This is a genomic window from Massiliimicrobium timonense (genome assembly GCF_002160865.1).
In the GTDB taxonomy this organism is placed as follows: domain Bacteria; phylum Bacillota_I; class Bacilli_A; order Erysipelotrichales; family Coprobacillaceae; genus Allocoprobacillus.
In genome coordinates this window covers 57672-115342 of sequence record NZ_NFLJ01000001.1, presented here as the reverse complement: position 1 = coordinate 115342, position 57671 = coordinate 57672, and the positions used below count along the sequence as shown (strand labels likewise).

The window sequence follows — 57671 nt, the reverse complement described above, 5'->3', positions numbered from 1 at the left end:
GTTTTATTAATAGGTCCTCCTAAATCTATAGACATCATAATACCTAGTAAAGCTCCTATAAGAATCAGCATAACTGGATTCAATTCTTGTGTCATCAATGAAATATAAGAAGCAAAATAAGGTGACGTCAAATAGATAATCACTCCCATCACAAAACTTCCTATTAATGGTATAAAAAGATTAGGAGATAAGCTTTGAAAATCTTTAGGTAAATATCTTAATATACGTGATAAACTTAAAACAAAATATCCTGCAATATATCCTAGAATGATTCCCTCAATAACATTTCCTTGCATATTTATCAGTAATATAGAAGAAACTAATGATACAATAAATGCTGGTTTTCCTGCAATACTATCACTTATAAATGCACTCATAATAGGAATAGCAATATTAATTGCTAAAGTTGCAATATAATAAATTAATGTTAAGTATTCACTTTCAATACCCATATTTTGAATATAAGGTATTAAACTTATAAAAATACCTGAAATCATAAGAATAGGTATAATCTGTGAAATACCACTCATTAAATGCTGATAAATTCTTCTAATTCCTTTTTCATTTGTTTCCTGTTTTTGTTCACTTGATTGATAAACTTCTATATTTGAACTCATTGCCTTTTGTAGTAATTCTTCTGTGTGATAAATAGCTTTAGTAACTGGAACTTGAATTAAAGGTTTATGATGAAATCTTTCCATTTCTACTTTTTTATCAGCAGCTACAATGACACATCGTGCTTTTTGAATATCTTCTTTTGTTAATGTATTTTGAATACCACTGGCTCCATTTGTTTCTACTTTGATAGATATGTTCATTTCTTTTGCTTTTTCAATCAATGCTTTTTCAGCTATATAAGTATGGGCAATTCCTGTTGGACAAGCTGTCACTGCAACAATATCTAACTCTTTCGATTCCTCTTTTTGATCTTCTTTCTTTTCTAAATCATGACATAGAATAGATAAAAACTCTTTTTCATGAGAACTATGGATAAGTTGATCAACTATTTTTTCATCCATTAATATTTGACAGAGTTGTGCTAATATTTCTAAATGTTTTGATCCTGCTTCTTTTGGAACAGCAATCATAAATAATAAATGCACTGGCTTTTGATCTAATGAATCGTATTCTATTCCTTTTGGACTGACCATTGCAACCAATGAAGGATAATTGACGGTTTCACTCTGTGCATGTGGTATTGCGATAAAATGTCCTATTCCTGTTGATGAAAGCTTTTCTCTTTCTAATATAGCTTGATAGTAAATATCTTGATTTTGTATATGACCACATTGGTAATGTTTTGCTACCATTTCTTGAATAGCTTCTTCTTTATTTGTAGCCGTTGTATCTAAAATAATACTATCTTCCTTTAATAAATCTTTAATATTCATACTCTACCTCATGAACTGTTTTCAATAATTCATCGACTTCTTCCTGTGTAGCCAAATCATGTGAAAAGGCACTGGCACTTCCTGTCGCTACTCCCATTTTAAACGCTTGGATGTAATCTTTTGTTTTTTCATATCCTGCAATAAACCCAGCAACCATTGAATCTCCTGCTCCTACTGAATTTTTTACAATACCTTTTGGTGCCTCACTAAAGTATACTTTTCCATTTTCACAAATAAAGAATGCTCCATCACCTGCCATTGAAATCAAAACATTCTTTGCTCCCATTTCTTGAAGTTTCTTTGCATAAGTCACTATATCTTTTTGATCAAAAAGTTTCACGTGAAACATTTCTGCTAACTCATGGTTATTAGGTTTAATTAAGAAAGGTTTATATTCCAATACTTTCATTAATAATTCCCCTGTTGCATCAACAATGATTTCAATACCTATATCTTGTAATTCTTTCATAATATTAGCATAAATATCATTAGAAACACATTGAGGAATACTTCCTGATAAAACAAGTATATCCCCTTTCTTTAACTTCTTTAACTTTTCCATTAATAACTCAATATCTTGTTTTGATATATGAGGTCCATTCCCATTAACTTCTGTTTCTTGTTGACTTTTTAATTTAAAATTAATGCGAGAATAACCATTATGAACATCTATAAAATCAGTATGAATCCCTTTTTCTTCTACACGCTTTTGTATTTCTTTTCCTGTAAATCCAGCAATAAATCCAAGTGTCTGGCTTTCAACACCTAAGTTTTTTAAAACAATAGATACATTAATTCCTTTTCCCCCTGCAAGAATATATTCATCTTGAACACGATTAACTTCTCCTGTCTGAAATTGATCTACAGTTACCATATAATCAATTGACGGATTAAACGTTATTGTATAAATCATATTTTTCCCTCCTTGTGATATCCTTATTATACAATAAAGTATAAAAAAAAGAATATATTTCTATATTCAATTTTTATGATACTCATTATATACAATATTTTTAGATAACTTTCTTTCTTTTGCTACTTCTTTAATAGCATCTTTTGTTGACATTCCTTTTTCAATATATTCTTCAACATGTTCTACAATGCTTTGTTCAAATACAAGAGGCTGATCCTGAAATTCTTCATGACTTCCCTCAACAACAATAACCATTTCACCTTTCATATCATCAATGACAGATAATATTTCTTCAATTGTTCCTCTATTAATTTCCTCATGTTTTTTTGTTAATTCTCTACATAAGGCAATAGAACGATTTCCTAAAATATCGTACATCAATTTCAATGTTTTTTTAATACGGTGTGGTGCTTCGTAAAAAACAATTGTTTCTTGATATTTTTTTAGTTTTTCCAGCTCTTTTTTCTTATTTTTATCATTTCTATCTAAAAAACCATAAAAGAGAAAAGGTTGTGGTGCAATACCAGAAACAACCAATGCATCTAAACAAGCATTTGCTCCAGATATCGGAACAACATTCATTCCTTCTTTAATAACCTCTTTCACAAGCTCGTAACCAGGATCACTAATTGCAGGATATCCTGCATCACTTACTAATGCAATATTCAAACCATTTTTTAAATCATGAACAATCTTTGGTATAGCTGTCATCAGATTATGTTCATGGTGAGAAACCAGCTTTGTTGAAATGTCAAAATGATTTAATAGTTTCACAGTATTACGTGTATCTTCTGCTGCAATATAATCAACATCTTTAAGAACCTGTATTGCACGATAAGTCATTTCATTTAAATTTCCAATTGGTGTAGCGACAACAAAAAGTGTCGGTTTTTGATTTTCAAAACTTTTTTGTCTATTCATGAATATCTTCTCCAAACATCTTTCTCACTTCATTTGAATAGCTACCATCTTCATTATGAGCATATAATGGTGCTTCTATTTTTAATCCTTTATTTCCTTTATACATTCCTTCAATTAAAAAAATATGTGAATCTTTCCCTACTTTTGGATAAACAAAACGAATACGCTTTGGTTCAATATCATATTTTTGCATCATATTAATAATTTCAATCATACGATCAGGTCGATGCACCATCGCAAAACGACCTTTATTATCCAATATTCTTGCTGCTGATTGTACAATTTCTTCTAAATTGATTTTTATTTCATGACGAGCAATTTTTAAATATTCATTCTCATTCAAATTACTTCTCTCATCTACTCTAAAAAAAGGAGGATTACATATAACAAGTTTAACCTTTTGAGCATCTTTAACATATTCCTTAATATCTGAATGAATAATTTCTATTTGTTGTTCTAAGTGATTTAATTGTATATTTTTCAATGCTAAATCTACTGCTTCTTTTTGTATTTCGATTCCTGTAATCTTTTTATCAGTTCTTAAGCTTAATAATAGAGGAATAGCTGCATTATTTGTTCCAAAGTCAACTATTTCATCTAAATCTTTATTAATTGTACAAAAATGTGCTAATAAAACAGTATCCAAAGAAAAATTAAACATATCTTTTCTTTGGATAATTTTCATATTTTCATATGCTAATAAATAATTAACGACTTCTTGGTTCATGTTTATGCTCTCTTGGTGGCAGTATTTGAATTTCATCTAAAGATACAAATGATATATTACCGTCATGTTCTATTTTTACTAAATCACTAATGACATTTAAACCAGTAACTTTAACAATTTTATTATCATATTTCACTTTTGAACCAATCTTAGGAAATCTTTGTTTTTCTTTTGTATATGTATCATCTTCGTATTTAAGACAACAAAGTAATCGACCACATGCTCCAGAAATCTTATCAATATTAATAGCTAACATCTGATTTTTTGCCATATTAATAGACACACCATCAAATTCTCCAAGAAAAGATGAACAACATAATGGCAAACCACAAGATCCCAAACCACCAACAATTTTTGATTTATCACGTGGACCTATCTGTCTTAATTCAATACGACATTTAAAAACACTTGCCAATTCTTTAAGTAGTTCTCTAAAGTCTACACGTGTTTCTGATGTATACATAAATATCACTTTTGATGCATCAAGTGTATATTCACAGCTGACCAAATGCATCTCCAAATCATATTGTTTTACAATATCTTTACAAATTTCAAGTGACTTTTCAGCTTTTGCTTCATTATAAGCGTAAAGCTCTATGTCAGCTCTATTAGCTTTTCTCTTTACTTTTTTGAGTTCTGTATCAAGATTAAATTCTGATAGATGCTTTAAATCTGATACAAGTTCTCCTAACTCTAATCCTCTTATTGTTTCTACAACAACTTTATCTCCTTTATACACTTCCAAGTCGGTAGAAAAATAATAAGATTTTCCAACATTGTTAAAACGTACAAGAGCTAATCTTTCTTCCATACTTTCTCCTTCCTATATTCTATACATCATGCTGTCCATTAACAACATCACATTTGCATTGGTACTTAATAAGTATTCTGTATTTAATATTAAATCAATCTTTTGAATGATATTTTCTTCCTGATCATTAATTCTATCATATAAACTTTTAAATGATGGGTAAGTTAAATTCATAGAATGTTTCACGTGAAACAAATCTCTTAATGCCAATACTAGCATGTTAAGAAAAAATTGAATATTTTTCTTATCACTAAATTCTTTAAGTAAGTGTGTCTGAACATTAATAATCAAATTATCTCTGTGAAAATATAAGTCATCAATAAAATGATATACTTCTTCTTTTAATTTTTCAAAAGATTCAGATTCAATATATTCCTTACACTCATCATAACTCGTAAATAACTCAGCAAGAATATTTACATCATCCTGTGATATATCTTCTTTTTTTAATTCTTCTCTTAACATTTTTTGAGAAGATGGTAAAAGCTGAATGACTTGACATCTTGACTGAATAGTTGGTAAAACTCTATTTAAGTTCTGACAAGTAAATATAGCATAAATACCAGCAGTTGGTTCCTCCAACATTTTCAATAAACTATTCATTGCCTCGCTTGTTGAATTTTCAATATTTTCCATTAGATAAATCTTAGCTTTTCCTTCTAAAGCAGATTTGGAAAATTGATCTTGTATATATTCGATTTGTGGTTTTTTAATTGTTCCATCTTGCCCATTATAATATATAAAATCACCATAATTATGCTCGTCAATACGTCGACATTCATTACATTGATCACAAGCAAGAATATCATCTTCACAAATCAAACTTTTTGCAATAAAATGAGCTGGTAAACTGGCATTTTTTCCCACAAGTAAAAAAGCATGGGGAATTTTCTGATTTTGAAAGCTTTGTAAGAGAATTTGATATAAAATAGGTTGTTGTTGTTTTAAAATATCTTTATAAATCATAGTATTTCTCTAATTTTTGTTAATACTTGCTGATAGACATGATCAATATCCAAAGAAGCATCTATTTTAACAATACGATTAGGAAATTTATCACACAAACTTAAATAGCCTTGATAGACTTTTCTATGGAAATCAATGTTCTCTAAATCCAACCTATTGACTTCTCTATCCTTATTTTCATATACACGCTTTAAACCATCTTCTGGTTGTATATCAAAGAAAATCGTTCGTTTTGGTAAGATATTTTCGGTAGCAAATAAATTCATCTGATAAACTTCATCAATACCTATACCTCTTGCTATTCCTTGATAAACTATAGAACTATCTACAAATCTATCACAAATAACGATAGCGTCATTTTCCAACGCAGGAATCACTTTTTCAACTAAGTGTTGTCGACGACTTGCTGCATAGAGTAATGCTTCGGTTTTTCTATCCATATTTATATATTTCACATCATGAATAATATCACGAATCTTTTCTGCTATTTCTACACCACCTGGTTCTCTTGTTAAAACAACATGATAACCTTCCTGTGCTAATGTCTTTTGAATCATATTTGCTATAGTTGTTTTTCCACTACCTTCTCCACCTTCAAAAGTAATAAAAACACCTGCCATTATAACACCTCATTTCTTTCTCTATTATATATAAAATTGACACAAAGATAAAGTTTTATTTCATTGCATTTATAGGACAATATTTAAGACAATACAAAGAATAAAACCAAAAATATCAAACAATGAAATCATAACAATATTAAATATATTTAAGGATAAAGTGATTTGCGTTATATGATGAAAACTATTAAAAATAAAAATCGATAGAGTTGCCATAAGCAATCTTATGAAAATACGTGTTATTTTAAACAAAAAAATCACCTCATTGTATTATATGAGATGATTAAAGTTTTTTTCTTCCTTCCAGCGATTTTAACAACGTTAATTCATCAGCGTAATCAAGATTACTTCCCATAGGTAATCCATTCGCAATTCTTGAAGCAGGTATATTTTGTTTAGCAAGAAGTTTTGCTAAAAATAAGGCTGTTGTTTCTCCATCACGTGTAGGATTTGTGGCAATAATCACTTCTTTAATATTTTCATTTAAACGATCAAACAAAGATTGAATATTTAAATCATCTATTGTTTTCCCATCCATAATAGAAATTGTCCCATGTAAGACATGATATAAACCATGATATTCTTTGAGTTTCTCCATTGCAAAGACATCTTTAGGCGATTCAACAACACAGATTGTTGTCTGATCTCTTGTGGAATCTTGACATATTTCACAAATATCACCTTCGCATATATGTCCACATTTTTGGCAATAGTGAATGTTCTTTTTTAAATTTAATAAAGCATCAGAAAATCTCTCAACTTGCTCAAAATCCATTGATAAAACATGATAAACCAGACGTTCAGCACCTTTTGTACCAATACCCGGTAACATTTTAAAACATTCAACAAGTTCCTCAAAACTATGTGGATATTCCATTATAGAAATGCTGATACATCAACACCATTTGTGACTTTATTTAATGTATCTTCCCTTTCTTTAGAAACATTTTCAATAGCTTGATTAATTGTTGCTATTAAGAGTGCTTCCATATTTTCCTTATCTTCTTGAATCAAGGAATCTTGAATATGTAATTCACTAATAGAAAGATTGCCTTTCATCTTTCCAACAATATAATCATCTTGACTTTTAAATTCAAATTCTCTTTCATTAAATTCTTTCTTTGCTTTATTGACTTTACGTTGCATTTGTTGTGCCTGTTGCAATAAATTTCCAAAATTCATTCTTTAATCCTCCTTAAATTCCACAATATCTTCACCAAATAACTGAACAGCAAATTCTTGTGCTTCAGTCATATCAACATGATCTAAATCATGACAATCTATATGTTTTAATGTCAACTCATGTGGTTCAGGTAATTGTCCCTGTCGCTTTAATTCAATAAAATGACTTCGCATTTTAATCCATTCATCCTGTTGAATTGCAATAAAACGATATTCACTCCCTAAAACTTCCTGTAAGAAAGCACTTAACTGTTTATAATTCTTATAATAATTAACAGCATTTACAGATGGCTGATATTCAAAAGAAATAATTAATCCACCCTCACAAGCCGCTACAGCAGTTCCATCACAAAGCATTCCAGCACTTTTTGCCATATTTAAATTAGCCAAATATCTTTTAATAATAGGCCATCTTTCTTGAATACTTTCTAATATCGTTCTTTTCGCCTGAACAAGAATATTCATAATATCTGCTTCATCAACATGAATATCGTTATCAACATCAGCTTGAATATCAGGTTCCTTTTCAAATTCAAAAGTTGGGACTTCCTCTATAATCTCTTGATGAATATAAGGTTCTTCTTCCATCACATCTTCACCTATATCTTGAACAGGTTCATCAATGATTTCTTCATCTTCTATAACTTCTGGATTTACTGGTGTTTCTACAACTTGTTGCTGTGGTACTTTGACTGTTTCAATATGAACAATCTTTTCATCTTGAATTTGATTACACATCTTTAAAATAGCCAATTCAAAATAAACTGATGGATTGATTACTTTTGCATATTTTTCACTGGCATCCATAAGTATATCAATAAAATTCAATGCTTCTTCACAACCTATATAAGGAACAATTAAATCTAAATAATACTTAGATAAAACAAACAATATAGATTCATCTTGTGTATTACGATAAATCACAATATCTTTTAAAATATCAACTAAATCCAAAGTCAATCTTTTAATATCTATACCATTCATTTTCATATCTTCTAATGTCGATAATGCTTTTTTCATATCTTTAGAAAGAATCATCTTAATAAAATCAATCTTATTTTCCAATGAAACAATACCATAAATTTGATTAACATCTTGAACAGTCAAATGTTTATCATTATAAGCTAAACATTGTTCTAAAATAGATAAAGCATCTCTCATTCCACCATCGGCTAATTTTGCAATCAATTCTAATGCTTCTTGATCACATTGATAATGTTCTTCTTTTAAAATATCTTCCATTCTTGAAACAATATCTGGAACACTTAATTTTGTAAAATCAAATCTCTGACATCTTGATATAATCGTTGGTAAAATCTTATGTGGTTCCGTAGTTGCAAAAATAAAAATAACATGAGTTGGTGGTTCTTCTAGTGTTTTTAATAAGGCATTTGATGCACTGGGTGACATCATATGAAATTCATCAACAATATATACTTTATATTTTCCCTGTGTTGGAGCATATTTGACCTTCTCAATTAAATCTCTAATTTCATCAACACCATTGTTACTTGCAGCATCAATTTCAATCACATCAGGATGTGTACCCAATGTAATCTGTTGACAGTTTTCACACTGATCACATGGTTTAGGTGAACCCGTACAGTTCACAGCTTTAGCCAACAATTTCGCAATTGTTGTTTTTCCTGTTCCACGTGGACCACAAAACAGATAAGCATGAGCAATCTTATTTTCTTCTACTGCATGTTTTAATGTTGTAATGATATGTTCCTGCCCAGCAACATCTTCAAATCTTTGGGGACGATAAACACGATATAATGTTTTATATGCCACATGTATCAACTCCTTATACTGTCACATTATAACACAAAAAAAGGTACCTTACGATACCCTTAATTAATTATTATCACTGATTAACATTAAAATATCAATGAATATATTAACAAAGTCAAGATACAGATTTAAAGCACACATTAAAGCTAAACCTTCTCTTTGATTTTCCAAAGATTGATGATAAACTGTTGAAATTTTTTTTAAATCATAGAGCGTTATTCCTGTAAATACAGCCAAATCAATCAAAACAATAATATAATAAAGAGCAGGTGCTTGAATAAACATTAAAATGATATATCCAATAATTAAGATTGGTAAAACAGCAACACATACTTTTGCTATAAAAGAGAAATCTGAACTTGTATACTTTGTAATAGTATATAATAATCCAAAATAAGCACATGTTAAGGCAAAAGCTAATGCTGTAATATAAACAGAAATAACTGAAAGAATAAAAGAAAAAACCACACCATTAACTATTGAATAAAGAATAAAATATCTCTTTGCCATGACATAAGAAACTTGATCTCCATGATTTTGAAGTTTCTTACCTATCACCCAAACAAAAGCAATTTCAACAATAACAGAAATAAACAATACTGGAAAATAAAAATCAATCAAATAATTAATTACCCCAGATAATATCACAACAATAGAAGTCACTGCTGTAACAGCAACCCCTACAAATACCCATCTTAGCACTTTTAATAAAAAATTTTCATAATCAAACTGCTCAGTTAACATACGTTGATCCATATTTATCACCTCTATATATATTTTATCATATTTATATGAAAAAATATTGAACTATTGATAATAAAACAACATTTCCCCATAACAAAAGAGATTCTTCATCAAAAGAATCCCTCAATAATTTATGCTTTTTTCTTTAATAAAATTAATCCTAAAGCTGATAATCCACTCATTAAACCTAAAGACATATAAACCATCAATGCACTATCATCACCTGTTTGGGGTTGAGATTGATGATTATTTTCTGGTGGTGTCTGATTAGAGCTTTGTGGTTCCACTTCTTTAGTATTAACAAAATCAACTTTTATATTTTGATTATTTAAAATATAACCTTCCTCATTTATAGATGTTGTTATATATCCATCTTGATTAGCTTCCTGTTCAATAACTTTATAACTGATTCCTGTTGGAAGTGACGTTGCTGTTAGACTTTCATTATCTTTTAATGTAAAGGTTGCTATACCGTCTTTAAATGTCATATCTCCATATGTTCCATTAATTGATGTATCACTTAATGTTACTGTAAAATGGAAATCTTTATTTGTATCTCCCTTATTTCCATTAACGTCCTTTGATACTGTTAAACTTCCATACTCATTCTTTGTATTTATAAATTCAGCCTTTGATGTCACATTTTTTTGAATTTCACCTGTTGTCCCTGTAGATGTTGTTATATACCCATTTTGATTGGCTTCCTGTTCAATAACCTGATAAGTGATTCCTGTTGGAAGTGATGTTGCTGTTATGCTTTCATTATCCTTTAATGTAAAGGTTGCTACACCATTTTTAAATGTCATATCTCCATATGTTCCATTAATAGATGAATCACTTAATTTTACTGTAAAATGGAAATCTTTATTTGTATCTCCCTTATTTCCATTAACATCCTTTGATACTGTTAAACTTCCATATTCATTCTTTGTATTTACAAATTCAGCCTTTGATGTCACATCTTTTTGAATTTTACCTGTTGTTCCAGTAGATGTTGTGATATATCCATCTTGATTAGCTTCCTGTTCAATAACTTCATAAGTGATTCCTGTTGGAAGTGATGTTGCTGTTAGACTTTCATTATCTTTTAATGTAAATGTAGCTACTCCATCATTAAATGTCATGTCACCATATGTTCCATTAATTGACGTATCACTTAATGTTACTGTAAAATGGAAATCTTTATTTGTATCTCCCTTATTTCCATTAACATCCTTTGATACAATGAGATTACCAGTAGGAAGCTTTTTATTTTCCAGTGTAATAGTTACTATCTTTGTTTGTCCTTCGTATGATATAATAGGTTCAGATTCTCCCATATACTCATATCCATCAACTACTATTTCTTTAATTGTATCAGGCCAATAACCTGCGTATTGATTACTATCTGTTTTATTACATATTATTTCAGATTTCCATCCATTATTTTTATCTAAAACTATCTCTTTTATTTCATCAGGTTTATTGTCATGTTTTGCAAGTTTAACTGTAAATTTAATATCATTTGGTCTATTTTCTTCCTGATCCTCCAGCCATACTTTTTCGAACTTTAAAATATCTGCGTCAATATAAGTTTTACTTGGATCATATGAGGCATATACATTTTGAGAAATTAATCGACTCCCAAATAATATAAAGAAAACAACTCCTAGCATCATTATCAAAAGACTACGATAAGCATATTTCTTATAGTTTTCAGTATGATTCATTTTATACTCATCCTTTCGTTTCATTTTCTAATTTTTCATTGACTGATTTAGCAATATCAGCCATTTTACTTTCCAAATAAGGACCGGGACATATTGTATCAGCATCAAACATTTTATGCATGGTTAGATTTCCGTTTTTATCACCAGTATAAACTAATTTTTCAATAGAATGACGCTGACAAATATCAACACATAAATCAATCAGTTTTTGATAAGACTGATTACTGATTTTCCAATCACCCCCTATCGTTTCATTTGCAACTTCGATTGTTATGGCTTGATGATCATTATCAGCATTAGCACTTGTCCATGCACGATTTTCTTCTTCTACATACAAAGCGACGTTTCCATGATCATCAATGGCATAATTAGATGAAGCTTGTCTATCCCTCTTACTAAAAGATTCACCTAATTTCTCTAAAGTTAAATTGGCACCCATATGATGTATGGTAATCTTTTTTATTTTAGATTGACGAGGAAAATCTGCATTTTCTGTCAAATGAACATATGATGTTAATGGACTATTTCTTTTGATAACTTCGTTCATTTCTTTTGTTGTTAAATCTTTTCCTATATAAGGTGGCAGAGATTGTTTTTTAAGATAAACACCATAAAATGTTATAGCAGTTAAAATACAAAAGATAAGAAAGAATATAGAAAAGAATCGTAATGATTTATTCTTCAAAAACATTCACCTGCCTTATAGAAAACATTGCATAAGATTCGAACTAAATAAAAACAATAATAAACAAAAGATTATTCTTGTTGTGAGTTTATTTAAGTTCTTAGTATAATGATCATTTTGATGAGAAATCATGATTAAAAATGGGATAGTTGCTATATAAAAGAAACTCGTATCCATAAGATTATGAACCAATATTGCAATAAAAGCACCTCGTTGAGCCATATCTTCTTTTTTCATAAAATGTCTAACCACAATAATCAATAACATGAAGAATGCTATCATTCCTAATTCAACAGCAACATGTACAAAAATATTATGAATATGCCAAGTATTAAAATACTGTCCTCCAGAATGTAGATTATAAATTCTCCACTGATATGGTCCCATTCCTAAAATAGGGTGAATCCATAAATATTGAAATCCATCTTTAATCATAGCTAAGCGTTCGCTCAATGTCGCAAATGCATTAGGTCTTAAAATAACTAAAATTCCCAATCCTAAGATTCCAACTGAGCATAATAAAATAGGTAATACAGAATATTTTGATAAACATTCGTTGAGTTTCTCTCTATACCAAGAAAATAAACAAATATAAATCAAAATCACAACAACGAGTCCAAACCAATTTGTATAACTTCCTGCAATATAAAGAAGTAAACCACATGCAAATGATAAAATAATAGTGGAAAGTTGTTTTAAAAAGTAAGAAAAACTTTGTTTTCCATATAAAGTCATTCCTATAACACCTATTCCTAATGCTCCAAAACTTCCAATAGATAAAGTTAAAGATAATGCCACAAGTATAATAGATTCAAAAAAATAAAGAATTCGTTTAAGAATCAGACCATCTTCCATTTTGAATAAACAACTTTTTATAGAAAACCATCCTATCATAAGAATAGCTCCCATTGCATTGGGATTTCCTAATAATCCAGATATTCTTGATGCATTTCCATAGAATGCTTCAACAACAAATTCACCTATTCCAAGAAAAGCTATAATTCCTACCCAAAGAGAACATAACATTTGAAGAATATATCTTTCATTCTTTTGTAAATAACTCACAAGTAAATAAATAAGAGGAAAAATAAATTGTGTAGATGAAAAACCAGTAATTGTATTTCCATAAATTCTATATCCTGAAATAAGACTTATAAGGTTATATAGAACTAATGGAATAAGTATCCATAAATCTACTTTCACAGAACCTTGTAATAACCCTAATAAACATAGACATATTCCCATAAAGGAAACAACTATAATATTTCCTGCACCTATAAATGTAAAAATAAAGAAAGTTAAAAATAAAATTATCATTAAATAAGGATTCTTTAATTGAATATGACTTATTTTCTTCATATATTTCAACAATGTATTTTTTCTAATGTAGAATATATCAGATGTAATAATTCTAAAGAACTTCTAAAAAACTTTCTTATATTCATTTTTTCAAATACAATTTCTCCCTGCCAAGAATAATGCTGCCTGTACATCACTTTAATTTGAAAAACATTTTCTTTATAATCTTTCATAGATTCTTGAAGATAGTCTTCAAATTTTTCTGATGTTATTTGTCGATACTTTAATTCTTTATTCAAAAAACTATGTTTTCTTCTAAATGTTCGATATCTATTATCAGTAGCTGGTATATGACAAGATTCCATAATCTGATCCATCATCAATATGAGATCAGTTAAATGATGAAACGTAACACTTCTCATTAAAAAAGGGCTATTTAATTCCCCATCATATTGTTGATCTTGTGATGGATGAAAAGATACTGTAAAATACATATATTTATCAATCATAGACATAAAGATCACTTCCTTTAATAAGCATAATGAACGATAAAGTAGACTTTTTCGTTCACGGTGTTTTATAATAAAAAGGAGCTATAATTGACCAAAAAACATATATTTTAATACCCTTCATTGACTGAACAATAAAGTCTACATTATCAATCGATGTTTATAAATTTAATCATGATATGACTTATCATGTGACCTATTAAAAACAAAAAAAGAGATTCCCAAACGAAAATCTCTCATAATCTATGATTTATCATGTTTTCTTTTTTCTTTAAAATATTGTGATAACAATAAACAACATTGTTCCTCTAAAATACCAGAAACAATTTGAGGATGATGGTTAAATTCATGACTTTGCAAAAATGTTGATAAACCATGCCAACGTTGTCCTTTGGCTGCAAAAACAACTTTTTCTATACGACTTTGAATGATAGCACCACTACACATAATGCATGGTTCTAAAGTAGAATAAAGGATACATCCATCTAAATGCCAAGACTTTAATTTTTGACATGCCTTCCTTATAGCAATCATCTCTGCATGTGCCGTTACATCATGCTGAGATTCTTTTCGATTATACCCTGTTGCAATAATCTCGCCTTCTTTAACAATAATAGCACCAATTGGAACTTCATCCATATCTCTAGCAAAACAAGCCTGTTGATAAGCTAATTGCATATATTCTTCATCACTCATTGTTTTCACCCCTTAGAAAAAAGCCACTACACATAAACGGACATTCTTAATGCTGCTACCTTCCGGTCCTGACATGGTTCGAAGCCGCCTATTGTAATGGCAAGAAATATTATAGCATATTTCTTAGACAAATCAATAAAAAATTCTATTTTCCAATAAAACCATTTTTTCCTTTATAATACTTTAATTTTTGGTGATATTCTAAATAATCTTGATTCCAGTTTTGATAATCTTGATGTGTACGATAATCTTGAAAATGATATTGTAATTTTAAATAGTTACCTAAATAATGAGTGACTTTTTGTGCTCCAAAATCATTAAGATGATTTCCACCATCCCTTGTATCATGAGTCCAATCAAAATCAATATCATCTAATAACATATTAAAATCTAAGAATTGTAATTGATATTGATCAGCAATTTTTTGGATTGTATGATGTTTATCCATTGTCCATGTATTCGCTGTAGGACAACACATCAATAAAACTTGTGAGCCATTGTTTTTGGCATATTTTATAAATTCATTAAGATAATATTGTGTTGTATATGTTAAAGAACTTTTCTTTTTATTCTTTAAATATGATTTTCCACCTTTATAAGATTGAACATTATTATAGTATTTATAGCCTTTTGTCAAAATCTTTTGATTATAAACTTTTTCTTTTATAAAATCATCCTTTTGAATATTTTTCCAACGATTATGATAATCAAAAACAGGAAAAATTTCTTTTAAAGTTTCAGAGATACTTATATCTAAATCATCAACATCACTCTTTGTAAATAATTCATCTACTTCTAATATAATTAATTGAGGTGTTTGATTCAAATAAGTCTGTTTCAATAAAGAATATGCTTCAACAATTTTTTGACTAGGTTCAGCACAGACATAAGAAGGAATTCCTTGTTCATGCCATAATTGTAAAGGATTCATTGCATTATATAAATCACTATTTCCAATCGCAATAATATCTAAAGAATTTTGTCTTTCACCATAAAATCCTCTTGCATTTTCATATTTTATACCAGATTCTTTTGTATTTTGTTTAGGTTCTACAATACGAGATGAAAGATGTAAAAGAGTAATCACTAAACATAAGAAAATCATCATTTTTAAAATATTTTTCATATTCTGTTTATTCATCCTCATCCCTCCTAGAATTGTGCATAGATAAAGCTAACAATATCATAGCCTCTACCATAGGCACCAAAAATCACAACAATCATCAATCCAGTTAAATAAAAAGTCCAACGTGGTACAATATGCCACTTTGCAATATGTTCTCTTACAGATATATTTTTTTCCTTCAATAAACTCATGATATAAACAATGATAACACCCATAATCACTATCATCATATCTTTCAATGCTAGTCCCATGTAAGGAATATCCATTGTGCCTTGAAAACAAGATACAAGCATATGCCATGCTGAAGATAAAGTATCAGCTCTAAATATAAGCATACCAATATTAACAATCAAAATAGTTCTTATAATAGAAAAGATTTGAAAAAACTTATTTTGATTTTGAATATGGAAAGCATTTTTTATTTTCATAAAAACAGGTTCTAAATACATACCTAGCATCATCAATAGATAATAATACATTCCATACATTACATATTTTATACTGGCACCATGCCATAATCCATTACATATCCAAACAAAAAATAAAGCTGTTGAAGCTGGTAAAAGTTTACTGACATATTCATTGCCATGTTTTTTAACAAACTGACTCCATCTTTTAAATGGTGCTGATAAAGATACACTATAAAAAACATAATCTCTTAACCATGAACCTAATGTTATATGCCAACGTTGCCAAAATTCATTGATACTTTTCGCAAAGAATGGCTGTCTAAAATTATCTGGTAGTCTAATACTAAATAGTTGAGCACTTCCTCTAACAATATCCATACATCCGGAAAACTCTGTATATAATTGAATTGTATAAAAAATAATCGCAATCACTACACTTAAACCTGAAAACTTTAAATAATCATCAAAGACATAATTAACGAGCATATTTGCTCGATCAGCAATAACAATCTTTTTAAACATTCCCCATAAAATAAGCTGTAATCCAAAAGTAAAATTTTTATAATCAAAAGAATGACCTTCATATAGTTGATATGCTACTTCGTTATATCTTGTTATAGGTCCTTCTACGATTGTTGGAAAGAACGCTAAGTATAAAGCGACTCTTGATAAACATTCATCTGCATGATATTTCCCACGATAAACATCTACTATATAACTTATGGCTTGTAATGTGTAAAAAGATATTCCTAGTGGTAAAAATAATTTAATGAGTGGAATGGAAATTTGAAATTGTTCTAAAATACTGATATTAAGTAAACTTATTAAGAAGTTTGAATATTTTAAGAAAATCAGTAATCCTAGATTTATGAACAATATAAACACAACAACACATTTCTTTTGCCATAATATTTTCTCTTTTAATTCTTTTCTTTGTTGTCGATCTAAAGACTTTTTGACTGATACAAATATATCATTAATTTTATCTAACCATATAGCACCTATGTATATAGAAATAGTTGTCAGTAATATAAAAATAATCATCCATACACGACTTGCAAGAATGTAATAAAGATAACTTGCTGATAATAAAACAATCCATTTATATTTTTTAGGAAACACTGTATAAAGTAAAAATGTGCTTCCTAAAAAAAGTAATAAATATATATATGTTGTATATGCCATTAATTATCTTCCTGTAAACGAGTAATTAACTGATAGATTGTTTCTATTGATTGAAAGTTTTCAGGTAATATATCTAAAGGTGTAATTTCAATATCAAATTCATCATTGAGTTCAACCGTTAAATTCATAACATCCAAAGAATCTAAAATTCTATCATCAATTAAATTCTTTTCATTTTCAAAATCAACACCCGGTTTTAAATCTTTTAAAATATCTAATAATTCATTCATTTATTTTTCCTCCTCATGATAATGATTTTTTAACCATTTTCTATCTATTTTCCCATTTTGATTTAAAGGCATAACCTTTAACTGAATCATCTTATTAGGATACATATATTGTGGTAATTTATGAGATATTCCTTCCATAATCTCTTGATCTGTTATTTTACCACTATATATCAAAATAATCTTATCTTCTTTTTCATCATAAATAACTGCACAACTTTGAATCTTTGATAAAGCATAAACTGCTGCTTCAATTTCACCTAGTTCAATACGATATCCCATATGTTTAATCTGAAAATCTTTACGTGTGATATAAATTAATTCACCACGTTCATTATATTTCACCAAATCTCCTGTACGATAAATGATTTCAGGATATGCTTGATTTAATGGATTTTGAACAAAAACTTCTTGTGTCTTTTCTGGATTGTTGTAATAACCTAATGCTAAAAACGATCCCCTAACACAAAGTTCTCCTTCACGATCATCTATGACTTCTTGATTCTTTTCATCTAATAAGAAAACATCACAGTTTTGACAAGCTTTGCCAATCGGTAAAACTTCATCATCTTCAAATTCTCTATCAACAATATAATATGTACAAATATCAGTCGTTTCTGTTGGTCCAAATAAATTCGCATACAAAGCATGAGGAAGATGTTTCTTCCAATAATTGAGATGTTTAGTTGGCATAACTTCACCAGCGAATAAAACCTTTTGAACATCATTTAATTTTATATAATCCAATACTTTCATATTCGCTATAATTCCTAATGCTGAAGGAACCCAGTAAATAGTATTGACTTGTTTTTCATTCATATATTCAATGAGCTTTACAGGGAAAGAAAACAATTTTTTAGGCAATATATGAAGTGAAGCTCCAGCCATAATCGTACTAAATACATCTGAAACAGACATACTAAAATAAAATGGTGTCTGACTTCCAAATTGTGTATCTTCATGAATATCAAACGTTTCTTTAAACCACGAGGCATAATTCATAACATTACGATGTGATACAACTGCACCTTTAGGAACACCTGTAGAACCAGAAGTGAATAAAGCATAAAGTGGATCAGTATCAATCATTTGATTTCTGATTTCATTTAATTTTTGATGATTTATTTCTGTTGGAATCATATTTTCATAAATAAAAACTTGAGGATGTAAATTTTGTGCTTTATGCTCATATTGTTTTTCCGTAATCAAAGCTATTGGATGTAAAGTTTCAAATATAGATTGAATACGATCATCTGGCATATGTATATCAATCACTACATAAAAGTTTCCACTATAAACAACGCCAAAGAATGCTGTTAAACTTTCTACATTTTTATCCATCATTACTGCTATAGGTTGTCTACGTATCTGCAATGATGATAAATTTGTTCCTATTCTTTGAGCATTTTCAACACATTGACCATATGTTATTTCATTTTTATCATCACTAAAAGCTATTTTTGTAAAATATTTTTGTGATGATTGTTCTAAAAATTCAAGAATATTTTTCATACACAACCTCCTTTTTCGAGAAGATTCTAACAAAACCATGTGAATATCAAGTGGAAAAAATATGAAATTTATGTGTACAAAGTCACTTGACAAATCATCTTTATAAATTATAATTTAGTTTGATTTCAAACTAAATGAGGTGAAAAATATGTTAAATCATGAGATACACTTTTTATTATTAAAATGTTTTCATTATAGTCATAAACTGATGACACAAAAAACATCAAACATTGGGCTTTATCCCGGTCAACCTAAAATTCTTGAATGTCTTTATGAAAAAGATGGGCAAACCCCTAAAGAAATAGGTCAAACTTGTGTCTTAGATAAGTCAACTATGACAAGTCTTATTCAAAAGATGGAAACACAGCAATTGATTTATCGTCAAAATCAATTAAATGATAAAAGATCAGTACTCATTTTTCTGACTGAATTGGGCAAAGAAAAAGCAATAGAAGTCAAAAGAATATGTTATGAAGTTGATCAGATAGCTTATCAATCTTTAAATCAAAAAGAAGTGAATCAGATATTGAATCAAGTACTTGATAATTTGAGGGAGGAATATGATGAATAAAACAATTTTAAGATATTTTTATTTTTTATTAGGTCTTTTTATTAACTCATTTGGTATTGCTTTTATTACCAAAAGTGCTCTGGGAACTTCACAAATATCAAGTGTTCCTTATGTTTTTAGTCTTTATTTTACACATATTAGTTTTGGTATGATGACTTTCATTTTTAATATGATTTTTATTATCATTCAAATTATCATATTAAAAAAAGATTTTCAACCTATCCAATTCTTACAAATTCTTGCGAATATTATCTTTAGTAGTTTTATTGATATAAGTATGTATTTGATGAGCTGGTTTCAACCAGAAACATTACTTATACGTATTATAAGCCTGATTATAGGTTGTATAATTTTAGCATTTGGAATCAGTATTGAAGTTGCTCCTAATGTCATTATGGTTCCAGGAGAAGGTATTGTCAAAGCAATCAGTGATGTGACACATAAAGATTTTGGTATGGTCAAAATATGTTTTGATATCACTTTGATTATTATTGCCAGTTTATGTTCATTTTTCTTTTTCCATTCTTTACAAGGGGTTGGTTTAGGCACTGTTGTTTCAGCACTCACTGTTGGAAAGTTTGTTTCCCTTGTTAATGAATATTTTCCTTTGATTCAACATATTCAAAAATTAAGTATAAAAAAAGGTTAAGATTTTTGTCTTAACCGATTTTTTCTTTTCCTCCCATATATGGTCTTAATACTTCAGGAATAGAAATACTTCCATCTTCATTATAATTATTTTCAATAAATGCAATTAATGCACGTGTACTTGCTAAAACAGTGTTGTTAAGAGTAGCAACATAATATGTTCCTCTTTCACCTTTTGTACGAATACCTAAACGTCTAGCTTGTGCATCTCCTAATGTAGAACAAGAACCGACTTCGAAATATTTCTTCTGTCTTGGTGACCATGCTTCTACATCACAAGATTTCACTTTTAAGTCAGCTAAATCACCACTACAACATTCTAGTGTTCTTACAGGTATATCTAAACTTCTAAATAATTCAACAGTATATGACCACATTTTATCATACCATTCCATAGCTTCTTCTGGTTTACATAAAACAACCATTTCCTGTTTTTCAAATTGATGTACACGATAAATACCACGTTCTTCAATACCATGAGCCCCAACTTCTTTTCTAAAGCATGGAGAATATGAAGTTAATGTAATTGGTAATTCTTCTTCTTTAACAATCTGATCTTTAAATTTACCAATCATACTATGTTCACTTGTTCCAATCAAGTATAAATCTTCACCTTCAATTTTATACATCATAGCATCCATTTCTTCAAATGACATAACACCAGTCACAACATCACTTCTAATCATAAATGGAGGAATACAATAAGTAAATCCCTTATCAATCATAAAATCTCTGGCATAAGATAACATTGCTGAAGAAAGTCTGGCAATATCTCCCATCAAATAATAGAAACCATTACCACTTGTTCTTCCACTTGCTTCTTTATCTAATCCTTTTAATTTTGTAATAATATCCGCATGATATGGGATTTCATAATCAGGAACAACAGGATCTCCATATTTTTGAATTTCAACGTTTTCACTGTCATCTTTTCCAATAGGTACACTATCATCAATAAAGTTAGGAATTTTCATCATCACTTCTTTTAATTTTGGACCTAATTCTATTTCTTTTGCTTCTAATTCTTTTAAAGTATCTGCCATTTCACTGACTTTTCTTTTATTTTCTTCAGCTAAATCTTTTTTACCTTCACGCATAAATTGTCCAATTTCTTTAGACAATGAATTACGCATAGCACGAAGCTCACTCGCTTTTGTCAAAGCTTCACGATATTCCTTATCCAATGCATAAGCTTCATCAACCAAATGCAAACGATCATGTTGAAATTTCTTACGCATATTTTCTTTTACTGCTTCTGGATTTTCTCTAAGTATTGCTATATCAATCATTTTTCATTCTCCTTTTCCAATAAAATAAAAAGCACCTTTTACAAGGGACGAATATATCGTGGTGCCACCCTATTTCTTATCAGACTGATAACTTTTATGAGATAACGGTTCAACCGGGAGGGATTAGCTCCTCTTATTGGTAGATTTCAATGCTTCCTCATACTGATTTACACCAACCATCAGCTCTCTATCATGATTTCACATTTACTTATCCAATGCAACGATTTGATATACTGATTATAGCATAAGACTTGATAATTTCAATAATTATTTAATCAAAGAATACATTATCATGTCATGAAACTCACCATTTTTAAAGCCATTCTTACGTAAAATACCTTCTCGTTCAAAACCACATTTTTCTAAGACTCTTTGTGAGGCTGGGTTATAATCAAAAGGAGCCGCAAAAATTCTCTCTATATCACTATGTTCAAAAACATATTGACATGTCTGTTTCACAGCTTCACTCATAATTCCTTTGCCCCAATATTTATAGCCTAAATAATATCCAATCTCTCCACTTCTACGATAAATGTCATCTTGTCTTAAAATTGAAATACTTCCAACAACCTTTCCTTCATATTCTATTGCAAAAGCAAAGATTTTATTTTCATCAGCAGATAACATAGCTTCTATATAATCATAGGCATCTTTTAAATGATAAGGATAAGGTATACGATCTGTTAAATTATTTAAAATTCTTAGATCATTAATATTCTGATATAAATCTTCGGCATCTTCTCTTTTCCATTTTCTTATTATGCATTTCATCTTTAAAACACCTCTACTTTTTAAATATATTATAACATTATTAAATATTCATATAAATAGATATATTTATTCGTATATTGACATCTAAAATGACATAAACTATAATGTAATTGAAAAAGGAACAGCCGATAAACGGTTATGCCCTAGATTTGGTTGGAAATAACTATCTCAACTTTACCAGAGCCAGAGGTAGTTATTTTTTTACACTCTTATCAATAATAATAAGAAGCAATTTCACAATCACACTTATTAAAGTCACAATAAATGTTAGTATTCCTAACATTATCATGACTATCTCATAAGATGTCATGTGCATCACCTCCGTCTTTCATATTTCCATCTATTGAATGGATATCTATGTCAACGAAGAATTACGTGCCTTCGTCTCACGACAAGGGCATAACCACCTACCGTTATTACTGTTCCATTTGCATTATATCAATATCAAAAAAGAGATTCTATACTCTCTAGAGATTGTAGATTTAATTTTGATATTTACTTTAAGCAAACATAATTTATTTGTATATTGACTTATCAAATCACATAAACTATAATGTAATTGAAAAAGGAACAGCCGATAAACGGTTATGCCCTAGATTAAATTAAGGAGAAATAACTACCTCAATTTTCCAGTGCAAGAGGTAGTTATTTTTTTTGCTTTATTATCCTTATCGATAATGATAAGAAGCAATTTCACAATCACACTTATTACAGTCATAATAAATGTTAGTATTCCTAACACCATCATGACCATCTCATAAGATGTCATGTCCATCACCTCCGTCTTTCATATTTCCATCTCTTGATGGATATCTATGTCAACGAAGAATTACGTGCCTTCGTCCCACGACTAAGGCATAACCACCTACCGTTATTACTGTTCCATATGCATTATATCAATATTAAAAATGAGGTTCTATATTATCTAGAGATTGTAGATTTAATTTTGATATTTACTTTAGGCAAACATAATTTATTTGTATATTGACTTATCAAATCACATAAACTATAATGTAATTGAAAAAGGAACAGCCGATAAACGGTTATGCCTTAGATTTGTTTGAGAAAATAGCTACCTCAATTTATCCGAAGCACGAGGTAGTTATTTTTTTGTACTCTTATCAATAATAATAAGAAGTAATTTCACTATAACACTTATCATTGTCATGATAAATGTCAGTATGCCTAACATTATCATGACCATCTCATAAGATGTCATGTGTATCACCTCCGTTTTTCATATTTCCATCTATTAAATGGATATCTATGTCAACGAAGGATCACGTGCCTTCGTCCCACGACTAAGGCATAACCACCTACCGTTATTGCTGTTCCATCTGCATTATATCAATATTAAAAATGAGGTTCTATATTATCTAGAAAGTGTAGATTTATTTTTGATATTTACTTTAAGCAAATATAATGATTAAAAAAGTAAACTCAATTTGAGTCTACTTAACTATGATAAATATCTTCATCTAACATATTTTCTTTTTTACCAACAATAACAGAAGTTGCTGAATCACCAACAACATTTAAAGATGTGACAAGCATTTCAATTGGTCTGTTGATTGCTAAAATTAAAGAGTAAGCAAGTAATGCACCATCATTTGTATACCCCATACCTGTTAAGATAGTAAATAAAATAACTGCTCCTGCTCCAGGTGCTGCAGGTGTTCCAACTGAAGCAATTAAAGCAAGAAAAGCAATGACAGCCATAGATGTAATTGTAACATCATATCCAGAACTTGCTGCAATAAATATAGCGGCAATAACTTGCATAATAGCTGTACCATCCATATTAACTGTCATTCCTAAAGGAAGAACAAATGAAGCAATTTCTTCACTGACACCTAATTCATTAACTGTTGTTTCTTTATTGATAGGTAATGTAGCAGCACTTGATGAAGTTGAAAAACCAAACAATGCAACTTTAGGTATTTTTCTCATAAATGGTTTTGGATTCATTTTTCCCATAACCATTAAATAAATAGGATAAGCTATAAATAAATAAACAATTAAAGCAAAAATAACTGTTAATACATACGCTAATGCAGGTAATAAATAATCTATTCCATAAATAGCAAATGTCCTTGTCAATAAACAAAAGATGGCATAAGGTGCACATTTTGTAATAACAAATGATAAACATACAGAAATAATATCACTACATTCAATTAATAGTTTCTTTAATGTTTTTGTTTTATCTTTTAATTGATTCATTGCTAAACCTATTGCAACTGCTAAGAAAACAACTGCTAAAACATTCCCATTATTTGTAAAAGCATTAATTAAATTATTAGGAATGACTGAAACAATGATATTTAATGGATTAGATCCAACAGTTCCTTCCTGTATCACGAGATTATCAGCATGAACAGCATTAAAGGCTCCTAATTTGTAAACAATAGAACCAATAATACCAGCCCATATTAAAGCACATACTGTTGTTATAAGGAATGTTCCTATTGTTTTAGATGAAATTCTTCCTAATTTCTTTGTATCAGTAATAACACATATAGCTAATATAATAGAAACAAAAACCATAGGTATAATAATTAACTGTAATGCATTAACAAAGAGTTGACCTACAATGTAAAATATTCCGATTGCATTATTAGCTCCTTCAGCAGTAATATCTTGGAATAATACATTATTAATAGTATTCCATAAAGATTCCTGTCCACTTGCTAATAAGTTTTCTCTTAATAAGATACAACCTAATCCAGCAACCAAACCACAAATTAAAGCAATAATCATTTTCTTTGCTAGTTTTTTACCACTTTGTGTTGATTTCATATATAACCTCCCACTTATCTCCAAACTTCTAACATTATACTATAAACTTTACATATTTCAACAAAAAAAGCAGAACATCTTAAGATTCTGCCATCTTTATTTCAATTTTATATTCATCATCTGAAGAACACATAGATTCAACAAAAGTTTTAATCGTTTCTTGTGCTTTATTCTGTGCTTCTTCTAATAATCCTTTCTCTTTTGCTTTATTTTCCATACTTTCTTTTTGATCTATCGCAAATTGATTATAATCAGTAATACTAATTTGATTAAAAATATTCTTTGTTTCATCAAAAACTTCAATACTTTTTTCATCTATCTCATGAGAAAGAATTTTAGCTTCAGGAATACTAATATTGATATTCTTTCCACTCATATGAACTTCTACTAAGCTCATATCTATTCCTGCTTTTATTTTTCCATCATAAGATAAAATAAAACTCTTTGTTGTAAAAGGGACTTTCCAACCATAAAAAGTCGCCTGATTTTCATATTTTCCCATATTAGTATAATTATATTCTACACTTGCTAGTTCGCTAATACCTTGAATTTGTTGTGACAATAAATCACTTGTTATAGCTGTTGGTTCTTCACCACTTGGCCATACTTTTCCAACAAAAAAGAAAACAACTGCTATCACAACAATAACAATAATATTTTTTAAAGTTTGACTGATTTGTATTTTTTTCATTCATTTCACCTACTTACAAACATTGTAGAAAAGATCAAGATATTTGTCAAATATTGTTGAAATGATATGAACATATAAAATACACATGATTTTCAAAACTTCATGATAATCTATAAATAAGGAGGTATGATCATGGCTAAATATTCTTGTGAACTTCATGGTTCTTTCAATCATTTCTGTCAGTTTTTAAAAAATGAATTAATAAATTCAAGTTTTTCAGCTTCAATAGAAGATGAACATTATTATGATATACACGATGTTCATGTTGGTATTTTAATATTAGAGAGATATAGTTATACAGGCGGAAACCGATTAAGCTTGTCTATTACTATAACAGAATATCAAAATCATATTCAGGTCACTGCTATAAGTTCCGGTGGAAGTCAAGCTATGTTTTTTAAAATCAACACTTTAGGTGAAGATGCTTTTTTAAATAAATTTAAAGAAGCTATTAAAAATTATAAAAACAAATAATTCAATACACATTATTTGAACATCATTCTAAAAAAAGATTTCTACATAATTGAAGTAGAAATCTTTTTTACATTCCTAATGATGCTATATATGATTGCAATGATGATTCACCAAGTACACGTACTCGTGGTAATTTTGTTGGATCCTGACCTTTTTTTACTTTTCCATACTCTGTTGTAAAAGCACATAAAATTTCAGCTTCTTGAATAGCTTGTTGTCCTTGTACTGTGACATCTCCATATGGATAAGCAAAAGCTTCTGTATTTTCAACAATATTTTGAGCTTTTAATAAATCTTCTTTAATTTGTTCCATATTTAAAGCACTGATAATACCACCATGTCCAATATTTCCTCCACCTTTATGCATATCATACGAATGAGATTGAAAAGTAATATACTCACTGGCATATTTTTTTACTTTTTCTTTTCCATTTTGGGATACAATAATAAACGAAGTTGCTGGAATCTGATATTTTTCTAATAATGGAATACCATACTTTAAAAATCCTTTTTGTCCATCATCAAAGGTTAAAATAACACTTTTCTTTGGCAAATCAATTTCACCTTTTATATAAGCTGATAATTCCTGATATGATGGAAAATAAAAATCTTGTTCTTTTAAATATTTTAATTGTTCTTCTAATTTTGAATCAAGAATATAATTTGTATTTATCGTTTTTGGTAAATCATCTGGAGTATAGACATAATGATACATTAAAACAGGTATCCCATGACTATTTTTTTCAAATTCATTGACAACATGTACGATTCGTTTCTTAGAACAATAGATACCTTCTTTATTTTGAACAGAATATATAATCTCATAATCGCCAACCTTTTGAGTATCAACTTTTCCTGTGATTTTAACTTGATCAGTCAGATTACCTTCATTTTAATCAATAACATGACATCCTGATTCTATATACTTCTGTCCTTTTAAAACATAAGTATCCTGAGATCCATTTAAATTCATAACGATTTGTTTATTATTTAAGACTTCAACAAGACGTTTAACAGTCTGATTTTTGTATTGATATTTAATTTCATATTGTCCTTCTTGAGATGTATCAACATTCCCAATCATTTCTACATCTTCAAGATTTGTTCCCTTTTCTTCATAAATAGAATTTAGCATGAAAACTTCTTTTTCATTTCCTATTAATTCTAATGTTTCTGTTTTTCTAAACACAAACCAAAAAATCAAAACAATCATAACAATGATAGGAATGAATGTTATCATAACATGTTTTTTATTGAGTTTTCTCATTTTTTCCTTCCCCATAAGAGAATAGTATGTCCTACGACATACTATTCTTCTTCATTATCTTCAGTTTCTTCTTCAGATTTATCAACAACTTCTACACTTGAAACAATTGATCCTTCAGCAACTTTAATCAATCTGACACCTTGAGTATTTCTTCCAGCCAATTTTACTTGTTCCATTGGAAGTCTAATCATAATACCTTCACTTGTCATGATTAATAAATCTTCATCACCATTAACAGCTCTTAAAGCTACCAATTGTCCTGTCTTTTCAGTCGTATTAATTGTTTTTACACCTTTACCACCACGATGTGATTCACGGTAATCTTCTATTGGAGACATCTTACCATAACCATTTTCACTAATAGCCATAATATATTGTCCTTCTCCGTTTGTTGTCATACCCACAACATGACTACCATCTACATTAATACCTTTGACACCAGATGCTGTTCTACCCATTGGTCTGACATCATTTTCATTAAATCTAATTAATTTTCCATTAGATGCTGCAACAAGAATTTCTTCATTTTCTTTTGTTAATTTCACAGCAACCAACTGATCTTCATCTTTTAAATTAATCGCAATCTTACCAGACTGTCTAATATTTTTAAATTCTTCAATAGAAGTTTTCTTAACTAAACCATTTAATGTCACAAAGAATAGATATAGATTCTTATCTTCATCAATATCATCTTTATCAATAGAAATCATAGATTTAACACTTTCATCTTTATCTAGATTTAATAAATTAACAACAGGTAATCCTTTAGCAGTTCTACCAAATTCAGGAATATTATATCCTTTTAAACGATAGACTTTACCAAAGTTTGTAAAGAATAATAAATCATCATGAGTACTCATATGAATAAGAGCATCCACAATATCATCCTCATTGGTTCCCATACCTTTGATACCTCTACCACCTCTATTTTGTGTTTTATAAGTATCAACAGGCATACGTTTGACATATCCATTAGAAGTTAAAGAAATAATCACATCTTCGACTGGAATTAAATCTTCATCTTCTAAATCAAATGTTCCTTGAATAATTTCAGTTCTTCTCTTATCAGCAAATTTAGCTTTAATTTCTAATAATTCTTTTTCAATAATTTCTAATATTCTTTCTCTTTTTGCAAGAATATCTTTTAAATCAGCAATCAATTCTAATAATTGATTTAATTCATTTTCAATCTTTTCTCTTTCCAAACCAGCTAATCTTTGAAGCTGCATTTCTCTGATTGCTTTTGCTTGTCGATCAGACATATCAAATTCATCCATCAATCTCTGTTGAATAATTTCTGTTGTTCGTGATGAACGAATGAGTTCAATAATAGCATCAATCTGATCTAATGCTCTTTTTAAACCATCTAAAATATGAGCACGATCTTCAGCTTTCTTTAAATCATAAGCTGTTCTTCTTCTAATCACTTCTTCTTGATGATCAAGATAGTAAGTAATCATTTGTTTTAGATTTAAAGTTTGAGGTTGGTTATTCACTAAGGCAATAGAATTTACACCAAAAGTTGTCTGTAAAGCTGTTAATTTAAATAACTGATTTAAAATGACTTCTGGTTGAACATCTTTACGAAGTTCAATCATAATACGAATACCTTCACGGTTAGATTCATCACGTATTTCTGTAATACCTTCAATACGTTTTTCTTTAACATGTTCAGCCATTTTTTCAATTAAACGAGCTTTATTGACCATATATGGTATTTCAGTAACAACAATAGCTTTTTTACCACCATGAATATCAATAATATCCGTTTTCGCTCTCATGACAATTAAGCCATTACCAGTTTCATAAGCTTTTTTAATCGCTGATTTACCTAAGATATAAGCTCCTGTTGGAAAATCAGGTCCCTGAATATAATTTTCCATTAATTCTAGAATCGTAATATCAGGATTATGAGAAACAGCCGATATGGCATCAATGACTTCACCTAAATTATGAGGTGGAATATTTGTAGCCATACCAACTGCAATTCCTGTTGTCCCATTGACTAATAAATTAGGGAAACGTGATGGCATAACTTCTGGTTCTGATTCTTCACCATCATAGTTAGGAATAAAATTGACTGTATCTTTATTAATATCTCTCACCATTTCCATAGAAATCTTAGACATTCTGGCTTCAGTATAACGTTGTGCCGCAGCGCCATCACCATCAATAGAACCAAAGTTTCCATGACCGTCTACTAACATATAACGATAACTGAAATCCTGTGCCATACGAACTAAAGCTTCATAGATTGAAGAGTCACCATGAGGATGGTATTTCCCCATAACCTCCCCAACAATACGCGCTGATTTCTTATATGGTTTATCACTATAACATCCAAGTTCATTCATTCCATGCACAATTCTTCTTTGAACAGGCTTTAATCCATCTCTCACATCTGGTAAAGCTCTTTGAACAATAACTGACATGGCATAATTGATAAAGGATTGTTTCATTTCTTTTGTTAATGATCTTTTCTTAATTCCACGTTCTTCCATTTTTTCTCTCCTTTACTATAAGTCTAATTCTGCCATTTGTGCATTTTCTTGAATAAATTCACGTCTTGGTTCAACTTTTTCACCCATCAGCATATCAAACATAGCATCAGCCTGCATAGCATCATCTAAATCAATTTGCCATAAAACACGATGTTCTGGATTCATTGTTGTATCCCATAACTGTTCAGCATTCATTTCTCCTAAACCTTTATAACGCTGAATAGAAATTTTGGCATTTTCACCAATTTCTTCTTTTTTCTTCTCCAATTCATAATCAGAATATAAATAATATTCTTCTTTTCCATGTTTCAATAAATATAATGGTGGCTGTGCTGCATACACATATCCTTCTTCAATTAATGGCTTTAAGAAACGATATAAGAATGTCAACATCAAAATACGAATATGTCCACCATCAACATCGGCATCGGTCATGATGACAATTTTATGATATCTTAATTTACTAATATCAAATTCTTCACCAATACCCGTTCCAAAAGCTGTAATCATCGAACGAATTTCAGCATTTCCTAAAATTCTATCTAATCTTGATTTTTCAACATTTAAAATCTTACCACGTAATGGCAAAATGGCCTGAGTTCTACGATCTCTACCCATCTTAGCACTACCACCGGCAGAATCCCCTTCGACAATGAATACTTCACATTCACTAGGATCCTTAGATGAGCAGTCAGCTAATTTACCTGGCAAGGCAATACTATCTAAAGCTGTTTTTCTTCTTGTCATTTCTCTGGCACGTTTGGCTGCCATTCTGGCACGACTTGCAACAATAGCTTTATTGATAATAATTTGTGCAGTATTTGGATTTTCTAATAAGAATTTATCTAACGCTGTTGAAATGATATTACTTGCGATTTTTCTCACTTCAGCATTTCCTAATTTTGTTTTTGTCTGCCCTTCATATTGAGGATCAGGATGCTTCACTGAAATAATCGCTGTTAACCCTTCACGGCAATCATCCCCACTTAAAGATTCCTCATCTTTTTTCAGGAAATTATTATTTTTGGCATAATTATTAATGACTCTTGTTAAAGCAAGACGGAAACCTTCTTCATGAGTTCCTCCTTCATGCGTATTGATATTATTACAGAAAGAGTAGATATTTGGCTGATATCCATCATTATATTGCATACCAACTTCAACTTTAATATCATCTATTTCATCTTCTACATAAATAATTTCTTCATGAATAGGCGTTTTATTACGATTCAAATAAGCAACATATTCTTTAATACCACCTTCATAGTGATATTCATTTTTCTTATGTGGTGTCTGTCTATGATCTTCTAAAATTAATTTCAATCCTTTATTTAAGAAAGCCAATTCACGGATTCTCTGATTTAATGTTTCATAATCATATACAGTTGTTTCTTCAAAAATCAAAGGATCAGCTTTAAAAGTAACTGTTGTTCCAGTATCATCACAATCACCAATAATCTTTAAATCTTCAACAGGTTGTCCACCTTTTTCAAATCTTTGATAATAAATATGACCATCTCTATGTACATAAACTTCTAACCATTCACTTAATGCATTAACAACGCTGGCACCAACACCATGTAGACCACCAGAAACTTTGTAGCCTCCACCTCCAAATTTACCACCAGCATGTAAAACAGTTAAAATTGTTTCAACTGTACTCTTACCAGTTTTCGCATGAACACCTGTTGGCATACCACGTCCATTATCAATAACCTTGACAACATCGCCTTCTTCTAAAATCACTTTAATTTCACTACAAAATCCAGCTAAAGCTTCATCAATAGAGTTATCAACAATTTCCCATACCAAATGATGTAAACCTCTAGAAGACGTTGAACCAATATACATACCTGGTCTTTTTCTAACAGCTTCTAATCCTTCTAAGACTTGAATATCAGATTCATTATAACTGTGTTGAACTTTATTTTCTTCCATAGCTTTCTCCTTTCACATTTCCATTTTCAATGACGATTTTCTTTGCTTTATCTATAACCTGATGATGAATACCATCAATATTTGTTGAAGTTAAAAAAGTCTGAACCTTTCCTTCAATTAAATTCAATAACTTCGTCTTTCTTGTATCATCTAATTCACTTAAAACATCATCTAACAACAAAACAGGATATTCTCCGATTTCTTTTTTAATCAATTCTAATAAAGCGATTTTGATTGCTAAAACAATAGATCTTTGTTGCCCTTGTGAAGCATAAGTTATAGCATCCTGTTGATTTAAACACATCACCAGATCATCTTTATGAATACCATGTGTTGTCTGTTTAAAAGCAATATCTTTTTGATAATTCTTTCGATAATCTTCTAAAATACCTTCATAACTCATATCTTTATAATGTGTTTTATATTTAATTGATAATACTTCCTGATGTAAAGCAATATAATCATACATTTTCGTAGATATCTCATTTAATAATTCTACAAATTCAATTCTTTTCTTTAATAATTGAACTTGCAATTGTGCCATCTGTTCAGATAAAACCTCTAAGTAATCATCAGCTTTTAAATGTTTTTCATTTAATAATTTCAAATATTTATTTCTTTCTTTTAATAATCTTTGATATTTATTAAAATCATACATATATATAGGTGATATTTTAGATAACTCCATATCAATCAATTTTCTTCTTAATTTTGGACTTCCTTTTATTAACATTAAATCCTCAGGAATAAATAAAACAACATTTAAATAACCAACATAATCACTTGTTTTTTTAATTTCATTATGATTAATCAAAGCTTTCTTTCCTAACTTTGATAAAACAATCTCTAAATTTAATGTCTTTTGATTATTAATAACCTGTCCTTGAATTTTCGCAAAGTCCTGATCAAAATAAATCATTTCATCTATGACTTTTGTCTTAAAACTTTTAGACATTGATAAAATATATATAGCTTCTAATAAGTTTGTTTTTCCTTGAGCATTTTGACCAATTAAAATATTAATAAAAGGATCAAATTTTACTGAACAATCAATATAATTTCTAAAATTCTTTAATTGAATACTATGAATCTTCATTAATGATTAGATATTCTTGTCCATCAAAAGAAACAATATCCTGATGATAGAGCTTTTTCCCACGTCTTGTTTCTACTTCACCATTGACAAGAACCAGTCCATCACTAATGACTAATTTAGCTTCAGCTCCACTACTTACAGCATCAGCTAATTTAAGTAATTGTCCTAAAGTAATATACTCACTATGAATTGTAACTTCTTTCATATATTTATCACCCATACTTTCATAACCTGAACTATTATATCACAAAAACATCAAAAATGATAGTTTTTATGGCTTATATTCAATATTTATAAAAAAAGTGATAAATCTCATTTTTATATAAAAACCTCTTATAAGCTAAATATAAGCTAAAAAATGATATATAGTCTTTTTGACTACATATCATCTTTTAATGTTTCTATAATATTCTGTTTTCTAAAACGATTTAATCCTAATTTAAATGTTAAGATCATCACTATCATCATCACTATAAATGATATCAAATAAGCTATCCATGATGGTCTAAAAGGTATAGTGTTAAAAGATAAATTATATAATAGAAATTCTATTATTATACAGAATGGTAAACTATATACAAATGATTTTATGCCATAAATAGAAGATTCTTTCCATAACATTTTTTTCATATCATTGACACTCATGCCTATACTCATGAACATCGCAAATTCTTTTTTCCTTTTTTCTATGCTGGCACTCATCATATTTAAGATATTTAATAATGTAAATATAAGTAAAATTGTTATAAATCCATAAACAAATATCTCTACAATTGTCATAAACTCAATTCTTTCCTGATTAGCTGATGTTTCATCGTAACTGCTTAATCCATAAGATTCCAATTCTTGATTTAATTGTTCATGTTGTTGTGTCTGAATATAAATTTCTATATTCGTAGACCCAAACTCTTTTTCAAAATAGTCTGTGGAAACAATAAAAGTTAATTCATAAGGATTAATTATATTATATTCATCAGATGTTTCTATCATTTGAATATCTTGAAAATTTTGAATATCTATCTTCTTTTCTTTTTCAGTTTTTTCATCTAGATAACTGATATATATATCTTGAATGAAGTTTCTGTCCATTTTTTTATAAACTGACGAAATTTCTGTTTCATTTTCGCCCAAGATTAAAGATTGATTATATGTTAATGCTAAATCATTTGATGGCTGAATACCATTATCCTCACATAATTGATTAAATCTTTGATTGTCAATACATTGAATATAAATTCCTATAGTTTTTGGACTTTCATATGTTAAATAATCAGGATCAATATCTACATTAACAAATTCTAATCCTCTCAAATAATAATCATTATCATATTGACTGTTATTTAAAATATCAATAACATCTTGTCTATTTTTCATTTTGACATCTGAAACTGAAATATCATAATCATGAATACCACTTTCTTTTTTGACAGTATTAATAAAATTTTTACCAAAACTTGTCATAGAAACAAAGATAATCATTGATAACATTAAGGAAATAATAATAACTCTGGATTTGATTCCTTGTCTTTTATAATTTTTAATAGACAATTGCCATGAAACATTTAAAAATTTTGATAAAAAACGATTTAATTGAAGTCTTTTCTTTTTCACTTTAACTTCATCACTTTTCGTTAAAGCATCCATCACAGATATTTTTGATATTCTTCTTGCAGGTATATATAATGCGATAAAAGTAATCAAAAACGAACCTATAATAACGAGACATAAATATAATGGTGAGATTTGCGTATGAATAGATAAGTTGAGATCTTTTAAAATTTTCATTTGATTAGCAAATGAAAAAGCAATATTTAATCCTATAAAACTACATAGAATTCCAAATGGTATCGCAATAATGGATAATATGAATCCTTCAAAATAAACAGAACATTTCTTTTGTTTAGGCGTAGCACCTACGCTTGAAAGCATCCCAAGATATTGAATACGATCTGTTGTTGATAGATGGAATGCCTGATATATAATCATAACAGATACAAAACTAATAATACCAATCATAATATAAATCATATGATATACATCTGTATATCCAGCAGTTAAACCTTCTTCAAAGATATTCTGTACAGCCAAATAAGATGAATTATATGGTATATAATATTTGGAAGATGTTGTACTCTCCATGTTTTGTATTTTTTCCTTTAAATTTTGTACATGCTGAAATATATTTTTGGAAACATCTTTATCTTTAATATACATTGTATAATCTTGAGTTAAATCTATATAAGAAAATGCCTGATATATATTTCCCATGAAATCTTGAGATTGATAACTATTCATAAATCCTACAATTGTATATGTTTGTTGATTATCAAATGTTATCTGATCTCCTATTTTTTTATCAATATGATTCATTTTTAAAAATTCTGGTGTTATGACAATTTCATTCTTATTAACAGGTAATCTTCCATCAATAATATAATCATAGAGTCCTTTCTTTTGAAAATATAATGAATCACCAGACTTCATATATAACTGTGAATCTTGATAATCAAGTTGTGTTGTACAAGAAAAATAATATTCATCGACTTGAGAATCATCTTTTATTAAATCAATAATTTGTTGTCTATTATCAACAATGCGATAATGATAATCTCCTATTGTTTTTTCTATATAACTTTTATAATAGGCTTTACCTGATGAAAAAGCTATTCCTACACTACTCATCATAATTACTGATACCATAATGCATAACATCGTTAATAAACTTCTTTTCTTATTGGCTTTCAAATATCTTAAAGTCAATGTATTCGTGATTTTCATTTTCTTAAAACCTCATCTTTTTTTATTTTTCCATCTTCTATGACGATGATTCTATCTGCCTGCATTGCTATATTTTCATCATGAGTAATCATGATTAAGGTCTGTTTATATCTTTTTTGTGTTAATTTCAGTAAATCTATGATTTCTTTACTGTTTTTTGAATCAAGATTTCCTGTTGGTTCATCCGCAAGAACCAGTGATGGTGCATTCATTAATGCTCTTCCTATTGATACACGTTGTTGCTGTCCTCCTGAAAGTTCTCTTGGTAGATGTTTTTCTCTTGATTTCAAATCTAATATACGTAGTAATTCATCCAGTTTTTCCTGATTCACTTGTTTATTATCCAGCAATACTGGCAATGTCATATTTTCTTCAACGGTTAATATAGGAATTAAATTATAAAATTGATAAATCAACCCTACTTCCCTTCTTCTAAATATGGCTAATTCATTTTCATTCTTTTTATAGACATTCTGTCCATTGACAATCACTTCACCACTTGTTGGTTTATCAACACCCCCGATCAAATGCAGTAATGTACTCTTCCCTGATCCGGATGAACCTACAATAGCTATAAATTCACCTTTTTCAATAGTAAATGAAACATGATCTAAGGCTACAACCTTATTTTCATCATTTCCATATATTTTTGTTAAATTTTTAACTTCTAGTATTGCCATATATTCTCCCTCCTCAATTGTATTGTATCAAATAAAAATGACAAACCCGTGACAATAAAGTGACAGATTTGTCATAATCAAATATCTATACATTTTCTTTATATAAATGAATTGTAAATTTTGTGCCAGGATATGTATTTTCTACTTGAATTGTTCCATTTTGTTTTTCAACAATCATTAAACTTAATGCCAATCCAATTCCAACACTATCATTTTTTGAATTTTTACCTTTATAAAATCTTTCAAATAGATGCTTTAAATCTTCCTGATCAATACCACAACCATTATCTTGAATAATGATTTCATCATATAAAGGATTTTGATTCATTTCTATATGAATGATTCCATTTTGTTCTACATGTTCTATACAATTTTTTAAAATATTGGATAAAGCTTCTAAAGTCCATAAAATATCACATTTGAATATATCTGATTCTTGAATATTGATTTGTAATTGAATATCTTTCATATCTATTTGTATTTCAAATGGATTTAATAACTGTAAAACAAAATCTTTCTGTGTAATGCTTTCCTGATGAAAAGTAACTGTCTGGGCATCTAATTGTGCCATTTTTAATAAACTCATCACGAGCCATTCAATTTTATCTAATAATTTCTTTTCTTCTTTTAATAACTGTCTTTTTTCATTGCCTTCTGCTTTATTTAATCTTTCATGAATTAAATTTAAAGCTGTTAAAGGTGTTTTCATTTGATGAGATATATCTTCCAGATATTCTTTTAAAATCAGTTTTTCATTTTCTAATAAATGATTTTGTTCATAAATCTTATTGATTAATTTACATATATCACTCTCTAAGATAGAAAGATTTCCCTCTTTATATTTTTGAATATAAAAATCATTATGATGAAATAAAATATCATTGATTTGTTTAGAAATAAAAATAATTTTTTTATTTTGTTTATAGATATAAAAACATAAACCACCAATAATACAACATAGTAAGAATATAATGATATACATGATCTAATCTCCTAGTTGATAACCCAATCCTCTTTTGGTTTGTATGATTTGAGGATGTTGAGGTTGATCTTCTATCTTATTTCTTAATCTTTTAATATAAACAGTCAAAGTATTATCATTCATATCTTCACCCGTCATCTGATAAAGTTCTTCTAATAAAAATTCTCTTGTTAGTAAATGATGAGCATGTTGTACAAATATCAATAATAATTTATATTCTAAAGCTGATAAAAAGATTTCCTGATGATTTTTAAAGACTTTAGCTTGAGAAATATAAACTTGAAGATTCTGATATTGGAATATCTGATCTTGTTTTTTATATCTTCTTAAAATATTTTGAATACGTGATAATAGTATTCGAGGTTGAAATGGTTTTGATATATAATCATCTGCTCCTAAATCAAGTCCTGTAATAATACTAAATTCATCACTTTGGGCTGTTAAGAAAATAATAGGAATATCATAATAAGCTTTAATTTCATTATATAAAGAAAAGCCATTACCTTCTTTTAATGAAATATCTAATAAGATTAAATCTATAGATTGTTGTTGGAGTATTTGCATTGCCTTTTTTTGTCCATCAACAGCTATTAAATGATAACCATTTTCTCTTAAATAAGAATTTAAATGCTTAACGATTTGTAAATCATCTTCAACCAGTAAAATCTTTTCCATAATATCACCAACCAAATTATAACAAAAAAAGCTAATCAATCATAGATTAGCTTAATAAGTTCTGACTGGCAATACTAATTGAATGATATCTTCTCTTTCAAAATCTTTAATAATGAAAGGTCGCATCTCACCTGTAAAAAGGACTCTCACTTTTTGACCATTAATACTTTTAATAGCGTCAGTTAAATACTTAGCACTAAAAGATATTTTTAATGGTTCTCCTTTATAGAAAGCTCTCGAAAGATTTTCTTCAACTGAACCAATTTCTTGAGAAAAAGAAGATAAAATAACATGATCTTGATCCATTGTTAATTTAACAATGTTTGTTTGTTCATTTGTAAGTAATGATGCACGATCAATAGAATTTAATAAACTTGTACTATCAATACTCATAGAATAATCAAAACTATCTGGAATTAAACGTCCTGTATCAGGGAAAGTACCATCAATTAATCTTGTTTGGATTAAAACATGATCAAAGACAAATAAAACTTTACGATCAGAAACATATAAATCAATCAATTCATCTTTTTCAATAATACGACTGATTTCAATTAAACTCTTTTTAGGAATAATAATATTAAATGAAATATCAGAATCAATATTTAAAATACGTTTTGCTAAACGATAACTATCTGTCGCAATACATTCTAAAACATGATTTTTTGCTTTAAAATTAACACCAGTTAAAACAGGTCTTGTTTCTTTTTCACTTGTCGCAAAAGAAGTTTGTTCTATAGCTTCTTTTAAATCAGTAGATTTCATTTGTAAATTTACACCTGTTTTATTTAAATCAATACGAGGATAATCAATATAAGATGTTCCATTTAAATCAAAACGAGAGTTAGCTCCTTCAATTCTTGTCAGTGTTCCATCTACAATAAAAATATGTACATCTTCAGAATCAATCTTCTTAATAATTTCTAAAATATAACGAGAAGATAAAACAACACTTCCAGTTTTAATAATTTCAATGTTATCATGAATACTTGTTTGAATAGTAATATCGCTATCACTACCAGTTAAAATTAATTCATCTTCTTTTAAATCAAATTTAATTCCTGTTAAAACAGGTAAAGGGCTTTTTATAGAAACTGCTCTTGAAACTTTTGTTAAAGCATTTAATAATTCTATTCTTTTAATTTTAAAATTCATAAATGTTCTCCTTTATATTTTATATTATTTAAATAATATCATAATAATAATACTGTGCACAATATGAATAAGTTAAAAAAAGTCATGTTTTATTCATGGTTTTTTTTATTTTCCTATGTGCATAAGTTGTGGATAACTGTGCATAACTTTTACACAAGCTTCTTTTTAATATCTTGAATTGCTTGACGATAATTCATATCTTTCTCTAATTTTTGTTGAACTTTATGACAGGCTTTCATGACCGTAGAATGATCACGCCCTCCAAATTCATGTCCTATTTGAATAAATGAAATATCTTCAATCAATTCTCTTACAAGATACATGGCAATGTGTCTTGCGACAATAATACTTGATGTTCTTGATTTAGAATTAATTTGAGCAACTGTTAAATTATAGTAATCAGCAACACATTTTTTTATATTTGATACTGTTAATTCTTTCTTTTGCGCTGGTTGACTATAAGAATCACTAAAAGCTTCCAAAGCAAAATTTAAATCAATAATATCTAATTTTTTACCACATATGAGTTTATAAAATAATAATCTTTTTAAGCTTCCTTCAAGTTCTCTCACATCAGTATTAAAATGAGTAGCAATAAAATCCAAAACTTCTTCAGTAATCGGATAATCAACATTTTCTATTTCTATTTTTTTTCTTAAGATAGCTTTAGCTGTTTCAAACTCTGGGGTGTCAATACTCACCGTTAAACCAGATGAAAAACGACTGACTAAACGACTTTCCATTCCTTTTAAATCTCGAGGAGGTTTATCTGAGGTAATGACAATTTGTTTTTTATTACTTATTAAAGTATTAAATATGTTAAAAAAGATTTCACTTGATGATTCTTTGGTAGCCATGAATTGAATATCATCTATTAATAAGATATCCATTTGACGATATTTGTAGTTAAATTCATCCATAGAATGATTTGCTAATGATTGAATATATTCATTAACAAAGTTTTCACTTGTTGTAAATAAGACATGGATAGATGGATCACGTTTTTTAGCATAATTTCCAATTGCATTTAATAAATGGGTTTTTCCTAGACCAGAATTACTATGAATAAATAAAGGACTATAAGATACACCAGGTTTCATTGCAACGGCTAAAGATGCATTTTGAGCAATTCTATTACTATTTCCAATAACAAAATTATCAAATGTTAAATCAGGATTTAAATGATCATCAAATTGTAATAGATGTTCCTGATGAACATGACTTTTTTGAAAATCTTCTTCAGTCATTAAATGAAGTTGATAATGCCCATTAGTGACAGTGTTATAAATTTCTTGTAGATGTGTTAAATATGGTTCTACAACATCTAAACTCCATTTTGTATCAATGGTGATTGTGACAACACTTCCAACAATGTCTTTAATTTCTAAGGTAGTGAAAAAAGAATCAAATGTAATCTTATCTAAACCATAATCATCAAGTTTTCCTTGAAACAGGCTCAAAGTTTTTTGCCAGTTCATATCTAAATTATTCATTTTCACCATCTCCAAGACTCATTATAAAGGAAAAAGTGCATAAATAGAAGATGAAAAAAATTGTGCACAACTTATTCACATAGTTATGCACATCAAATTATATTGATATATCGGTCTTTTTTTAGTTTTACACAAATTTTCATAGCTGTGAATTGTGCATAAAAAGTTATGCCATGTGCATAATTGTGCACAATTTGTCAAAGATATTTTCATTCACAAGAAAATTCACATATTATGCACAAGAAAAATGTCGATATATGTGAATATTTGCTAAGTTATGCACAATTGTGCATAACTTTTAAGAATATGTGCATAAGTTGTGAACAAACATATTTTCTTTATTCTATCATATGCAAAAGTATTAAAAAATAGAACATTTGAGAAAGTGAAAATGCTTGAATAATCAAATAATTTTCTATATTTTCATTGACTTATAAAAACAAAACCCATATAATAATGGGGCATATGTTATTGTGTATAAAAAAATTATTAATTTGGAGGTGTAACGAATGAAAAGAACATATCAACCAAATAAGAGAAAAAGATCAAAAACTCATGGTTTTAGAGCTAGAATGGCAACAGTAGGCGGAAGAAAAGTACTTGCTCGTCGCCGTAAGAGAGGAAGAAAAGTTTTATCTGCCTAAAAAATTCCACTTTAATGTGGTTTTTTTTCTAAAAAAATATGAAAAAAGAATATCGTATAAAGAAGAATGAAGATTTCCAAACTATTATAAAAAAGAAAAAATCTGTAGCTAATAAACAATTTGTTGTTTATTATCATCAAACTGATAATCATTTAAGAGTGGGAATCTCAGTAAGTAAAAAATTAGGAAACGCTGTTGTTCGTAATAAGATTAAAAGACAAGTCAGAATGATGGTTCAACAAGTTTTTGATAGAAATCAGAAGATGGATTTTATTATTATAGTGAGATATGATTTTTTAAATCATTCTTATCAAGATAATTTAAATAGTATTGTATCTCTATATAATAAAATAAGGAGAAGGATGGAAAAGTAACAATGTATTTAGATCAACGTACAAAGAAGTTTTTAAAGGTATTTGCTTTAGTAGCTGTGATTTTTGTGTTAGTGGGATGTACAAGTAATCTTGATAAAAATGGACATCTTATTGCTTCACGAGCTATTACTGAATCTACACCTTGGAGTTTAAGTGAATTAGGATTTTTTGATTTCATTTTAACTTATCCAATTGCAAGAGGTATTTTGTTTATTAGTAAGTTAGGAAATGTGGCTTATGGGGTTGTTGGTATGACAATCTTTATTAACTTATTAATTTTACCTATTATGATTAAGTCAACTGAATCAACACAAAAAATGCAGTTGCTTCAACCAGAAATGGAAAGAATTCAAAGAAAATATGCTGGTAGAAAAGATCAGGCATCACAAATGCGTCAAACTGCTGAAATCCAAGCTTTATATAAAAAGCATAATATCAGTATGTTTAGTAGTTTTTCAACATTCTTAACATTACCTATCATGTTAGCAGTATGGCAGGCAGTTCAAAGAGTTGAAATATTATATAGTTCAACTTTATTTGGATTAAAATTAGGTATTACACCAATGTCAGCTATTACTAAAGGTGAATGGGCTTATATTGTGATTGTCGCTTTAGTTGGTTTAACACAGTATTTTGCGATTGAAATTAACAGTATTATGTTAAAGAGAAATCCTCGTTATAAGGTATCAAGACAACAACAATCAATGAAAACAATGAATATTGTAATGACTGTTATGATTGTCTGGTTTGCAGTATCTATGCCAACAGCAATGTCATTATATTGGATTACAACAAGTTTAATTACAATTGCAAGAACAATTTATATTCAACTTTATCACATTGAAAAGAAAAAAGATAAATAAGGACTGGGCAAATATATGAAAACATATGAAGGAAAAACTTTAGATGATGTCATTCAACATGCTTGCCAAGATTTAGGAATTACTCCTGATGAATTGACATATGAAATTATTGAAGAAAAAAAGGGTTTGTTTTCTAAAAAAGTTGTTATTGAATGTTATTGTGAAAGTATGGTTCAAGAATACTTGGAAAGTTTTGTAAGAAAGACACTTACAAATATGGGATTTCAAGTAGAAACTGTATCTTATATTCAAGATGGACGCATTTATTGCAATATTAATACGGATAATAATTCTATTTTAATTGGTAAAGGTGGAGTTATTTTAAGAGCGTTTAATCTTATCGCAAGACAAGCGGTTCAAAATGAATTTAAGAAAAGATTTGAAATTAGTTTAGATATTAATGGTTATAGAGAAACAAGATATAAAAAAGTTTCAGCTATGGCAAAAAGACTTGGTAAACAAGTTTTAAGAACAAAGATTGCTGTAAAACTTGATCCTTTACCAGCTGATGAAAGAAAAGTTGTGCATCAAACAATTGCTGATTTTAATAAACATTTAAAAACTGAAAGTCAAGGCGAAGGAAAAGACAGATTTACGACAATTTCATATGTAGATTAATAAAAAAGAGCTAAAACAAAATCACTTTTTCTAAAGTTGATTTGTTTAGCTCTTTTTTTGTTATCTAAAATTTGAAAATAAGTTTACACAGATTTATTATTTTTAATATTTTAAAATAAAATAAATCACATAAATCCAGCTTAATAAACCATGAAAAATAGCCCAACCAACAGAATGCCATGTTGTATAACTTATAACCATAGCTAAAGCACTACCAAATGTGATACCTGATTTGACTGTCTTTTTTACAACTGTGACTTTGTTTTCTTCCATGAATTATGCCTCCTTTTTGATAATAGGTGTTCCTATATGTTTATCTAATCGCCATTGAGGAGCCATTCCATCATCGCCCCAATATTCATCAATAGACATGATAAGTTGATCTTTTAATTTTATAAAAGATACAACATGAAATGATAAAGAATGATCTGATGAAAATACATGAACAACAGTGATGATTAAATCATGAAGATATTCTGTTCTTTCAATATGACCATCCCATTGACCGGGATATTCACAATTTGCCTAAATAAATTCATCGACAGTAAAATTTTCATTTGTACAATGCCAACGAATATAAGCATCTTTATGAAAGAAAGTTCTTAATTGTATTTTATTTTGCTTTATACAGCATTCCAATATTGATTAATATCTATTTAAATTCTCCTTTGGTTCATTATTACTTTTTTTTCTTTTTTTCTAAGATTTGACCTATGATAGTACCAACACATAATCCAAAAACAATCCTAAAGCAATACAATTAGACATATTATTTTTTTCATTTACAATCTCATCGTTATGTATATTATATTATCATTATATTATTGTCATAAGGTATCAACAAACATAATATGACTTTAAGCAATTTATTTTCAAGAATTTTAAAACATATGAATAGCTATTTTTATGAACTATGTTATAATAATAGTCATTGTAAAGGGGGAATTTAATTTATGAAGATAATGAGAAAGTTTATACAATATTATAAACCATATAAAACAGTTTTCATTTTTGATATGATTTGTGCCATGATTATTAGTCTTATTGATTTGGCTTTTCCTCAAATATTAAATTATCTTAACGATACATTATATATTGCTGATCATCAGACAATTATTCAAAGTTTGTTTTGGTTAGCTGTTTTCTTATTAATTATGTATGCGATAAGAGCATTATGTAAATATTATGTATCTGCTCAAGGACATATAATGGGTGCTCAAATGGAAAGAGATATGAGAAAAGATTTATTTGATAAATTTGAACAGTTATCTTTTTCTTATTATGATCGTAATAATACTGGAGAAATGATGAGTAAGCTGGTGAGTGATTTATTTGATATTTGTGAATTTGCTCATCACGGACCTGAAAATGTCTTTATTTCTTTATTAAAGATTATTGGTTCATTTGTGTTGTTAATGTATATTCATGTACCTTTAACAATCTTATTAATTATTGTGACTTTATGTATGTTGTTATTTTCTTTAAAACAAAATAAAGCAATGCAACAGACATTTATGGATAATCGTCGTAAAATTGCAGGGGTTAATGCATCTTTACAAGATACTTTAGCAGGAATTAGAGTTGTGAAATCATTTGCAAATGAAGATATTGAAAGACATAAATTTGCAAGAAGTAATGAAAGATTTTTACAGAGTAAGAAAAACAATTATCATTGTATGGGAAGATTTCAAGGTGGAAATAATTTCTTTCAAGGCTTACTTTATGTGACAATCTTAGTAGGTGGAGGATTCTTTATTGCTCAAGGGTCATTAGAACCTATTGCTCTAGCAACTTATGCTTTATACATTAATATTTTTATTACACCTATTGAGGTTTTAGTAGAATTTACAGAAATGCTTCAAAAAGGATATTCGGGATTTAAAAGATTTAATGAAGTTATGGAAACTCAAGTTGAAATAGAAGATGCACCAGATAGTCATGATTTGGTTAATGTAAAAGGTGTTATTGATTATAAAGATGTCAGCTTTGGATATGATGATGAAAAAGTATTAGATCATTTAAATATTCATATAGATTCTGGTAAATCAATTGCTTTAGTAGGTCCATCTGGTGGTGGTAAAACAACAATATGTTCATTGTTACTTCGTTTTTATGATGTGACAGGTGGAAGTATTGAAATTGATGGACAGGATATTAGAAAATTAACTTTAAAATCATTACGTCAATCTATTGGTATTGTTCAACAGGATGTTTATTTATTTACTGGGTCTATCAAAGAGAATATTTCTTATGGAAAACCAGATGCTAGTGATGAAGAAATTATAGAAGCAGCTAAAAAAGCCAATATTCATGATTTTATTATGAGTTTACCTGATGGTTATGATACATATGTTGGTGAAAGAGGTACACGTTTAAGTGGAGGACAAAAACAACGTATTTCTATTGCGAGAATATTCTTAAAAGATCCAAAGATTTTAATTCTTGATGAAGCAACAAGTGCATTGGATAATGAAAGTGAACGTCATATTCAAAAAAGCCTAGAAGCCTTATCAAAGAATCGTACTTGTATTACAATTGCTCATAGACTTTCTACAATTAGAAATGCTGATGAAATTATTGTGATTGGTAATAATGGTATTGTAGAGAGAGGAACACATCAGTTCTTATTAAATAAAAATAATGTTTATGCGAAATATTATCGTTTACAATTTGAAGGATTGGAAGAAAATGCTTAAAGAAGGACAAACTGTCTATTTTATTGTACAAGGTATCGTCATGAGTGGGACAGTCATTAATGTAAAAGGAAATGAGAAATCTTATACTTTTGAAATTGAAGGATTTGGTAACTGTAGTGGACCTCATCAAATTTCATCTCAACAAATTCATTATTCTATTTTCTTAGATGAAAAAGAAGCTCAAAAATATAAAGATTATCCCACTATGTATTTACAAAACTATTGTTAATATTATTAAGGTTTTGACTTATTTCAAAGTCAGAACTTTTTTACATATGACAAGATATTTTAATGACACAAGATTTTCATATTTTTATGTTATGTTTATAAATAATAAAGAAAGGAGGATATATTTGAAAGATATATCATCGTTCAAATTTATAAGGTTATGAAAGAATTTTTTAAAAATAAAAGAAATGTTGTTAATGTATTTTATATATTCATAGTGATGTGTGTATTTTTAACTTTAATGGGTATGTTATTTTCTCAAGATTCAAATTATTTTTTCCCTATTTATGCTAATGAGTATGTTGCATTGTTTTGTTATATAGGAAGTGATTTATTTCTGGTATTGTCTATAGTATTATGGCTGACATCATGGAAATGTCCTCATTGCGGGAAAAAACTATATAAACATTTCATTTCAAAATCATTAAATGAATGTCCTTATTGTCATAGAAAAAAGTATTTTTAAAAGATAAAATAAAAGCAATGATTCTATAAAGATTCATTGCTCAGACTGTTGACAAAGTGGTAGAATTTTTTATGGCTCTGTGTCAAGAGTGGAGGGGAAGTAACTGAATCAGTTACTTCCTTTTTTAAATAATGTCATACTTAAAACCAAGATGCAGAAGTATTCTTTTTCTTAGGTTTTGAAAATATCTATAGCCATAGGCATTACGCTTGACTAGTTTCACCTTATTATTCATGCTTTCAATGAATCCATTATTGAAGCATGTTTTTATTTTTTTGTTTTTTCTCGTGTAGTATGTTGTGTATGTCAATGATCTTAGTATTGGCATGAACCAGTTTTTCCTGAAGTTTTTAGCAGTAGTCATATAATAATGATTTTCTGTCTTGAAAATATGATCAAGCCAATCATTTAATGCTTTCTTATAATCATTGTGTGGCTCATTAAGTATTTTCAGGAAATCCTGATAAATGTCATAGTTGATTTTTAGCTCTTCACACGATTCAAGTTCAAGAATTGCTTCAACTAGCTGCTTGTTTGTCATGTGTTTTTTAAAGTATGGATAATACCACGCTTTCTTTTCATTAAGTCTATTTTTATATTGGTCAAAAAGATGAAGATTTCTTTTGATAAGTTTTGATAGAGAATCATCTTTAAGATTTTTACAACAATTGATTCTTGCTTGAACCATGTTTTCTCTTACAATTCTTGTATAATGAAATCTATCAGCAATGATCTGAGCCTGAGGAAAAAGAGAATGCATGATTGAGTGGAAAGCACCTGAGAGATCCATGACGATGATTTTGACTTTCTTTCGTTCATCGTAAGGAAATCTCATGAAATAGTTTTTTAGATAAGAAGCACGTCTATCTGCAATGATATCAATAGTTTTTCCAGTAATGGGATTAGTTATATGAAAAGCAAAAGTGCCTTCATCAACTGTTGCCCTAAATTCATCAATGGAGATCGTAGAAGGAAGATGATAGAATCTTAGAGGAATGTCTATATGATGATAAAATAATCTATAGACAGTGCTTTTGGAAAGACCATGAGATCTAGCAAGTACAGCCATTGCAGTATTTTCTCTAAAGCCAAAAAGACAGGTTTGGGCAGCGATGGTAGTCAGCTTAGAATGAGGGAATCTAAAAGGGATGTTATCCTTGAAATATTTATGGCAATGCTTGCATTTGTACCTTCTATAAGTGACCTCGAGTATGGTCTTTAAATGCCCATTTGAAGTATGGGTAAGAAAAATTTTTCTGATGCCTTTAGAATCATGACGATCAATGCAACCGCAATGAGGACAAGGTTTGCTCATTGAAGAAGATACGATATTAACATATTTAATAATGGAACCATTAGGTTTACGTTCGTATCTGAAACAGGAATCAGAATCAGGATAAGGCATAGGAAAAAACATACCATTCATTGAATTTAATTCTAGCGATTTTAAGATATCATTGGTATAATTGGGATTGGACATAGAAAATAACTCCTTTCATTTTGTTTGTGGTGAACTAATTGTAAAACGAGTTATCGACTATGTCTATTATTATATAAAAAAACTGGAAGATGAAGTTTTGAATATTACTTCCCCTCCAGTTTTAGTATAGAGCCTATAACTTGTGATAGCTATATCTTTTTTTCTTTAAAGCAATATACGATCATTATAATCATGTGTTTTTGATGAATAGAGATGAATCAGTTGTTCAACTGTCAAGTCTTTTTTACGTTCTCTATCAATCACATCAATGATTTGGCCCTCTTTCATAATCATAATTTTTTGTCCATAAGTTAAAGCATCTTGCATATTATGGGTCACCATTAATGTTGTCATATGATATTTTTTAACAATCTTGGCTGTGAGTTCTAAAACCTTTGAAGCGGTTTGGGGATCTAAAGCTGCTGTATGTTCATCAAGCAATAAAAGTTGTGGTTTTGCATAAGTTGCCATCAACAACGATAAAGCTTGTCGCTGTCCTCCTGAAAGAACGCCGACCTTTGTGTCCATACGTTCTTCTAATCCTAGATTTAATTCTTTTAAAGCCATGTACATCTGTTGACGTTGTTTAGCTAAAATGGGTCTTAAATGAAAGTAATGCCCTTGACATCCAGCCAATGCCAGATTTTCTGCAATCGTCAAAGATGGAGCCGTTCCTTTAAGTGGGTCTTGAAAAAGACGACCAATAAAACGGGAACGCTTATGTTCCTTTAATGAAGTGATGTCCTGCTGATTAAGAAAGATATGTCCGTGATAAGGGGTAACGGCCCCACTGATTGTCTGGAACAACGTCGATTTCCCTGCCCCATTACTCCCAATAATAGTGACAAAATCACCATCTTCAATGCGAAAATTGATATGTGATAAAGCAACTTTTTCATTGATTGTTTTAGGATGAAAAACAACTGATATATCTTGAAGTTCTAACATACCTCTTTCCTCCTCACCTTGACTTTTGTTAATATTAAAGCCACTACAACAAGTATAGCTGATAATAATTTTAAATCTGTTGATGGAATCCCTATTTGTAATGCGATTGTTAAAATACCACGATAAATAACAGATCCCACAATAACTGCTAACAATTGATAACCAATTTGATCTTTTTTAATAAAAGCCATCCCTATAATAATACTGGCAAGTCCAATAACCATCATTCCTGTTCCACTTTGACTATCACTAAAAGCTTGATGTTGGGCATAGATAGCTCCTGATAAAGAAACTAGTCCATTAGCGAGAGAAAGCCCAATCATTTTCATGACATCGACATCAATAGAAGAAGCTTTGACCATATCTTCATTATCACCACAAGCACGTAAGGCTAAGCCAAACTGGGTTTTTAAAAAATAGTGAAGACACAATGCCACCACAATAACGACAACTGTAATGAACAAAAGAATGCCATACTCTCCAAAAGCAGATAAGGGTGTAAACACTGTTGAACAATCAAACAAAGAAATGTTAGGTGAATCATTCATAATTTTGAGATTCACAGAATAAAGCCCAGTCATTGTCAAAATTCCTGCCAGTAAAGACGCTATCTTTAATTTGGTTGTTAAAACACCTGTCACCAGCCCTGCTAATAAACCAGAAATAAACGCTAAAATCAAACCAATGACAGGATGACCAGATAATGTCATCACTGCACTGACAGCACAACCTAATGTAAAGCTTCCATCCACCGTTAAATCGGGTAAGTTTAAAATTTTATAACTAATATATAATCCTAAAGACATTATCGAAAATATGCCACCTAATTCTAATGCCCCAATAATAATAACCTGATTCATCATTTTCACCCCTACATCAATTGTAATGCTTTATCCTGTAAAAGTGTTTCAGGTAATGTCATGTCTAATTCATTCACGACATCTTCATTTACATAAACATTTAAATCATCTTTAAAAACTTTTACAGGAATATCACTTACCGGTGTTCCATTTAAAACCTGATCAACCATATTTGCTGTTTCTTTTCCTAAATCTTCATAATTAATACCAACACTTAAAAAACCACCCTCTTGAACCATTGAATCAGCACCTACATAAAGAGGCACTTTCGCTTCTATACAGGCATGACTCACCACATTCATTGCACTGGCAACAGTATTATCATTAGGAGCAAACACAGCATCACATTGATTTGCTAGCACATCAATAGCACTTTGCACTTCATTCACATTAGTAATCGTTGCTTCTTTGATTGTTAAATGATGTGTCTTGGCATAATCTTTTGCCTTTTGAATATTCGTTACTGAATTGGCTTCCCCTTTATTGTAAATAACACCTAAAGTTTTTAAATCTGGCTGTAACTGTAAAGCTCTATCAAGAATAAGATCGACCTGTATTTCATCACTCGTTCCTGTTATATTTTTATCAGGATGTTCTAAAGAAGTTGTCAACTTTGCACCAATTGGGTCACTGACTGCTGCAAAAACGATTGGTGTTGTTTTTGAAAGTGATGCCACAGATTGAGCAACAGGTGTTGCAATAGCTACGACAACGTCTGCATCTTCAGACTGAAATGTTTGGGTAATACTTGCTGCAATATTGTTATCTCCTTGTGCATTTTTAAAAATATATTCGACATTTTCACCATCTTTATATCCTAAATTTTCCATTTGTTGATCAAAAGACGCTTTAATCGTATCTAAAGATGCATGTTCCATATATTGTATAATAGCAACTTTTTTCATTTTTGTATTTGTATTTTGACATCCTACCATCAATAAGACGCTCAATGCTAATAAAATTTGTTTATATATCTTCTTCATCATTTTCCTCACCTTTCTTTATTGTATTCATTTTTACATTAAAGAAAGACACCATCGCTTCAAAAACATAACCATTCTCCTTTCTCATTGGCATCTAAACAAAAAACATCTGTCCATCAAAGGACAGATGTTATCATCTGCGGTACCACCTTTATTGGTTATGAAAATAACCCACTCATTAAAATGCCAACACATTTTTGCTCGATAACGTGAGCTCACGTCGCAGGATACTCGTTGCCTTTCCCCTTTGCCCTCGTGGGTCCATTTACTTAACTGCCACTATCTAGCTTTCACCATCCTAGACTCTCTAAAAGCACATCTTTAAGTTTTATCTCCCACTCGTCGGTTTCTTTTTTATAAAATATCATAAGATTAAAATAATGTCAATCATTTTAGCAAATAAATAAATATTAAAAATTATTTTTGAAATAAAACAAATCAAAGAAAACAAAAAGATAAAATCAATTCTCCATAAAACAATGAAACAAGGATTCCCAGACATAAGAAACCACCAAAAGCAATATGGCTATGACGATGTGCTTTTCGACGGATAAGTAAATACCATGCATATAGTCCTCCAACAATAACTGCAATACAAAAAGCTAATAGAATATGAACATATCCCAACAAAAAACCACTGATAAACATCAGTTTGATATCACCACCACCGAAGCTTTCTATAACCCATTGATTCATTAAAAACATAGGTAAACTAATAATGAACATTCCTATAATCCTTTCATAAAACGGAACATCAATATAAAATATTAAACCAATGGTAAGAACAGCTTCTAATAAAAGCGTAAAATCAGGTATAATTTGCCATTTTTTATCAATAACTGTTAATGTAATAAAATCCATTATTAATAAATAAAGAAGAAAAGCTTTCCCCATTGGCGTGATATAATATACCATGAATACAAGTAATAACCCACTTAATATTTCAAATAAAGGATAACGTAAAGAAATACGACGTTGACAATAACGACATCTTCCTTTTAATAAAACAAAACTCATAACGGGAATTAAATCTTTCCATTGTAGAGGATGAAAACAACGAAAGCAAAAACTTCGTCCTTTTATCACATCTAATCCTAACGGTAAACGATCCATACATAGTTGAAAAAAACTTCCAACAATTGTTCCTAAAATAAAAAACCAGACATATAAAAACATCTTTATTTCCCCTTTCATAGATATTTTTATAGTTGGTTTTGTTTCATATTTCGACATTATTTTACCATAAAAAGGATAAATTTCCAACAAAAGTATTTGACATTTTTCTTTTTTTCTATAAAATAATTTATGCTGAAAAGCTATAGATTTCTCTATTTCTGATTTATAAATAGAAAAATCTATGGCTTTTTTTATGAAAGGAGAATTATATTTATGGAAAAAAGAAATCCTATGGGATATAAACCCATATTTCCCCTTTTGATGTCAATGGCCTTTCCGCCAATGATTTCAATGCTTATTCAATCTTTATACAATATTATTGATAGTATCTTTGTTGCTCAACTGGGAGAGTCAGCTCTAACCGCAGTATCACTGATTTATCCCCTGCAAAATTTATCACTGGCTTTTTCTTGTGGAGTAGGTATTGCAATGAATGCTTTGATTGCCAGACACTTAGGTGCCCATAATCATCAAGAAGCCTCTTTTGTTGCCAGTCAAGGAATCGTGATGACACTTCTTCATTCTTTATTATTTGTTATATTAGGATTATTTTTCATTCAACCTTTTATGACGCTTTTTACCCAAAATCCAGAGGTTATTCGTTATGGACAGGAATATGGTGTGATTGTCATTACATTGACTTTTTCAACATTTATTCATTTAGCAATTGAAAAAATGTTTCAGGCATGTGGAAACATGATTATTCCCATGATTATGCAAATGGTTGGTGCAATCATCAATATCATTTTAGATCCAATCATGATTTTTGGTTATTTTGGTTTTCCAGCCTTAGGTGTTAGTGGTGCCGCTCTCGCAACCGTGATTGGACAATTTAGTGCCTGTTTCTTATCTGTTTATCTTTTTTCACGTTATAACTCACATATTCATATATCTTTCCGTCATTTTCATATCAACTGGGCAACATTTAAGCAACTATACTCGATTGCTATACCATCTGGAGTTATGATGTGTTTACCATCTGTTCTTGTTTCAGCACTCAATGGAATCCTTGCCTCTGTATCACAGACAGCTGTTGCATTTTTTGGTGTTTATTATAAACTTCAAACCTTTGTCAATATGCCTACCACTGGTGTTGTACAGGGAATGCGTCCAATCATGAGTTATAATTATGGCGCTAATCAAAAAGACCGCATGGATCAAACATTAAAAATGGCAACTTTAACTATTGGTTTTATCTTATTGTTAGGAACATGTCTATTCTTTATTTTCCCATCACCAATATTACAATTATTTAATGCGAATCAAGATATGTTAACTATTGGAACAACTGGTTTACGTATTTTATCTTTAAGTTTTATTTTTTCAACATTCGCCATTGTTATGTCCAGTGTTTTTGAATCATTAGGAAAAGGACCTGTTTCATTAATGATTACACTCACAAGACAATTTGTTATTATCATTCCTTTATCATTTATACTATTACCCCTTATAGGTTTAAATGGCATCTGGTTAACTTTCCCACTATCAGAACTGATTGCAACATGTGTAGCATTTATTCTTTATCAAAAAGTTTACAAACATACAAAAACAGGAAATGAAAATCTTTAAGCTCATTTCCTGCTTTTTTAATCCATTAATTAAGTATTATGCGTGTTCAATAGCTGTGGCCAGATGAATACCACGTTTAAACTGAATAAAACCATATTCAAATGCAAACTCATTGACACAATCTTCTAAATCCTCAATTTCTTCATCTGTCAAAGTGACTTTTCCATCAATCATACGTTCATGTATATGATCCATAAAGTCAAAATAACGAATATGTACTTGTTCAAGCATCATTTCTTCATCTTGAATGAGAATTGTATCCGATGTATATATATCTTTTAAAACATGATCCATATCACACATAGTTCTACTCTCCTTATCGAGATAACATCAGAACTCAACTGTATTTTTAAAGAATCTGTTTTCTGGTAAAAAATGATAATGAGGTTTCAGGCTTATCCATTTTTCTAAGAAGGATGTTTTTTTGACATTGAAAATATCCGTTTTTTCTTGATAATCTTCAAAATCACTTAATAATATTTTCAATCCAAAATATGTTTTCTGATAAGAGATATTTTCCAAAAGCTGCATAACAGTATAATAGATTTCGTTGTAAATATTTGTATAATTCCTTAACTGTTTTTCTTCCTTATAAATTTTTAAATTGTCATCGTAGTACTGAATTTGAATATGACGAATACCATAATCTTTTTCTTTAAGTTGTGAAACAAGTTTTTTTGTTAATCTTTCCCCAATGCAACATGCATCATCATAGCACGAAAAAACTGTTTGATCATCTTCACCAAATAATTGTGGAAGGGTCAAAATTTCTCTTGTTGATATCTTCATTTCCTGCATTTTGCTCTGGCAAAGATTTTTTCCAAATATTCTTTGAGCCTGATGATAATCAAGCATACGATATTGATCTTGACAGTGATGATAAATCCACTTTGCAAAATCTTGATGAAAGCTCATTGCTATATTTATATGAATATGATATTCGCTATCTATTTGAAAAGCAATAGACTTCATGACTTCATTCATATCCCCATCAAATAATAATTGTGAATGTGTCATATCAAAGTAAAGATCATTGTCATTTTTGATAAAGACATCATTGCAATATTCAAATAAAACATTTTTTATTTTTTCTGTATAGAAAACATAATCTTCACAAATACAATCAAAGTTTTGATGATGTAATCTCTTTTTCATTTCTTTCTTTTTATTTTCTTCAATTTGATGTATAACATCTTTCAAGTCTATATATCCCACAAATGTTTTTAACATATCTCTCACTCCTCGCTTTTATTATAATAGATGATGTTGCATATTTCAACTATTTTATGCAACTTCTTTTATATTTTTTTGTTTTTTATTTATTTTTGATGTATTTTATATTATAATATGCATATAGGAGGAATACTATGGAACTGAAAGATATTATTAAAGATTATAAATATAGATTCCAGTTAACAAATGATGAAATTGCTCAAAAGCTTGGTGTAACAAAATCAACCGTCAGTCGTTGGATTTCTGGTGATGTCAAACGTATTCAAGATGAAACACTTAAACGTTTAAACGATCTTTTAGGTTATGATGTAGAACCTATCATCAAAGGTACTTCTATTCATTTGAAACGTCCCATCTTAGGTTATGCAAAAGCTGGATATGATATGTATGGTGAAAATAATTATATGGGTGAAGAAGAAGTCACTGAAGAAGATTTTTATAAAGGAGATTATTTTCTACAAATTCAAGGTGACTCAATGACAGGTTCTGGTATTATGGATGGTGATTTAGCTCTTATTAAACAATGTTCATATGTTTCTACAGGTGATATTGCAGTGGTTATGATTGGTGGTGAAGAAGTCACTGTTAAACGTATTATCAAAAAACCTGACATGCTTATTTTGGAAGCAACGAATCCACTTGTAGAAAATCGCTATTTTTCTAATGAAGAAGTCGCAACACTTCCTGTACGTATTATAGGAAAAGTTGTTTATACAAAAACTTATTTTTAAAAAAATTCTCATATTTCATGAGAATTTTTTATATCACATGTCATACTGACAAGATAGTCTTGTTCATAAAAACCATGACACTTATAGAAATAATCACTTAAATAACTACGTATTGTTTGTAAGACAATTTTTTGTATTTTTCTTTTATGACATTCTTCTTTGATATAATCAAGAAGTTGACTTCCTATATGCTGTCCATGAAGTTGTGGGCATACACAAAGCTCATCAATGCATAATACTTGCTTATCCATATAAGTCATTTGATGGCCTACAATCATTCCAATAAATTGTCCATTTTGGTATAATACGTAGGCTAACGTATAGGGTGAAGACAACATTTCTTCTAAATGCTGATATGCCTGTTGATATGTCCATTGCTCATTCCATGGTTCATTATCAAAACATTGTTGAAATAGGATTGCTGCTTCTTTTAAATGATAAAATTGCATGGGAATAAAAAGAGAAGATGGTAAATCAAACTCAAAAATCATATCATACCATTTTGCTCCACCATGAATGGAGTGAGAAACACCAAGGCAAGTATAACCACATTGTTGATAAAAAGGTATTAATGTTTCTTTACAAGTCAATACCATTCCTTTCTTTTGACGACTTTTTGATAAATCTATAAAAAATTGCATTAATTTTTTAGCAATTCCCATATGTCTAAAAGCCGGTAAAACAGCTAAGCCATAAACACTTTGATAAGCGTGAAAAACATTATGATAAGATGTGTCTTCATACATTTCATCTGATAATGTCTGTTTAGCAATCATAGCCCCATTGATAAAACCAACAATTCTTCCCTCTACTATTGCAACCAAAAAACATTCTGGGAAAGCTTGGAATCTTTTTTGAAATTGAGCCAATGTGGCTGCTTCTTTAACAGGAAAACAAACTTCTTCAATATATGCCAGTTGTTTTAAATCTTCTTCTTTTGCTAATTGTATTTCTATCATTATTTTTCTCCTTAAAAAAGACATTGATCAAGCAATGTCTTTATTCTCCCATTGTCAATAAGAAAGCCGCACTATCTTCAAGTCTTTGCTTTGCCTCTTTAATTTCTTGGAATTGGGCATCTGGGCAAGTTTCAAATTGAACTTTTTTAGTCATTTTCTTTAATTGACTTAAATCATTTTTGATTTGTGATTTGATTGTTTTATCAATTTCTTTATGATGTTTTGCCAGAGCATTGTCAACACGTAACATCAATGTTTCTAAATCATTTTTAAATACCAGTCTTTCTTTTGTTTTGGCATCCTGTTGTTCAAATTGCTGTGCTTCATGAATAGCTCTTTCAATATCTGCATCTGACATATGCGAACTATTTTCAATCGTAATACTTTGCATATTTCCACTTGCTAAATCTTTCGCAGAAACACTCACAATACCATTAACATCAATATCAAAAGTCACCTCAATTTGTGGAACACCACGCATTGCACGTTTAATTTTCTTCAATTTAAATTTTCCAAGACTCTTGTTATCTTTAGCTAAAGGTCTTTCACCTTGTAAGACATTAATTTCAACCTGTGTTTGAAAATTTGCAGATGTTGTAAAAATCTGA

58 protein-coding genes, 1 other RNA gene, 1 pseudogene and 2 other annotated features (2 of these 62 cut by a window edge) are annotated in these 57671 nt (G+C 29.2%); of the genes and pseudogenes, 11 read left to right on the top strand and 49 right to left on the bottom strand.

The window, feature by feature from the left end:
* The 21 genes from B5E75_RS00545 to B5E75_RS00440 form a co-directional block, all read right to left on the bottom strand.
* Positions 1–1391: the 5' portion of a PTS fructose transporter subunit IIABC gene (locus B5E75_RS00545; protein WP_087356873.1), read on the bottom strand. It extends 448 nt beyond the left edge of the window; the window shows 1391 of its 1839 coding nt (coding positions 1–1391); its start codon is at positions 1389–1391; its stop codon lies off the left edge, out of view.
* Positions 1381–2304, bottom strand: a complete 924-nt coding sequence (gene pfkB, locus B5E75_RS00540; RefSeq protein WP_087356872.1) for a 1-phosphofructokinase — start codon at positions 2302–2304, stop codon at positions 1381–1383. Before pfkB ends, B5E75_RS00545 begins: the two co-directional genes overlap by 11 nt.
* 66 nt (positions 2305–2370) lie before the next feature.
* Positions 2371–3225, bottom strand: a complete 855-nt coding sequence (rsmI, locus tag B5E75_RS00535) for a 16S rRNA (cytidine(1402)-2'-O)-methyltransferase (protein WP_087356871.1) — start codon at positions 3223–3225, stop codon at positions 2371–2373.
* Positions 3218–3952 carry a tRNA1(Val) (adenine(37)-N6)-methyltransferase gene (locus tag B5E75_RS00530; protein WP_087356870.1) on the bottom strand — a complete coding sequence of 245 codons (735 nt, stop codon included), beginning with the start codon at positions 3950–3952 and terminating at the stop codon, positions 3218–3220. Before B5E75_RS00530 ends, rsmI begins: the two co-directional genes overlap by 8 nt.
* Positions 3933–4763 (bottom strand): PSP1 domain-containing protein, encoded by an 831-nt coding sequence (locus B5E75_RS00525; protein WP_087356869.1) that lies wholly within the window; start codon positions 4761–4763, stop codon positions 3933–3935. Before B5E75_RS00525 ends, B5E75_RS00530 begins: the two co-directional genes overlap by 20 nt.
* Positions 4764–4775: 12 nt before the next feature.
* A complete protein-coding gene (locus tag B5E75_RS00520; RefSeq protein WP_087356868.1) occupies positions 4776–5729 on the bottom strand; it encodes a hypothetical protein in 954 nt (317 codons plus the stop codon).
* Positions 5726–6349: a dTMP kinase gene (gene tmk / locus B5E75_RS00515; RefSeq protein WP_087356867.1), complete on the bottom strand. Its 624-nt coding sequence runs from the start codon at positions 6347–6349 to the stop codon at positions 5726–5728. The genes B5E75_RS00520 and tmk overlap by 4 nt, the downstream gene beginning before the upstream one ends.
* Before the next feature lie 283 nt (positions 6350–6632).
* Positions 6633–7226: a recombination mediator RecR gene (gene recR / locus B5E75_RS00505; RefSeq protein ID WP_087356865.1), complete on the bottom strand. Its 594-nt coding sequence runs from the start codon at positions 7224–7226 to the stop codon at positions 6633–6635.
* Complete coding sequence (locus tag B5E75_RS00500) at positions 7226–7531, bottom strand: YbaB/EbfC family nucleoid-associated protein (protein WP_087356864.1); 306 nt, start codon at positions 7529–7531, stop codon at positions 7226–7228. The genes recR and B5E75_RS00500 overlap by 1 nt, the downstream gene beginning before the upstream one ends.
* A gap of 3 nt (positions 7532–7534) precedes the next feature.
* A complete protein-coding gene (gene dnaX / locus B5E75_RS00495; protein ID WP_087356863.1) occupies positions 7535–9325 on the bottom strand; it encodes a DNA polymerase III subunit gamma/tau in 1791 nt (596 codons plus the stop codon).
* A 63-nt stretch (positions 9326–9388) separates the two neighbouring features.
* Positions 9389–10081 (bottom strand): Bax inhibitor-1/YccA family protein, encoded by a 693-nt coding sequence (locus B5E75_RS00490; protein WP_087356862.1) that lies wholly within the window; start codon positions 10079–10081, stop codon positions 9389–9391.
* 119 nt (positions 10082–10200) lie between these two features.
* Positions 10201–11778, bottom strand: a complete 1578-nt coding sequence (locus B5E75_RS00485; protein ID WP_087356861.1) for a DUF7601 domain-containing protein — start codon at positions 11776–11778, stop codon at positions 10201–10203.
* 7 nt (positions 11779–11785) lie between these two features.
* Positions 11786–12463, bottom strand: a complete 678-nt coding sequence (locus B5E75_RS00480) for a peptidoglycan recognition protein family protein (RefSeq protein WP_206413946.1) — start codon at positions 12461–12463, stop codon at positions 11786–11788.
* Between the two features lie 15 nt (positions 12464–12478).
* A complete protein-coding gene (locus B5E75_RS00475) occupies positions 12479–13822 on the bottom strand; it encodes an O-antigen ligase family protein (RefSeq protein ID WP_143746933.1) in 1344 nt (447 codons plus the stop codon).
* A gap of 5 nt (positions 13823–13827) precedes the next feature.
* Positions 13828–14277, bottom strand: a complete 450-nt coding sequence (locus tag B5E75_RS00470) for a hypothetical protein (protein WP_087356859.1) — start codon at positions 14275–14277, stop codon at positions 13828–13830.
* A gap of 237 nt (positions 14278–14514) precedes the next feature.
* On the bottom strand, positions 14515–14967 hold the full coding sequence (locus B5E75_RS00465; protein ID WP_087356858.1) for a nucleoside deaminase: 453 nt from the start codon (positions 14965–14967) through the stop codon (positions 14515–14517).
* A 16-nt stretch (positions 14968–14983) separates the two neighbouring features.
* Positions 14984–15071, bottom strand: an RNA gene (gene ffs, locus B5E75_RS00460) — signal recognition particle sRNA small type.
* Positions 15072–15112: 41 nt separating this feature from the next.
* The gene (locus B5E75_RS00455; protein WP_087356857.1) at positions 15113–16108 is read right to left on the bottom strand and encodes an SGNH/GDSL hydrolase family protein; all 996 of its coding nucleotides are present in this window, start codon (positions 16106–16108) and stop codon (positions 15113–15115) included.
* A gap of 11 nt (positions 16109–16119) precedes the next feature.
* The gene (locus tag B5E75_RS00450) at positions 16120–17688 is read right to left on the bottom strand and encodes an MBOAT family O-acyltransferase (protein ID WP_087356856.1); all 1569 of its coding nucleotides are present in this window, start codon (positions 17686–17688) and stop codon (positions 16120–16122) included.
* Positions 17688–17918 (bottom strand): acyl carrier protein, encoded by a 231-nt coding sequence (locus B5E75_RS00445; protein ID WP_087356855.1) that lies wholly within the window; start codon positions 17916–17918, stop codon positions 17688–17690. The genes B5E75_RS00450 and B5E75_RS00445 overlap by 1 nt, the downstream gene beginning before the upstream one ends.
* Positions 17919–19427 (bottom strand): amino acid adenylation domain-containing protein, encoded by a 1509-nt coding sequence (locus tag B5E75_RS00440; RefSeq protein WP_087356854.1) that lies wholly within the window; start codon positions 19425–19427, stop codon positions 17919–17921.
* 148 nt (positions 19428–19575) lie between these two features.
* On the opposite strand from B5E75_RS00440, the gene B5E75_RS00435 reads away from it, so the two are divergent.
* Entirely contained in the window at positions 19576–19998 is a 423-nt protein-coding gene (locus B5E75_RS00435; RefSeq protein WP_087356853.1) for a MarR family winged helix-turn-helix transcriptional regulator, read from the top strand.
* The gene (locus B5E75_RS00430) at positions 19991–20647 is read left to right on the top strand and encodes a YczE/YyaS/YitT family protein (protein WP_087356852.1); all 657 of its coding nucleotides are present in this window, start codon (positions 19991–19993) and stop codon (positions 20645–20647) included. The genes B5E75_RS00435 and B5E75_RS00430 overlap by 8 nt, the downstream gene beginning before the upstream one ends.
* A gap of 10 nt (positions 20648–20657) precedes the next feature.
* Here B5E75_RS00430 and serS read toward each other — a convergent pair whose 3' ends face one another.
* The 5 genes from serS to B5E75_RS00410 all read right to left on the bottom strand — a co-directional run bounded on the left by serS (position 20658) and on the right by B5E75_RS00410 (position 26196).
* Entirely contained in the window at positions 20658–21935 is a 1278-nt protein-coding gene (serS, locus tag B5E75_RS00425) for a serine--tRNA ligase (protein ID WP_087356851.1), read from the bottom strand.
* Between the two features lie 40 nt (positions 21936–21975).
* Positions 21976–22165: a binding site (T-box leader), on the bottom strand.
* A gap of 37 nt (positions 22166–22202) precedes the next feature.
* Positions 22203–22706, bottom strand: a complete 504-nt coding sequence (locus tag B5E75_RS00420; RefSeq protein ID WP_087356850.1) for a GNAT family N-acetyltransferase — start codon at positions 22704–22706, stop codon at positions 22203–22205.
* Positions 22707–22899: 193 nt separating this feature from the next.
* Positions 22900–23016 (bottom strand): putative holin-like toxin, encoded by a 117-nt coding sequence (locus B5E75_RS14790; RefSeq protein ID WP_275068672.1) that lies wholly within the window; start codon positions 23014–23016, stop codon positions 22900–22902.
* Positions 23017–24161: 1145 nt separating this feature from the next.
* Entirely contained in the window at positions 24162–25505 is a 1344-nt protein-coding gene (locus tag B5E75_RS00415; RefSeq protein ID WP_087356849.1) for a dicarboxylate/amino acid:cation symporter, read from the bottom strand.
* Positions 25506–25584: 79 nt separating this feature from the next.
* Positions 25585–26196: a DUF4230 domain-containing protein gene (locus tag B5E75_RS00410; protein ID WP_087356848.1), complete on the bottom strand. Its 612-nt coding sequence runs from the start codon at positions 26194–26196 to the stop codon at positions 25585–25587.
* Positions 26197–26328: 132 nt separating this feature from the next.
* Between B5E75_RS00410 and B5E75_RS00405 the strand changes: the two genes are divergently transcribed.
* On the top strand, positions 26329–26670 hold the full coding sequence (locus B5E75_RS00405; RefSeq protein WP_087356847.1) for a DUF6054 family protein: 342 nt from the start codon (positions 26329–26331) through the stop codon (positions 26668–26670).
* A 67-nt stretch (positions 26671–26737) separates the two neighbouring features.
* Here B5E75_RS00405 and B5E75_RS00400 read toward each other — a convergent pair whose 3' ends face one another.
* The 13 genes and pseudogenes from B5E75_RS00400 to dnaA form a co-directional block, all read right to left on the bottom strand.
* Positions 26738–27385, bottom strand: a complete 648-nt coding sequence (locus tag B5E75_RS00400) for a polysaccharide deacetylase family protein (protein ID WP_087356846.1) — start codon at positions 27383–27385, stop codon at positions 26738–26740.
* Positions 27386–27439: 54 nt separating this feature from the next.
* Positions 27440–27550, bottom strand: a pseudogene (locus tag B5E75_RS15015) (immunoglobulin-like domain-containing protein); the annotation flags it as partial.
* A gap of 12 nt (positions 27551–27562) precedes the next feature.
* Positions 27563–27937 carry an immunoglobulin-like domain-containing protein gene (locus B5E75_RS00390; protein WP_087356845.1) on the bottom strand — a complete coding sequence of 125 codons (375 nt, stop codon included), beginning with the start codon at positions 27935–27937 and terminating at the stop codon, positions 27563–27565.
* A gap of 41 nt (positions 27938–27978) precedes the next feature.
* Positions 27979–30438: a DNA gyrase subunit A gene (gene gyrA, locus B5E75_RS00385; protein ID WP_087356844.1), complete on the bottom strand. Its 2460-nt coding sequence runs from the start codon at positions 30436–30438 to the stop codon at positions 27979–27981.
* A 15-nt stretch (positions 30439–30453) separates the two neighbouring features.
* Positions 30454–32376, bottom strand: coding sequence for a DNA topoisomerase (ATP-hydrolyzing) subunit B (gene gyrB / locus B5E75_RS00380; RefSeq protein WP_087356843.1), 1923 nt, complete (start codon positions 32374–32376; stop codon positions 30454–30456).
* Positions 32363–33472 (bottom strand): DNA replication/repair protein RecF, encoded by a 1110-nt coding sequence (gene recF, locus B5E75_RS00375; protein ID WP_087356842.1) that lies wholly within the window; start codon positions 33470–33472, stop codon positions 32363–32365. The genes gyrB and recF overlap by 14 nt, the downstream gene beginning before the upstream one ends.
* Complete coding sequence (gene yaaA, locus B5E75_RS00370) at positions 33459–33677, bottom strand: S4 domain-containing protein YaaA (RefSeq protein ID WP_087245096.1); 219 nt, start codon at positions 33675–33677, stop codon at positions 33459–33461. Before yaaA ends, recF begins: the two co-directional genes overlap by 14 nt.
* A gap of 173 nt (positions 33678–33850) precedes the next feature.
* On the bottom strand, positions 33851–36250 hold the full coding sequence (locus B5E75_RS00365) for an ABC transporter permease (RefSeq protein WP_087356841.1): 2400 nt from the start codon (positions 36248–36250) through the stop codon (positions 33851–33853).
* A complete protein-coding gene (locus B5E75_RS00360; protein WP_087356840.1) occupies positions 36247–36930 on the bottom strand; it encodes an ABC transporter ATP-binding protein in 684 nt (227 codons plus the stop codon). Before B5E75_RS00360 ends, B5E75_RS00365 begins: the two co-directional genes overlap by 4 nt.
* Before the next feature lie 85 nt (positions 36931–37015).
* Entirely contained in the window at positions 37016–37912 is an 897-nt protein-coding gene (locus B5E75_RS00355; RefSeq protein WP_241146589.1) for a sensor histidine kinase, read from the bottom strand.
* A 3-nt stretch (positions 37913–37915) separates the two neighbouring features.
* Positions 37916–38587, bottom strand: coding sequence for a response regulator transcription factor (locus tag B5E75_RS00350; RefSeq protein WP_087245084.1), 672 nt, complete (start codon positions 38585–38587; stop codon positions 37916–37918).
* A gap of 51 nt (positions 38588–38638) precedes the next feature.
* Positions 38639–39742: a DNA polymerase III subunit beta gene (gene dnaN / locus B5E75_RS00345; protein ID WP_087356838.1), complete on the bottom strand. Its 1104-nt coding sequence runs from the start codon at positions 39740–39742 to the stop codon at positions 38639–38641.
* Positions 39743–39891: 149 nt separating this feature from the next.
* Positions 39892–41235 carry a chromosomal replication initiator protein DnaA gene (gene dnaA / locus B5E75_RS00340; protein WP_087356837.1) on the bottom strand — a complete coding sequence of 448 codons (1344 nt, stop codon included), beginning with the start codon at positions 41233–41235 and terminating at the stop codon, positions 39892–39894.
* Positions 41236–41744: 509 nt separating this feature from the next.
* Between dnaA and rpmH the strand changes: the two genes are divergently transcribed.
* Genes rpmH through B5E75_RS00320 form a run of 4 tightly spaced genes read left to right on the top strand, consistent with a single transcriptional unit; the run spans position 41745 to position 43734 of the window.
* Positions 41745–41879 carry a 50S ribosomal protein L34 gene (gene rpmH / locus B5E75_RS00335; protein WP_003535525.1) on the top strand — a complete coding sequence of 45 codons (135 nt, stop codon included), beginning with the start codon at positions 41745–41747 and terminating at the stop codon, positions 41877–41879.
* Positions 41880–41917: 38 nt separating this feature from the next.
* Complete coding sequence (gene rnpA, locus B5E75_RS00330) at positions 41918–42253, top strand: ribonuclease P protein component (protein WP_087356836.1); 336 nt, start codon at positions 41918–41920, stop codon at positions 42251–42253.
* 2 nt (positions 42254–42255) lie between these two features.
* Positions 42256–43116: a YidC/Oxa1 family membrane protein insertase gene (locus B5E75_RS00325; protein ID WP_087356835.1), complete on the top strand. Its 861-nt coding sequence runs from the start codon at positions 42256–42258 to the stop codon at positions 43114–43116.
* A 15-nt stretch (positions 43117–43131) separates the two neighbouring features.
* Positions 43132–43734 (top strand): Jag family protein, encoded by a 603-nt coding sequence (locus tag B5E75_RS00320; protein ID WP_087356834.1) that lies wholly within the window; start codon positions 43132–43134, stop codon positions 43732–43734.
* A 102-nt stretch (positions 43735–43836) separates the two neighbouring features.
* Here B5E75_RS00320 and B5E75_RS14680 read toward each other — a convergent pair whose 3' ends face one another.
* Positions 43837–44007 (bottom strand): hypothetical protein, encoded by a 171-nt coding sequence (locus B5E75_RS14680; RefSeq protein WP_164483527.1) that lies wholly within the window; start codon positions 44005–44007, stop codon positions 43837–43839.
* Between the two features lie 680 nt (positions 44008–44687).
* On the opposite strand from B5E75_RS14680, the gene B5E75_RS00310 reads away from it, so the two are divergent.
* Together B5E75_RS00310 and B5E75_RS00305 are read left to right on the top strand one after the other, a co-directional pair.
* Positions 44688–46430, top strand: coding sequence for an ABC transporter ATP-binding protein (locus tag B5E75_RS00310; protein WP_087356833.1), 1743 nt, complete (start codon positions 44688–44690; stop codon positions 46428–46430).
* The gene (locus tag B5E75_RS00305; RefSeq protein WP_087304820.1) at positions 46423–46659 is read left to right on the top strand and encodes a hypothetical protein; all 237 of its coding nucleotides are present in this window, start codon (positions 46423–46425) and stop codon (positions 46657–46659) included. The genes B5E75_RS00310 and B5E75_RS00305 overlap by 8 nt, the downstream gene beginning before the upstream one ends.
* A gap of 589 nt (positions 46660–47248) precedes the next feature.
* Here B5E75_RS00305 and B5E75_RS00300 read toward each other — a convergent pair.
* From B5E75_RS00300 to B5E75_RS00280, 5 genes are all read right to left on the bottom strand, one after another.
* Positions 47249–48604: an ISL3 family transposase gene (locus tag B5E75_RS00300; RefSeq protein ID WP_143746932.1), complete on the bottom strand. Its 1356-nt coding sequence runs from the start codon at positions 48602–48604 to the stop codon at positions 47249–47251.
* 165 nt (positions 48605–48769) lie between these two features.
* Positions 48770–49552 carry an ABC transporter ATP-binding protein gene (locus B5E75_RS00295; RefSeq protein ID WP_087356832.1) on the bottom strand — a complete coding sequence of 261 codons (783 nt, stop codon included), beginning with the start codon at positions 49550–49552 and terminating at the stop codon, positions 48770–48772.
* The gene (locus tag B5E75_RS00290; protein WP_087356831.1) at positions 49546–50412 is read right to left on the bottom strand and encodes an ABC transporter permease; all 867 of its coding nucleotides are present in this window, start codon (positions 50410–50412) and stop codon (positions 49546–49548) included. Before B5E75_RS00290 ends, B5E75_RS00295 begins: the two co-directional genes overlap by 7 nt.
* A gap of 11 nt (positions 50413–50423) precedes the next feature.
* A complete protein-coding gene (locus B5E75_RS00285) occupies positions 50424–51395 on the bottom strand; it encodes an ABC transporter substrate-binding protein (RefSeq protein WP_206413945.1) in 972 nt (323 codons plus the stop codon).
* Between the two features lie 116 nt (positions 51396–51511).
* Positions 51512–51747: a binding site (T-box leader), on the bottom strand.
* Between the two features lie 86 nt (positions 51748–51833).
* Positions 51834–52571: a prepilin peptidase gene (locus B5E75_RS00280; RefSeq protein WP_162607609.1), complete on the bottom strand. Its 738-nt coding sequence runs from the start codon at positions 52569–52571 to the stop codon at positions 51834–51836.
* A gap of 213 nt (positions 52572–52784) precedes the next feature.
* Between B5E75_RS00280 and B5E75_RS00275 the strand changes: the two genes are divergently transcribed.
* Complete coding sequence (locus B5E75_RS00275) at positions 52785–54140, top strand: MATE family efflux transporter (protein WP_087356828.1); 1356 nt, start codon at positions 52785–52787, stop codon at positions 54138–54140.
* Between the two features lie 36 nt (positions 54141–54176).
* On the opposite strand, the gene B5E75_RS00270 is transcribed toward B5E75_RS00275, so the two are convergent.
* Both B5E75_RS00270 and B5E75_RS00265 read right to left on the bottom strand, forming a co-directional pair.
* The gene (locus B5E75_RS00270; RefSeq protein ID WP_087356827.1) at positions 54177–54443 is read right to left on the bottom strand and encodes a hypothetical protein; all 267 of its coding nucleotides are present in this window, start codon (positions 54441–54443) and stop codon (positions 54177–54179) included.
* A 27-nt stretch (positions 54444–54470) separates the two neighbouring features.
* Positions 54471–55370, bottom strand: coding sequence for a DinB/UmuC family translesion DNA polymerase (locus B5E75_RS00265; protein WP_087356826.1), 900 nt, complete (start codon positions 55368–55370; stop codon positions 54471–54473).
* A gap of 137 nt (positions 55371–55507) precedes the next feature.
* Between B5E75_RS00265 and B5E75_RS00260 the strand changes: the two genes are divergently transcribed.
* Complete coding sequence (locus B5E75_RS00260; protein ID WP_087356825.1) at positions 55508–56104, top strand: LexA family protein; 597 nt, start codon at positions 55508–55510, stop codon at positions 56102–56104.
* A gap of 8 nt (positions 56105–56112) precedes the next feature.
* Here B5E75_RS00260 and B5E75_RS14490 read toward each other — a convergent pair whose 3' ends face one another.
* The gene (locus tag B5E75_RS14490; RefSeq protein WP_162607608.1) at positions 56113–57063 is read right to left on the bottom strand and encodes a GNAT family N-acetyltransferase; all 951 of its coding nucleotides are present in this window, start codon (positions 57061–57063) and stop codon (positions 56113–56115) included.
* Positions 57064–57103: 40 nt separating this feature from the next.
* Positions 57104–57671, bottom strand: the end of a protein-coding gene (gene dnaK, locus B5E75_RS00250) for a molecular chaperone DnaK (protein WP_087356824.1). It continues 1196 nt past the right edge of the window; only the last 568 of its 1764 coding nucleotides appear in the window; the start codon falls outside the window, past its right edge; the stop codon is at positions 57104–57106.

Bases quoted from the DNA above. Each gene is read 5' to 3' on its own strand.
- rsmI (WP_087356871.1), bottom strand. From the start codon at position 3,225: ATGAATAGACAAAAAAGTTTTGAAAATCAAAAACCGACACTTTTTGTT.
- B5E75_RS00260 (WP_087356825.1), top strand. From the start codon at position 55,508: ATGGAACTGAAAGATATTATTAAAGATTATAAATATAGATTCCAGTTA.
- rpmH (WP_003535525.1), top strand. From the start codon at position 41,745: ATGAAAAGAACATATCAACCAAATAAGAGAAAAAGATCAAAAACTCAT.
- B5E75_RS00295 (WP_087356832.1), bottom strand. From the start codon at position 49,552: ATGTTAGAACTTCAAGATATATCAGTTGTTTTTCATCCTAAAACAATC.
- B5E75_RS00360 (WP_087356840.1), bottom strand. From the start codon at position 36,930: ATGGCAATACTAGAAGTTAAAAATTTAACAAAAATATATGGAAATGAT.
- B5E75_RS00365 (WP_087356841.1), bottom strand. From the start codon at position 36,250: ATGAAAATCACGAATACATTGACTTTAAGATATTTGAAAGCCAATAAG.
- gyrA (WP_087356844.1), bottom strand. From the start codon at position 30,438: ATGGAAGAACGTGGAATTAAGAAAAGATCATTAACAAAAGAAATGAAA.
- B5E75_RS00405 (WP_087356847.1), top strand. From the start codon at position 26,329: ATGGCTAAATATTCTTGTGAACTTCATGGTTCTTTCAATCATTTCTGT.
- B5E75_RS00275 (WP_087356828.1), top strand. From the start codon at position 52,785: ATGGAAAAAAGAAATCCTATGGGATATAAACCCATATTTCCCCTTTTG.
- yaaA (WP_087245096.1), bottom strand. From the start codon at position 33,677: ATGAAAGAAGTTACAATTCATAGTGAGTATATTACTTTAGGACAATTA.
- B5E75_RS00355 (WP_241146589.1), bottom strand. From the start codon at position 37,912: ATGTATATCATTATATTCTTACTATGTTGTATTATTGGTGGTTTATGT.
- B5E75_RS14490 (WP_162607608.1), bottom strand. From the start codon at position 57,063: ATGATAGAAATACAATTAGCAAAAGAAGAAGATTTAAAACAACTGGCA.
- B5E75_RS00430 (WP_087356852.1), top strand. From the start codon at position 19,991: ATGAATAAAACAATTTTAAGATATTTTTATTTTTTATTAGGTCTTTTT.
- serS (WP_087356851.1), bottom strand. From the start codon at position 21,935: ATGATTGATATAGCAATACTTAGAGAAAATCCAGAAGCAGTAAAAGAA.
- B5E75_RS00285 (WP_206413945.1), bottom strand. From the start codon at position 51,395: ATGAAGAAGATATATAAACAAATTTTATTAGCATTGAGCGTCTTATTG.
- B5E75_RS00520 (WP_087356868.1), bottom strand. From the start codon at position 5,729: ATGATTTATAAAGATATTTTAAAACAACAACAACCTATTTTATATCAA.
- B5E75_RS00280 (WP_162607609.1), bottom strand. From the start codon at position 52,571: ATGTTTTTATATGTCTGGTTTTTTATTTTAGGAACAATTGTTGGAAGT.
- B5E75_RS00265 (WP_087356826.1), bottom strand. From the start codon at position 55,370: ATGTTAAAAACATTTGTGGGATATATAGACTTGAAAGATGTTATACAT.
- B5E75_RS00525 (WP_087356869.1), bottom strand. From the start codon at position 4,763: ATGGAAGAAAGATTAGCTCTTGTACGTTTTAACAATGTTGGAAAATCT.
- B5E75_RS00415 (WP_087356849.1), bottom strand. From the start codon at position 25,505: ATGAAATCAACACAAAGTGGTAAAAAACTAGCAAAGAAAATGATTATT.
- B5E75_RS00270 (WP_087356827.1), bottom strand. From the start codon at position 54,443: ATGTGTGATATGGATCATGTTTTAAAAGATATATATACATCGGATACA.
- recR (WP_087356865.1), bottom strand. From the start codon at position 7,226: ATGGAATATCCACATAGTTTTGAGGAACTTGTTGAATGTTTTAAAATG.
- B5E75_RS00435 (WP_087356853.1), top strand. From the start codon at position 19,576: ATGTTAAATCATGAGATACACTTTTTATTATTAAAATGTTTTCATTAT.
- B5E75_RS00485 (WP_087356861.1), bottom strand. From the start codon at position 11,778: ATGAATCATACTGAAAACTATAAGAAATATGCTTATCGTAGTCTTTTG.
- recF (WP_087356842.1), bottom strand. From the start codon at position 33,472: ATGAAGATTCATAGTATTCAATTAAAGAATTTTAGAAATTATATTGAT.
- B5E75_RS00320 (WP_087356834.1), top strand. From the start codon at position 43,132: ATGAAAACATATGAAGGAAAAACTTTAGATGATGTCATTCAACATGCT.
- B5E75_RS00470 (WP_087356859.1), bottom strand. From the start codon at position 14,277: ATGTCTATGATTGATAAATATATGTATTTTACAGTATCTTTTCATCCA.
- B5E75_RS14680 (WP_164483527.1), bottom strand. From the start codon at position 44,007: ATGGAAGAAAACAAAGTCACAGTTGTAAAAAAGACAGTCAAATCAGGT.
- B5E75_RS00530 (WP_087356870.1), bottom strand. From the start codon at position 3,952: ATGAACCAAGAAGTCGTTAATTATTTATTAGCATATGAAAATATGAAA.
- B5E75_RS00450 (WP_087356856.1), bottom strand. From the start codon at position 17,688: ATGGCATATACAACATATATATATTTATTACTTTTTTTAGGAAGCACA.
- B5E75_RS00490 (WP_087356862.1), bottom strand. From the start codon at position 10,081: ATGGATCAACGTATGTTAACTGAGCAGTTTGATTATGAAAATTTTTTA.
- tmk (WP_087356867.1), bottom strand. From the start codon at position 6,349: ATGGCAGGTGTTTTTATTACTTTTGAAGGTGGAGAAGGTAGTGGAAAA.
- B5E75_RS00420 (WP_087356850.1), bottom strand. From the start codon at position 22,706: ATGAAATGCATAATAAGAAAATGGAAAAGAGAAGATGCCGAAGATTTA.
- B5E75_RS00300 (WP_143746932.1), bottom strand. From the start codon at position 48,604: ATGTCCAATCCCAATTATACCAATGATATCTTAAAATCGCTAGAATTA.
- B5E75_RS00465 (WP_087356858.1), bottom strand. From the start codon at position 14,967: ATGAGTGATGAAGAATATATGCAATTAGCTTATCAACAGGCTTGTTTT.
- gyrB (WP_087356843.1), bottom strand. From the start codon at position 32,376: ATGGAAGAAAATAAAGTTCAACACAGTTATAATGAATCTGATATTCAA.
- B5E75_RS00440 (WP_087356854.1), bottom strand. From the start codon at position 19,427: ATGAAAAATATTCTTGAATTTTTAGAACAATCATCACAAAAATATTTT.
- B5E75_RS00500 (WP_087356864.1), bottom strand. From the start codon at position 7,531: ATGAATTTTGGAAATTTATTGCAACAGGCACAACAAATGCAACGTAAA.
- B5E75_RS00455 (WP_087356857.1), bottom strand. From the start codon at position 16,108: ATGAATAAACAGAATATGAAAAATATTTTAAAAATGATGATTTTCTTA.
- pfkB (WP_087356872.1), bottom strand. From the start codon at position 2,304: ATGATTTATACAATAACGTTTAATCCGTCAATTGATTATATGGTAACT.
- B5E75_RS00475 (WP_143746933.1), bottom strand. From the start codon at position 13,822: ATGAAGAAAATAAGTCATATTCAATTAAAGAATCCTTATTTAATGATA.
- B5E75_RS00290 (WP_087356831.1), bottom strand. From the start codon at position 50,412: ATGAATCAGGTTATTATTATTGGGGCATTAGAATTAGGTGGCATATTT.
- B5E75_RS00350 (WP_087245084.1), bottom strand. From the start codon at position 38,587: ATGGAAAAGATTTTACTGGTTGAAGATGATTTACAAATCGTTAAGCAT.
- B5E75_RS14790 (WP_275068672.1), bottom strand. From the start codon at position 23,016: ATGACATCTTATGAGATAGTCATGATAATGTTAGGAATACTAACATTT.
- B5E75_RS00325 (WP_087356835.1), top strand. From the start codon at position 42,256: ATGTATTTAGATCAACGTACAAAGAAGTTTTTAAAGGTATTTGCTTTA.
- dnaN (WP_087356838.1), bottom strand. From the start codon at position 39,742: ATGAATTTTAAAATTAAAAGAATAGAATTATTAAATGCTTTAACAAAA.
- B5E75_RS00390 (WP_087356845.1), bottom strand. From the start codon at position 27,937: ATGAGAAAACTCAATAAAAAACATGTTATGATAACATTCATTCCTATC.
- dnaA (WP_087356837.1), bottom strand. From the start codon at position 41,235: ATGAATAATTTAGATATGAACTGGCAAAAAACTTTGAGCCTGTTTCAA.
- B5E75_RS00400 (WP_087356846.1), bottom strand. From the start codon at position 27,385: ATGTATCATTATGTCTATACTCCAGATGATTTACCAAAAACGATAAAT.
- B5E75_RS00310 (WP_087356833.1), top strand. From the start codon at position 44,688: ATGAAGATAATGAGAAAGTTTATACAATATTATAAACCATATAAAACA.
- rnpA (WP_087356836.1), top strand. From the start codon at position 41,918: ATGAAAAAAGAATATCGTATAAAGAAGAATGAAGATTTCCAAACTATT.
- B5E75_RS00305 (WP_087304820.1), top strand. From the start codon at position 46,423: ATGCTTAAAGAAGGACAAACTGTCTATTTTATTGTACAAGGTATCGTC.
- B5E75_RS00410 (WP_087356848.1), bottom strand. From the start codon at position 26,196: ATGAAAAAAATACAAATCAGTCAAACTTTAAAAAATATTATTGTTATT.
- B5E75_RS00445 (WP_087356855.1), bottom strand. From the start codon at position 17,918: ATGAATGAATTATTAGATATTTTAAAAGATTTAAAACCGGGTGTTGAT.